The sequence below is a fragment of the Paraburkholderia franconis genome (genome assembly GCF_009362735.1).
Lineage (GTDB): Bacteria > Pseudomonadota > Gammaproteobacteria > Burkholderiales > Burkholderiaceae > Paraburkholderia > Paraburkholderia franconis.
This window is the reverse complement of the sequence record NZ_WHNP01000015.1, coordinates 57,672-115,342: the sequence shown is the minus strand read 5'-3', so window position 1 is coordinate 115,342 and position 57,671 is coordinate 57,672. Positions and strand designations below refer to the sequence as shown.

42 protein-coding genes and 8 pseudogenes (2 of these 50 cut by a window edge) are annotated in these 57,671 nt (G+C 59.7%); 15 read left to right on the top strand and 35 right to left on the bottom strand.

All coding sequences use genetic code 11. The annotated features are described in order from the left end of the window. Both GCT13_RS18145 and GCT13_RS18140 read right to left on the bottom strand, forming a co-directional pair. A pseudogene (locus GCT13_RS18145) lies at positions 1 to 291 on the bottom strand (DDE-type integrase/transposase/recombinase); its annotated part reaches 66 nt to the left of the window's first position; the annotation flags it as partial. Between the two features lie 36 nt (positions 292 to 327). After that, a pseudogene (locus GCT13_RS18140) lies at positions 328 to 692 on the bottom strand (transposase); the annotation flags it as partial. A 121-nt stretch (positions 693 to 813) separates the two neighbouring features. Between GCT13_RS18140 and GCT13_RS18135 the strand changes: the two are divergent. Then, a pseudogene (locus tag GCT13_RS18135) lies at positions 814 to 2,129 on the top strand (IS701 family transposase). 257 nt (positions 2,130 to 2,386) lie between these two features. On the opposite strand, the gene GCT13_RS18130 reads toward GCT13_RS18135, so the two are convergent. From GCT13_RS18130 to GCT13_RS18060, 17 genes and pseudogenes are all read right to left on the bottom strand, one after another. Next, a complete protein-coding gene (locus tag GCT13_RS18130; RefSeq protein ID WP_087737889.1) occupies positions 2,387 to 3,199 on the bottom strand; it encodes a hypothetical protein in 813 nt (270 codons plus the stop codon). 108 nt (positions 3,200 to 3,307) lie between these two features. Continuing rightward, a pseudogene (locus GCT13_RS51620) lies at positions 3,308 to 3,508 on the bottom strand (integrase core domain-containing protein); the annotation flags it as partial. 2 nt (positions 3,509 to 3,510) lie between these two features. Beyond that, a pseudogene (locus GCT13_RS49330) lies at positions 3,511 to 3,718 on the bottom strand (transposase); the annotation flags it as partial. Between the two features lie 10 nt (positions 3,719 to 3,728). Beyond that, on the bottom strand, positions 3,729 to 5,546 hold the full coding sequence (glmS, locus tag GCT13_RS18120) for a glutamine--fructose-6-phosphate transaminase (isomerizing) (protein WP_087737890.1): 1,818 nt from the start codon (positions 5,544 to 5,546) through the stop codon (positions 3,729 to 3,731). 243 nt (positions 5,547 to 5,789) lie between these two features. After that, positions 5,790 to 6,470 carry a carboxypeptidase regulatory-like domain-containing protein gene (locus GCT13_RS18115; protein ID WP_227746892.1) on the bottom strand — a complete coding sequence of 227 codons (681 nt, stop codon included), beginning with the start codon at positions 6,468 to 6,470 and terminating at the stop codon, positions 5,790 to 5,792. Positions 6,471 to 6,528: 58 nt separating this feature from the next. Beyond that, complete coding sequence (locus GCT13_RS18110; RefSeq protein ID WP_087737892.1) at positions 6,529 to 8,877, bottom strand: YjbH domain-containing protein; 2,349 nt, start codon at positions 8,875 to 8,877, stop codon at positions 6,529 to 6,531. A gap of 125 nt (positions 8,878 to 9,002) precedes the next feature. Then, the gene (locus tag GCT13_RS18105; RefSeq protein WP_087737893.1) at positions 9,003 to 9,302 is read right to left on the bottom strand and encodes a hypothetical protein; all 300 of its coding nucleotides are present in this window, start codon (positions 9,300 to 9,302) and stop codon (positions 9,003 to 9,005) included. Between the two features lie 424 nt (positions 9,303 to 9,726). Beyond that, entirely contained in the window at positions 9,727 to 10,947 is a 1,221-nt protein-coding gene (locus tag GCT13_RS18100; RefSeq protein WP_143811078.1) for a hypothetical protein, read from the bottom strand. A gap of 41 nt (positions 10,948 to 10,988) precedes the next feature. Beyond that, entirely contained in the window at positions 10,989 to 12,095 is a 1,107-nt protein-coding gene (locus GCT13_RS18095; protein ID WP_160111781.1) for a polysaccharide biosynthesis/export family protein, read from the bottom strand. Between the two features lie 119 nt (positions 12,096 to 12,214). Next, positions 12,215 to 13,408 (bottom strand): hypothetical protein, encoded by a 1,194-nt coding sequence (locus tag GCT13_RS48405; protein WP_160111782.1) that lies wholly within the window; start codon positions 13,406 to 13,408, stop codon positions 12,215 to 12,217. Beyond that, positions 13,405 to 14,754, bottom strand: a complete 1,350-nt coding sequence (locus GCT13_RS18090; protein ID WP_087737896.1) for an oligosaccharide flippase family protein — start codon at positions 14,752 to 14,754, stop codon at positions 13,405 to 13,407. Before GCT13_RS18090 ends, GCT13_RS48405 begins: the two co-directional genes overlap by 4 nt. A 1-nt stretch (position 14,755) precedes the next feature. Beyond that, entirely contained in the window at positions 14,756 to 16,033 is a 1,278-nt protein-coding gene (gene wecC / locus GCT13_RS18085) for a UDP-N-acetyl-D-mannosamine dehydrogenase (RefSeq protein WP_087737952.1), read from the bottom strand. 41 nt (positions 16,034 to 16,074) lie between these two features. Beyond that, a complete protein-coding gene (locus GCT13_RS18080) occupies positions 16,075 to 18,279 on the bottom strand; it encodes a GNVR domain-containing protein (RefSeq protein WP_160111783.1) in 2,205 nt (734 codons plus the stop codon). Next, on the bottom strand, positions 18,272 to 18,727 hold the full coding sequence (locus GCT13_RS18075) for an arsenate reductase/protein-tyrosine-phosphatase family protein (protein WP_087737898.1): 456 nt from the start codon (positions 18,725 to 18,727) through the stop codon (positions 18,272 to 18,274). Before GCT13_RS18075 ends, GCT13_RS18080 begins: the two co-directional genes overlap by 8 nt. A gap of 65 nt (positions 18,728 to 18,792) precedes the next feature. After that, the gene (locus tag GCT13_RS18070) at positions 18,793 to 19,317 is read right to left on the bottom strand and encodes an acyltransferase (protein ID WP_152760314.1); all 525 of its coding nucleotides are present in this window, start codon (positions 19,315 to 19,317) and stop codon (positions 18,793 to 18,795) included. Continuing rightward, positions 19,317 to 20,459 carry a glycosyltransferase family 4 protein gene (locus tag GCT13_RS18065; RefSeq protein ID WP_160111784.1) on the bottom strand — a complete coding sequence of 381 codons (1,143 nt, stop codon included), beginning with the start codon at positions 20,457 to 20,459 and terminating at the stop codon, positions 19,317 to 19,319. The genes GCT13_RS18070 and GCT13_RS18065 overlap by 1 nt, the downstream gene beginning before the upstream one ends. A gap of 32 nt (positions 20,460 to 20,491) precedes the next feature. Then, a complete protein-coding gene (locus GCT13_RS18060) occupies positions 20,492 to 21,598 on the bottom strand; it encodes an MraY family glycosyltransferase (protein ID WP_087737900.1) in 1,107 nt (368 codons plus the stop codon). Between the two features lie 644 nt (positions 21,599 to 22,242). Between GCT13_RS18060 and GCT13_RS18055 the strand changes: the two genes are divergently transcribed. From GCT13_RS18055 to GCT13_RS18020, 8 genes are all read left to right on the top strand, one after another. Then, positions 22,243 to 22,956 (top strand): response regulator transcription factor, encoded by a 714-nt coding sequence (locus GCT13_RS18055; RefSeq protein WP_160111786.1) that lies wholly within the window; start codon positions 22,243 to 22,245, stop codon positions 22,954 to 22,956. An 89-nt stretch (positions 22,957 to 23,045) separates the two neighbouring features. Continuing rightward, entirely contained in the window at positions 23,046 to 24,218 is a 1,173-nt protein-coding gene (gene wecB / locus GCT13_RS18050) for a non-hydrolyzing UDP-N-acetylglucosamine 2-epimerase (protein WP_087737902.1), read from the top strand. Continuing rightward, positions 24,215 to 25,495, top strand: coding sequence for a glycosyltransferase (locus GCT13_RS18045; protein ID WP_321574438.1), 1,281 nt, complete (start codon positions 24,215 to 24,217; stop codon positions 25,493 to 25,495). The genes wecB and GCT13_RS18045 overlap by 4 nt, the downstream gene beginning before the upstream one ends. Further along, positions 25,492 to 26,766 (top strand): glycosyltransferase, encoded by a 1,275-nt coding sequence (locus GCT13_RS18040; protein ID WP_087737903.1) that lies wholly within the window; start codon positions 25,492 to 25,494, stop codon positions 26,764 to 26,766. Before GCT13_RS18045 ends, GCT13_RS18040 begins: the two co-directional genes overlap by 4 nt. A 53-nt stretch (positions 26,767 to 26,819) precedes the next feature. Next, positions 26,820 to 28,946, top strand: a complete 2,127-nt coding sequence (locus tag GCT13_RS18035) for a bi-domain-containing oxidoreductase (protein ID WP_152760312.1) — start codon at positions 26,820 to 26,822, stop codon at positions 28,944 to 28,946. After that, positions 28,943 to 30,712, top strand: coding sequence for a heparinase II/III family protein (locus GCT13_RS18030; RefSeq protein WP_087737905.1), 1,770 nt, complete (start codon positions 28,943 to 28,945; stop codon positions 30,710 to 30,712). Before GCT13_RS18035 ends, GCT13_RS18030 begins: the two co-directional genes overlap by 4 nt. Next, positions 30,709 to 31,941, top strand: a complete 1,233-nt coding sequence (locus GCT13_RS18025) for a glycosyltransferase family 4 protein (RefSeq protein ID WP_087737906.1) — start codon at positions 30,709 to 30,711, stop codon at positions 31,939 to 31,941. Before GCT13_RS18030 ends, GCT13_RS18025 begins: the two co-directional genes overlap by 4 nt. Further along, on the top strand, positions 31,938 to 32,558 hold the full coding sequence (locus tag GCT13_RS18020; RefSeq protein WP_143811079.1) for a hypothetical protein: 621 nt from the start codon (positions 31,938 to 31,940) through the stop codon (positions 32,556 to 32,558). The genes GCT13_RS18025 and GCT13_RS18020 overlap by 4 nt, the downstream gene beginning before the upstream one ends. A gap of 97 nt (positions 32,559 to 32,655) precedes the next feature. On the opposite strand, the gene GCT13_RS18015 is transcribed toward GCT13_RS18020, so the two are convergent. Continuing rightward, positions 32,656 to 33,402: a Crp/Fnr family transcriptional regulator gene (locus GCT13_RS18015; protein ID WP_087737908.1), complete on the bottom strand. Its 747-nt coding sequence runs from the start codon at positions 33,400 to 33,402 to the stop codon at positions 32,656 to 32,658. A gap of 196 nt (positions 33,403 to 33,598) precedes the next feature. Further along, positions 33,599 to 34,825 carry an EAL domain-containing protein gene (locus tag GCT13_RS18010; RefSeq protein WP_087737909.1) on the bottom strand — a complete coding sequence of 409 codons (1,227 nt, stop codon included), beginning with the start codon at positions 34,823 to 34,825 and terminating at the stop codon, positions 33,599 to 33,601. A gap of 427 nt (positions 34,826 to 35,252) precedes the next feature. Between GCT13_RS18010 and GCT13_RS18005 the strand changes: the two are divergent. Next, positions 35,253 to 36,251, top strand: a pseudogene (locus tag GCT13_RS18005) (IS630 family transposase). 1,926 nt (positions 36,252 to 38,177) lie between these two features. Here the strand turns inward: GCT13_RS18005 and GCT13_RS18000 are convergent. The 4 genes and pseudogenes from GCT13_RS18000 to GCT13_RS17985 form a co-directional block, all read right to left on the bottom strand. After that, positions 38,178 to 38,624: pseudogene (locus GCT13_RS18000) on the bottom strand (IS6 family transposase); the annotation flags it as partial. Between the two features lie 495 nt (positions 38,625 to 39,119). Beyond that, positions 39,120 to 40,541, bottom strand: a complete 1,422-nt coding sequence (locus GCT13_RS17995) for a M20 family metallopeptidase (protein ID WP_087737910.1) — start codon at positions 40,539 to 40,541, stop codon at positions 39,120 to 39,122. A 29-nt stretch (positions 40,542 to 40,570) separates the two neighbouring features. Next, the gene (locus GCT13_RS17990; protein WP_087737911.1) at positions 40,571 to 41,632 is read right to left on the bottom strand and encodes a porin; all 1,062 of its coding nucleotides are present in this window, start codon (positions 41,630 to 41,632) and stop codon (positions 40,571 to 40,573) included. Positions 41,633 to 41,813: 181 nt separating this feature from the next. Continuing rightward, positions 41,814 to 43,124, bottom strand: coding sequence for an MFS transporter (locus tag GCT13_RS17985; RefSeq protein ID WP_087737912.1), 1,311 nt, complete (start codon positions 43,122 to 43,124; stop codon positions 41,814 to 41,816). Positions 43,125 to 43,288: 164 nt separating this feature from the next. Here GCT13_RS17985 and GCT13_RS17980 point away from each other — a divergent pair, with 164 nt between their 5' ends. Further along, entirely contained in the window at positions 43,289 to 44,236 is a 948-nt protein-coding gene (locus tag GCT13_RS17980; protein WP_160111788.1) for a LysR family transcriptional regulator, read from the top strand. A 452-nt stretch (positions 44,237 to 44,688) separates the two neighbouring features. On the opposite strand, the gene GCT13_RS17975 is transcribed toward GCT13_RS17980, so the two are convergent. From GCT13_RS17975 to GCT13_RS17930, 10 genes are all read right to left on the bottom strand, one after another. Continuing rightward, on the bottom strand, positions 44,689 to 45,732 hold the full coding sequence (locus GCT13_RS17975) for an alcohol dehydrogenase catalytic domain-containing protein (RefSeq protein ID WP_087737914.1): 1,044 nt from the start codon (positions 45,730 to 45,732) through the stop codon (positions 44,689 to 44,691). 40 nt (positions 45,733 to 45,772) lie between these two features. Next, positions 45,773 to 46,828: a 2Fe-2S iron-sulfur cluster-binding protein gene (locus GCT13_RS17970; RefSeq protein ID WP_152760289.1), complete on the bottom strand. Its 1,056-nt coding sequence runs from the start codon at positions 46,826 to 46,828 to the stop codon at positions 45,773 to 45,775. Positions 46,829 to 46,863: 35 nt separating this feature from the next. After that, positions 46,864 to 48,228, bottom strand: a complete 1,365-nt coding sequence (locus GCT13_RS17965; RefSeq protein ID WP_227746890.1) for a phenylacetate--CoA ligase family protein — start codon at positions 48,226 to 48,228, stop codon at positions 46,864 to 46,866. 26 nt (positions 48,229 to 48,254) lie between these two features. Continuing rightward, positions 48,255 to 48,869, bottom strand: coding sequence for a DUF2889 domain-containing protein (locus GCT13_RS17960; protein ID WP_087737916.1), 615 nt, complete (start codon positions 48,867 to 48,869; stop codon positions 48,255 to 48,257). Between the two features lie 16 nt (positions 48,870 to 48,885). Next, on the bottom strand, positions 48,886 to 50,070 hold the full coding sequence (locus GCT13_RS17955; RefSeq protein WP_087737917.1) for a lipid-transfer protein: 1,185 nt from the start codon (positions 50,068 to 50,070) through the stop codon (positions 48,886 to 48,888). Between the two features lie 25 nt (positions 50,071 to 50,095). Further along, entirely contained in the window at positions 50,096 to 50,890 is a 795-nt protein-coding gene (locus tag GCT13_RS17950) for an enoyl-CoA hydratase/isomerase family protein (RefSeq protein ID WP_227746889.1), read from the bottom strand. Continuing rightward, positions 50,887 to 51,342: a MaoC/PaaZ C-terminal domain-containing protein gene (locus GCT13_RS17945; RefSeq protein ID WP_087737957.1), complete on the bottom strand. Its 456-nt coding sequence runs from the start codon at positions 51,340 to 51,342 to the stop codon at positions 50,887 to 50,889. The genes GCT13_RS17950 and GCT13_RS17945 overlap by 4 nt, the downstream gene beginning before the upstream one ends. A gap of 68 nt (positions 51,343 to 51,410) precedes the next feature. Further along, the gene (locus GCT13_RS17940; protein ID WP_087737918.1) at positions 51,411 to 52,538 is read right to left on the bottom strand and encodes a CaiB/BaiF CoA transferase family protein; all 1,128 of its coding nucleotides are present in this window, start codon (positions 52,536 to 52,538) and stop codon (positions 51,411 to 51,413) included. 6 nt (positions 52,539 to 52,544) lie between these two features. After that, positions 52,545 to 53,576 (bottom strand): hypothetical protein, encoded by a 1,032-nt coding sequence (locus GCT13_RS17935; RefSeq protein WP_087737919.1) that lies wholly within the window; start codon positions 53,574 to 53,576, stop codon positions 52,545 to 52,547. Positions 53,577 to 53,679: 103 nt separating this feature from the next. Then, complete coding sequence (locus tag GCT13_RS17930; protein WP_087737920.1) at positions 53,680 to 54,267, bottom strand: TetR/AcrR family transcriptional regulator; 588 nt, start codon at positions 54,265 to 54,267, stop codon at positions 53,680 to 53,682. A gap of 255 nt (positions 54,268 to 54,522) precedes the next feature. On the opposite strand from GCT13_RS17930, the pseudogene GCT13_RS49325 reads away from it, so the two are divergent. The 4 genes and pseudogenes from GCT13_RS49325 to GCT13_RS17905 all read left to right on the top strand — a co-directional run. Beyond that, positions 54,523 to 55,092, top strand: a pseudogene (locus tag GCT13_RS49325) (site-specific integrase); the annotation flags it as partial. A gap of 151 nt (positions 55,093 to 55,243) precedes the next feature. Further along, on the top strand, positions 55,244 to 55,450 hold the full coding sequence (locus GCT13_RS17915) for a DUF4158 domain-containing protein (RefSeq protein ID WP_143811081.1): 207 nt from the start codon (positions 55,244 to 55,246) through the stop codon (positions 55,448 to 55,450). Positions 55,451 to 55,558: 108 nt separating this feature from the next. Then, a complete protein-coding gene (locus GCT13_RS17910; RefSeq protein ID WP_087737922.1) occupies positions 55,559 to 55,828 on the top strand; it encodes a hypothetical protein in 270 nt (89 codons plus the stop codon). Between the two features lie 1,483 nt (positions 55,829 to 57,311). Beyond that, positions 57,312 to 57,671 carry the start of an acyl-CoA carboxylase subunit beta gene (locus GCT13_RS17905; protein ID WP_087737924.1) on the top strand. 1,131 nt of this gene lie beyond the right edge of the window, so only the first 360 of its 1,491 coding nucleotides appear in the window; its start codon is at positions 57,312 to 57,314; its stop codon lies off the right edge, out of view.

Here is a 57,671-nt window from a genome sequence, read left to right as displayed (position 1 = left end):
AGGTATATCGGCCTTTGCGGCCGGATAACTGCGTAGCTGGTCGGTAACGATTCTGCGCGGCACCGGATTCGAACTCAGCACCCGCCGAAAGAAGCGCTTTGCTACGGGCTTGTCGCGACGCTTTTGCTCCAGCACGTCGAGTTCGGCGCCATGCTCGTCGACCGCGCGCCACAACAGATACGGCTCGCCGCGCAGCGTCACGAACATCTCATCCAAATGCCAGGTGCTGCCTGGCTTGCGCTGCACCACTTTGGCGAACTGGGCAAATCGTGCGCCGAACTTATCGCACCAGCAACACCGCCACCTCTCCAGCAACCTGACAGTGCCCGAATCGTCCATCGACGGACCAAAAATCCACCGAAACAGCAGGCTGTATTGAGTTTGCCCATGAGCTGACGTTCAGATCGGATACCGTACAGCACCTGCAGCAGCATCGCGCGCAGTAACTTCTCCGGCGCAATGCTCGGCCGGCCGCCCTTGATGTCAGCGTCACACATCCCAGCAAAGATCCGATCCATCTTCGCCAGATCCTCGTTTGCCATGACGCGAATAGAGCGCAGCGGACGCGGGGGCGGAACGAAATCGTCCAGCTTGCGCACGGAAAATAAACTTTCGGTGAATGTGTCGGCGCGCCGCGCATAATCTCCAAGGAGATAGAGATAGGTGAGCTTCTCACACCAACGCGTTTGCAATTCATCTCGACGACTATCGAGCGAGGTATTTCCGCAGCCTACTAGTACTACTGTGTCAAAAAATATTCTCAGCAAAGCGATACCTGGTACTATTGAATAATACAGACTTCTGGGGATCGCGATGGGAGAAGATGTCAACGAATTTGACGCGTATCTGAACCATCTAGCGCAGGCGTTAGGGCACGCCGATCGCCACGCCGGTCTCAAGGGTTACTGTTCGGGCCTGGTAATGCCGCTTTCGCGCAAGAGCGTCGAGCCGATGGCCGCGCATATTGACCCACTTCACGCGAGTGCGAAACACCAATCACTCCACCATTTTGTGGCCAAGGCAGAATGGTCTGACCGGGCGGTCCTGCAGCGGGTACGCAATGGGTGATGCCCGCGTTAGGCCTGCACGCTGCTGAAGAGGCTGGCTATTACTGGATTATTGACGACACGGGCTTCCCGAAGAAAGGCAAGCATTCGGTCGGCGTAGCGCGGCAATACTGTGGGCAACTGGGCAAACAGGATAACTGCCAGATCGCCGTGAGCCTGTCGATCGCGACGCAACGCGGCAGCCTGCCCATTGCCTGGCAGCTGTACGTCCCCAAGGAATGGATTGAAGACCGGGAACGAGCGCGTCATGCGGGCATTCCCGACGATCTCGCCTTCGAGACCAAGCCACAGATTGCGCTGGCCCAACTCCGAGAGGCTGTAGCATCCGGCATTGCACCGGGCATTGTGCTCGCCGATGCCGGGTACGGCGACGAAACCGCTTTCCGGGAAAGCGTAACTGAACTGGGTTTGTTGTATTCGGTAGGGATCCGGCCGGGCACCTCTGTGTGGGCACCCGGTACGGCACCGCTTCCGCCCAAGCCCTGGAGCGGGCGCTGCAAACCCCCGACATTGTTACGCCGCGCACCCGGCCATGAACCGCTCGCAGTGAAGGAAGTGGCTGTGCAATTACCCGCAAACGCCTGGCAGACCGTCACCTGGCGGGAGGGTAGCAACGCAGCACTTTCCTCACGCTTTGCCGCCGTGCGGGTTTGTCCCGCGCATCGCGACAATTGGCGAAGTACCGTTCGCGACGAAGAATGGCTGCTCATTGAATGGCCTGATGGCGATACGGAGCCGCTCAAATACTTTCTCACTACCGCCCCCGAAGAGGCGACCCTCGAGCAGCTCGTGTTCGTGACCAAAATGCGCTGGCGCATCGAGCGCGACTATCAGGACCTGAAGCAGGAGTTCGGGCTCGGTCACTATGAAGGGCGAGGCTGGCGTGGCTTTCACCACCACGCCACGCTGAGTATCGCTGCATATGGCTTTCTGATGGCTCAGCGACTCAGGATGCAATCAGGTGCAGGCGATAAAAAAAACTTCCTCGAACGCACGCTGCCTACCCTTCCCACGGATTACATCCCACGGGGCAGTCCAGCGCGCTCAACGCCACGTTCCTGATTCCATTACTACGTTGCGCATCCTGCTTGGACAAAGGCTCATGCAACGATGGTTCTCTTCCTGTACGGCTATAGAGCGCGCAATTCTGTAACACAGTAGTACTAGGGTGCGCAATCTGCCGAGCGCAACAAGTGGTCAATCAAACTATCTGCAGAAGTCAAGATCACGATTACCGCGCGTGGGCCCCGCAGCCGCGCCGCTCTCGACGTGGTAGCCCTGCACATCGGACGTAAATCGGAAAATCGATAAAGAGCAATTCAGCCAGTGACCGCTTTGACAGTCTTGCTCGCGTTTTGATCCAGAAACAGTGTTCCTCCGGCGTTCTGGTAGAAGGGAACCAGTACGACAAAAAATGGTTTGGCTCCCGACTCCAACTGCTTATCTGTCGCATTTGAGTGCCCCCCAAGTGTCCCACAACTTTTCGTAAAAAAAGTGCAACTTAAAACAATACTTTTCGTATTCCTCCCACTCGTAACAATATCCAGGGCTCCCACGTTGAAGACCTTGGCCACTATATAGTAGGTTCTCAAAACGGTGCGATCTTCCCGATACGCCCTGACCTCGTCATTGATATTTGCAAAAAGATCTCTTGCTTTCTGGAGCAAATACGTACCGTCGTCGATGTTTTGCACAAGCCGTTGAAGACCTTCTGATGTTTGGGCCTGATCGACGTGCACGCTTTTAAAGGAAAAATGGGCAGAACTTGTCGTCGTCGCATCTGCTGAAACGTTAGTGACCGCAAAGTTCGTGGCGAGCTGAAGCAAATTGATCGCCAGATTCACACCCTTATCACCGGTTAGATCAATCACTTTATCTGTGTCGCTTACACGCTCCGTAATTTTAGACGAACTGACATAGTCGACGACGACATCTGAAGATTTCATGATACTCGCAGTGCCATCCTGATGAATATCGAGCTTGACAATTGTACCAACATGGGGAGTGTCCGTTACCGCCCAAACAGTTCGGTTCAGACCATCGATCCCGCTGGATGCCTGTTCACGATGGCTGAACCAACTGCATCCCGACAGGACGATGCCGCCACAAATCACTGCGCAAAGTTTTTTCATTTTTCCACCGATTTCCTATTTTCATAAGATTGCACGAAACTTCCCACATTCATGTTTCCGCTGACCTGCCCCCTTCAGTAGGGCCAGTGGACTTCTAGCAAAGCCCCTTTAAATCAGCTCCTGGAAAGCGGCAGGAGCGTCCGCTGTTGCCCGATGTTTCGCCGCGAACTCCGACGGAGAAAGCTAGTTCAGTGCACTGTGCGGCCTTTGCTCGTGGTAGTCCTGACGCCATGCCGCGATGACAGCCCGAGCGTCGGCGAGCGTCGTGAACCAGTGCTTTCATTCGTCGAGGAACTTGCCGTTGAACGTCATATCGGGCATTGCTTCGGCCAGCAGCTTCTTCAGCCGCGCGTTCTCGGCCTCAAGGTCTTTCAACCGGCGGGCTTCCGAGACTTCCATGCCGCCGAACTTCGCACGCCAGGTGTAGAACGACGCGTCACTGAACCCGTGCTTCCTGCACAGTTCTTTGACCAAATGCAGAAAGGCTCCTCGTTCTGCAACGCGCTCCTTCGTCGAAATGGCGCGACCGTTATTCAACGGTGACAGATTTTGCAAGATTCCGCGGCTTGTCGACATCCGTCCCGCGGGCACAAGCCGTGTGGTACGCGAGTAACTGCAGCGGCACGACGTGCAGGATCGGTGACAGCAAGCCATAGTGCTCGGGCATGCGGATGACATGCAGCCCTTCGTCATTGACGATCTTCGTATCGGCATCGGCGAATACATACAGTTGCCCACCGCGCGCCCGGACCTCCTGAATGTTTGACTTCAGCTTTTCCAGCAGCGCGTCGTTTGGTGCAATGGTCACGGCCGCCATTGTCTGCGTGACCAGCGCGAGCGGCCCATGCTTAAGCTCGCCGGCCGCGTACGCTTCCGCGTGGATGTAAGAGATCTCCTTCAGTTTCAACGCACCTTCAAGCGCTATTGGATAATGCAGCCCGCGGCCGAGGAACAGTGCGCTGTCCTTACGCGCAAACTCTTCCGACCATGCGATGATCTGTGGCTCCAGCGCCAGCACACTGTTTAGCGCCGCCGGCAAGTGGCGTAGCTGGCGCAGATAGTCGGCTTCCTGTGACGCGGTCACGTGGCCGCGCACTTTGCCGAGCGTTACCGCGAGCACGAAGAGAGCGACCAGCTGCGTTGTAAACGCCTTCGTCGACGCGACGCCGATCTCTCGGCCCGCATGCGTGAGGAATGAGAGCACCGTCAGCCGCACCATCGCGCTTGTGCTGACATTGCAGACCGACAGCGTGTGCTTGTGTCCCAGCGCTTGCGCATGCTTGAGCGCCGCAAGCGTATCCGCGGTTTCGCCAGACTGCGAGATCGCCACTACCAGCTGATTCGCATTTGGCACGGAGTCGCGATAGCGGTACTCGCTCGCGATCTCCACCTGCGTGGGAATTTTCGCGATCGACTCGAGCCAGTATTTTGCCGTCAATCCCGAGTAGTAGCTCGTGCCGCATGCGACAATCAGGAGGCTGTCGATTTCCGAAAATGCCGTCGGTGCGGCCTCACCAAACAGCGTTGCGTCGAAAGAATCCGTTGCCGGGATCGTGTCACCGATTGTGCGCGGCTGCTCGAAAATCTCCTTCTGCATGAAGTGGCGGTAAGGGCCCAGTTCAACCGCACCGCCGTAAGCCGCAACTTCACGCGTTTCGCGCTCAATAGGCGCACCGTGACGATCGACGATCCTGACACTCGCGAGCGTCAGCTCGCAGACGTCGCCTTCCTCCAGAAAGACAAGACGCTCCGTGCTTCCAGCAAGCGCCAGTGCATCCGAGGCGAGAAAGTTCTCGTGCTCGCCAAGACCAACGACGAGCGGCGACCCTTGCCGCGCACCGACAACCGTGTTCCGATGCGCTGTGTGCAAAACTGCAATCGCGTAGGCACCGTGCAGTTCGCCCACGGCATTTCGCACCGCTGTGATCAGATCGCCGCGATACAGGCTGTGGATCAGATGCGCGATGACTTCCGTATCGGTCTGCGAGACAAACTCGTAGCCCTTGCCACGCAGCATCTCGCGCAGCGGCTCGTAATTCTCGATGATGCCGTTGTGCACGAGTGCCAATTCGTTGCAGGAGAATATTGGATGCGCGTTATCGGTGACGGGCGCGCCGTGGGTCGCCCACCGCGTGTGCGAAATGCCGCTGACGCCTTCCAGATGCGTCTCGCGCACCTGCGCATCCAGTTCCGCGACGCGCGAGACACTGCGCGCACGGTGTAGTTCGCCTCCCGCCAGCACGGCCACGCCGCACGAATCATAGCCGCGATATTCGAGGCGACGCAGTCCTTCGATGAGAACGGGAACGATGTTACGTTGTGCAACTGCACCGACAATCCCGCACATGACTTACTTGTCCTCCAGAGTCTGCTTCGTTAAAGCACGTGCTTGCTGAATCACTTTCTTGCGAAAAGGGAATGCCCCTGACGCGAGACACGTCGTCTCGCCAAGCTCGCGGCACGGTTCGCGCTCAGGGGGCATCCGAAACGCTGGCTTCCACTCGGGCTGGCAATATCACGACAATGCCGCTGCGATCCGCCACCTGCTCGGCCGGGATGAGCACGCGCCCCAGCACCCGTCACTTTTGGTCTACGTAGCGCCCGTGCCACCCGTACCGCCCGTACCCCCAGTCGAGCCGCTACCCGAACCCGTAATCGGATTCTTCGCGCCTGCGTTCACCAGCGCGTTCACCAGTTCTGAGACTGGTTGTCCCGTGGAATCAATCGCCCCGGCGCCGTGCAGCTTGTCAAGATCGGCATCGATCCCCGGCTGACCCGTGGTGAACGCAGTAGTCAGGAACGCGGAAGTCGACAAGGTCACGCCGTACATGTTTTTGACGACCTGCGCGACGGCGGATTCCGCATTTGTAATCACCGTGCCACTGGTCAGTGCGCTCTGGTACTTTGGATTGGTCGGAAGGCCTGCCAGCAGGCCGTTGACCGTAGTCCCAAGCTGCGCCGCCAGATAACTCAGAAGCAGCTCCGTCAGTGAAGTCAGGTTGTACGTACCCGGCCCCGCCGCAAACGAGTGAAGCGTGGTGCTACCGCCAGTGCCAGTCAACGTGCACGGGCCATCGAACGCGAACGTCGCGTTGAACTTGCCGGATGAGTCTGTCGTAGTGCTCGCCGAACGGTTCTTGCAGACGATTGAGATCGTCGCACTCGCGAACGGAGCGCCAACCGCCGCTGTGCCGTTGATGGTCCCGGTCGGCGGCGATCCGCTGCCGCCGCATGCCGTCAGCACACTCAGCGCAACAACAGTCGTTGCCATCCACAATGTCTGCTTTCCGAGTAGGTATGAACGCTTCATCGGTCTCTCCAGAAGGAAGTTACTGACAACCATTGAGCTGTTGGGCCTGAGCACCTGTCGCCCGATAGAAATTCGCACACGCCACGCGCCCCTTCGTCGCGCCGATCGCAGATACCGCGCCTGACGAGCGTGACACCGTCACCAATCCGGTCGGCGCAGCGGCGTAGCGCTCGTATGCGTCCCGCATGCGCTTCAACTGGGTCGCAAAATACTGTGCGCTGAAGCGACCCTCGTTCAGCAGCATCTTCTGCGTGCCATAAGCAAAGCCGAGATTTTCAACCGCGTTCGGAGCGACATAATTGGGGGCGCCGACGCGGGTGCGGAAGTCGAGAGCGAAGTGGTCAGCGCCATCGATCTGCGTGATGCCGGGTTTCATGCCCTGTCGCGGGGTCAGCGGGAAGCCGATGGCGAGGCCCGCATAAGTACCCTGTCCGCTATGCTCGGCATGCACACTAAACGAAACGTCGTCAAACCAGCGCGTGAAGGTAATCAATGGTCCCTTGTCTCCGCCGACAAAACGCGCCGCGCCGGCTTCGACCCAAAGCTTCCAGGCGGGCTGCACCCAGCGATACGTGAGTGATGCATTGATCTCATGCGGCAGGTGGTCGGTACCCGGCTGCTGATGCAGATACGCGAGACGTAATCGCACCAGATCGGGGTGGCCCGGAACGAATAAAGTCGTTTCGTTTTCGGCACCCACGTAGTGGAAATCGAACTTGCCGACTGCCAGCACGTTCAAGACCTGCGGCGCGATCCAGAAACTCTGTGCGAGGGCGGCATCTGACAAGCCAGCCTGCAACCTGTATTTGCTGTAGACGCGGCCGTCATCCATGTTCGCCGTGTGATAGATGGGCGCCACGTAGCTGCCGATCAGCTCAGCACCCTTCCACAGCGGTATGTGGCCCACAACGTTGACGCCGATCGACGCATCCAAATTCCCGTATTCGGTGCCGAACAGATAACTCGCGATCGGCCTGACCTCAAGGCGCGTAAGACCATGTCGGTGCTCGTCCCCGTGCCATTCGACAGAATTCGCATCGTAGTCGGGTCGCAAGCGCATCGTCATCGATATAGCCAGATCGCCAGGCGTACCGCTCACGAGGAACTGCGCATAGGCATCGCGAGTGACAGTCAGCTCCCCCAATATCTGGTTATCTTTCTTGATTACCGCGTGGATCCGTTCCACTTCGCGCGGCGCACCCGCGCTAGCCACACCGAGCACGATGCCAAGCGCGTCAGCTTCGTTCTGGTTGTAGCGGTGATTTTCGTATTCGACGATCAGGTCACGCTCGCGGACACCCACGCGCACACGTTCCAGTCCCGCAGCAAACAGCTGCGCGGCGACGGTATCGAGCGCTGCCGTTTCGTCGACAACGGAATCGGATTTCGCGGGCTCCGGCAATTGCGCGACCCGCTCCCTTCCGGACCACACGTCATCGACGCCTGCAAGCGTCAATCGGGTAGCTGGACGCGTCGGCGCAACGGCGAAATCGCGGTCCGCGATGTCAACGTGCGACGCGGGCGGTAGTTCGGCTGCCAGGCCCCGCATGTCTGGCGGCAGCGCACCCGCATGCGCAGCAAGGTTGTCCTCTACACCGATGTTTGCTGGCAGATTCGAGTCCGCGGGCGTGTGTTCGACGGGTGAAGCGTCAAAGCGGTGTCCAAGCGGAATCTGCACGCCAACCGAGAATGAAGTGCGCGGAGCAACGCCGTACGTCGAACGCAGCGACCGCAACACCGTTCCAACGAAGCTCGCGCCGGCAAGCCAACTGACTCCGGGTGACTGGTAACGAAAACCCGCATAGGGCGTTTTCGAGTCGTCTTCCACGAGCAGCGACGCTCCGGTGTTCCAAAGCGATACCTCCGCACCACCAAAGATCCCGTTAAGGCGATCGCCCTGCCCGTAGCCAACGCTCAGTGTCGCAGGTCCGAAGCTCTGCGAGACGACACCGTATGTCGAACGGAAATAATGCGTCTGGCCGCCAACATCCGTCATGCCAAATGCGATCGCCGGCTGGTAGCGGAAAAACCGTGGAACCTGCACCTTGACGTCGGCCATCAGATGCCGGAACAAGAAATGATCAGCACCGGAGAAGGCCGCGGGCACGTTGCCCGGGTAATTGGCCAGCCCGCCTGACACCTCGACATAGGGCAAGAGACCCACCGCTCCCCAGTACATCTGCGCGCCGGTCGCGCGCGCACCGAAGCGGGGATCCAGAAAGTGGTTGTATTGAGCCTCCGCAGTCCCTTCTGGCAAAGCAAACGCATAAGGAATGACCAGCCCGCCTGCCTGCCCGAGCGAATTCAGCACAGGTGGAGCGGCCGCCTGTGCAGCCACCGAGAGCGTGAGAGCCACGGCGAGTGACATGGCGCTCAATGCGAATGGTTGGTGTCGTACGTGCACGCTTCGATGGTTTCCTAGCTATGGCGTCCGCAAGTGTATAGTCATACTAACTATATGGCACATGGCGCGTCAGGAACGATCAGCAAAGGTCAGAACAACGTGCCTTCATCACCCATGCGACTGAAGAAATGCACCGCTTCTTCCGGCGTCATCTTCATTCTGTAGCAAGTCTGAATATCTCGGATCGTTGCTTCGTCAATCGCATGGGGCCATTTCAGGACCCCCTCCTTCACTGCCAGAATCAACCACTCGTCGGTCCATTGCTGGACTTGGCGGATTTCCTCTTCCGACAGCAGATCGTGAAGGGAGCGGGTCGCAAACGACGCCCGGATCTGATCGTCGTGGTCGCGACTACGGCTCGTAGCGAGCAAAAATTTCGTCTTTGTCATTGCTTTGATGGCATCTCGTAGAATCCCTCGGCAAGGAAAATCGTACGGCGTCGCATTGCCGCATGCAGTGACGTCTGTCACTAGCTGACGCTCATAACTATCTGCCTGCTGCTTTTGCACCGCACGCGTTACTGCGATAGCTGCACTCTGCAAAGCGCGGCAGGTGTCTGGGATCAACCTGGTGCTTTGCGGCAAAGGACCTCACCCAGCGAGCAGCATTTTTGCCGTCGACTGCGATCTGTGTGACATCGGGATACTCGCCAAGCGAACCGCTCCCGGCGCTCCAGTCCAGATGCCCCTCGGCCAGACTGGAGATGGGAAGGAAGAGTTGATGCGCACTGCATAAGACTACCTGGCCACTGCGCTGCGGTTTCAGACGGCCATGCTGCAGCTACCTCACCTCAAAGCCTGAGCTGGATTCTTTTCAGCTACGCAGTGTCATACGCACATTGTTCACGCCCGTCTGACGATTTACGGCGCTGACTTCGACGCGATCTGCGCGTCCAGTAACAACGAAGAGCTCATTGCCGTATAGCGTCGCATGCGTCGCGTTGGCCAGTTGCGTAAAGCGCCAGACACGTGGCTTGTTCCAGACATAGTTCCCCGCGGCCCGGTAGTCCTGCACGGGTGCGAGTGCGTCGATCACAAACGAGCGCGGAAAGAACACGTTGTCTTCCAGCGTCAACCCGCGTAGGTTTCGCATGCCGTCGACCAGAATGCAGGTGACGGCCGCATCGGAATCGCCGCGTGCAAACGATTCGTCTCTACATGCGACGATCCGCACGTTGCCCATGATGTCAGAGAATCTGAACGTAGCTCGGGCTTGGCCGCGTGCGACGACGTAACAGTCCTCGATCTTGATCTGCTGCACCGTCGCGTCGGGCGGTGTGCCCGGGTCCTGCTCGAACCAGATTGCCGCGCCATCCCGTGCGTTGTAATAAACGGTCAGGTTGCCAAGCGTTGTAACGGTCAGCGGGCGCACGTGCGCATCCGTTTCGCGGAACTTCGACTTCAGGCCTAGTGAGTTGAAGGTCGTGAAATACAACGTCGCAAACCCGGCGTCGTTGCGATAGTCCCCCTGCCGGAAACTCCACACCTCGCCCGCATAGTTGTACAACGCCGCGCAGGTGAACCGCCCATAGCAGCGCACGTTCTCGAAGGAATGGCCATAACTTTCGTTGGCGCCTGCCACGCGCGAAGCGAAGACCGCACTGCGCGGCGCGTCGGAAGGCAAGCCCGCAAACGTCAGGTTGCGCAATACGAGGCCCGACGTGCCGGATATATCCAGTCCCTGCGACGCGGTACCACGCACGATGAAGTTCGCGTGGCCAGGCACAGGCTGGTGCGTAGTATTGGTTCCCTCGATGATGAGACCGCCGTAGTAGAGACCTGTCAGATCGAGGTCGGTAATCACGTGATTCGCACCAACAAGCACTCGCCGGCAGCGCGCGCGTGCCGCATAGGACAGGCAACGCTGGATTGCCTCACTATCGTCAGTCCGGCCGTCGCCCACGGCGCCGAATTTATAAACCGACACACCGTCGCCGGACGGTGTCTGGGGCTGCTGCGTGCCAGCGCGCGCAGGTAACACGGATGCGCCCGCCATCAGTGAGCCAAACAGAAAACGCCGGCGTTTTACTTGCATGTCGTGCTCCTTCGCGATGGTCGCTGAGATTCCCATGCGCATTACATGCCTAGGGTCTTGATATTTGCCAGGCCACCGGCGAACGGCACCAGTTGCGATACGACCCGGCCGAATCGCGTGACGCTCGCCGTATCGAGGTAAATTATGTCGCGCGGCGACAGCACGATCTGATCGGCGAGCGCGACCGCGACAGGTGACGAACAGTCGAGATGGAACACTGTGGTCGTATCGGGGCCGCTTGCCCGCACGAGGTACAGCTGCCTGGCGTTCGAGGTCAGCGGGTTCATTCCGCCCCCATCGTTCAACGCTTCAGCCAGGGTATACGGACCGTCAGTCGGCATCGGAATCGACAACGGTTTGGCGACTTCGCCCATCAGGAACACCTTTTTGATGCGCCGGTTAGGAATGTCGATGATGTCCCCATCGACGAGCCGCAGATTATTGCGCATATCCCCACGATACAGCAGCCGATAAAGGTCCACTGAGATCTGCACGTGTCCCCGGGTGAGCGTCGCGCCGGCCAGGTCGGCGTCGGGCGTCACGCCACCGGAAAGCCCGATTGCATCGGCGACGTTCAAGGGCACGTCAGTTAAAGGTAGTACCTCGGGCTGCCTGACTTCGCCTGTCACGTACACCTTCTGGCTCCGAAAGCTCATTACGGTCACGTCGAGCTGGGGCGCACGCACGTAGCGTGAAATGCCCAACGTCAGCTCACGGCGAATTTCCGGCACCGACTTGCCCGCAACGCGCAACGCACCAACATACGGGTAGTAGATCGTCCCGTCCGCCTGTACAACCCGTCCGAGCGCGTCGCCGCCATTGGCGGACGCGACCGCCTGTGCGGCAAGCGACTGTGCACTGCCCAGCTGCGTCCCTCCCGCGACCTGTGCGCCGATGCCCGGGTTGTTCAGCTCCGGATGATCCCATACAACGACATGCAGTACGTCACCCGCCCCCACCCGATACTTATAAACGTCGTTCGGCTGCGCGAGATCCGTCGCCGATACAGGCGCCGCCGGACGCAAGGGCGTCGACGCGACCGAGTTTACGCCCGCGACCGTAAGCGGCAACAGCACATAGTGCTGACCGTTGACAACGAGGTGGTCGCCGCCCTGCGTCTGCGTGGCCGGACCGGGATTGAATCGCATGCCCGGGGCGGCTGCACAGCCGGCCAGGACGACACACAATAGAGAGGCAAGAGTGACAGCAATCTGTTTCATGAATGCTAGGTTCTGGAAAATATGAGCCTGTGCGGAAACCGCATCCGCTAACGCGCACGTTGCATTGCTCCAACGGATGCGATTCTGAGAAAGCCGTATACCGCGATCGAGAGCCAGATCGCCGTCGTGATTGAATTGGTTGCATTTGCCGCCGCTCCGCGAATCACGAAGAAACACACCCAGCACACCTGCGGAAGGAACGCTGCAAGGGTGAGCGGATCGCGCAACACCAGCCATTTGAGTCCGCGAATAAGCACGGCCCATACTGCGCCGTACGCTACCCCCATATAACCGTGTGCTGCGAATGAATCCGCGTACCAGGTGAACGGCATGTGATAGAACCCATCGGGTGTGGTGAAACCGAAAAAATCCTGCGCAAAGCGGATAGCCGGGTCGAGCGAATCGAGGTCAATCTTCGCGAAGAAATTGACGAAGCCAATAGCGAATCCGATCAGCGGCGATACCGTATGCTGGTCGTTGCCGCTGTAAGAATAGAAGACCACGTGCAGTCCATGGACGAGAAATATCTCGGGTAGTGCCAATTCCCCGCTTGAGCGCAGAAACAGTAGCGCAAACGCAGCAGTGAGCAGCACGCCACCGTACAGCGCAAGCTTCTTGCCGAGATCGCGGTCCGAGTTCGCCAGTGACAGGATCGCGAGCGGCAGCAATGGCATCTGCAAAAACGAGCGCACGCCTGTCTTGAAGCAGAAATACGCATAAACCAGCAGCACAGTCGCGAGATACAGATAGCTGCGGCGCAGATAGGCTGTTACGAGAGAGGACGTACCGACGATCAGCAGTACCCAGCCATAGGCGACGCCGCGAAACGACACATAGCCGGCGTAATCGAACGAGCTCGATTCGAAGAAGTAAAGCACCGCGCCGATTATGAACAGGCCGAAATAGACGTTGGTAACCAGGCCCATATCGATGTCTGTCAGGCGCTGCGCCAGTTCGAAGGGCCGGGCGCCCACCGACAACACCACGAGAAACAGTGTGTTGAAGGTGGCTGCATACAGACTTACCTGCACAAAGGTGCGTTCGTCGATTTCGTAGATCTTGCCGGTGAATCCTTCCTGATGGATGAACACACCGCCCAGATGGAATACAAGGACGAGGAACGCGTAATAGCTCGCCACCAGTGCAAAGAAGCCGCAGAACCGGTCACGCCGCACGAGCCATACCGACCCGACAAGCGTGCACACGAGGTTGAGCACATCGACGAAGACCGCGCTGCTCATGCGGGTCTCCCGTGGCGCTCGCCGGCGGCCGCTTCACGCACATGCCGACGCAAAAAACCGAGATGAATCAGTGTGTGCACCACATATGCGACCACGAGTCCTTGCGCAAGGCCCAGCGCGCCCACACGCGGCACCTGCCAGCTCGCCCAGCCGAGATAGATGGCGCTCCACAGCAGGTTCACGAAGAGACCGATCCATAAACGGTTGCTCGCCGTCATGATCTGGCCGATTGCCGCGTTAAGACCGTTTGCCGCCGCAGCCACCGCAAGCCAGCGCAGCAGCGGAGCGGCGTCGCGGTAGGCGGCCCCATACAGCGCCATCAGCCGCCCTGCGACAAGTCCTACTACCAGCGAAGACGCGCACGCGACGAGCGTATTGGCGACGATGCTGTGACGTGTCAGCAACGCGAAGCCGTGGCCATCGCCCGATGCGCGCATCCGCGACAGTACAGGCAGCACCGTCCCGGCGATGACCGCCGGAATGAAAGTCAGGCCGATATACCACTGATAAGCAGCATTGAACTGCCCCACCTGTGCAAAGCCAGCGGGCGTACTCGCGAGCAACGACAGCGCGATCCAGTTGATCGGCGCCATCACGAGTGCACTCATTACGACCGGCGTGCCAAGCGCAACAAAGCGGCGGGTCTCGTCGCGCAGCCATGCCGTGCGTAACGCGCCGCGCCAGTCGATGCCCGCTCGTGCTACCCACACACCATAAAACGACCACGCGCCCGTCACGGCGATCAACGCACAGAGTGCACCTGCCGCGCCCGCAAGCCACGCGCAGAACGGGACGGTGCACGCGAGCGACAACGCGCTGCTGGTCGTCATCAGCGCATTCGTACGAAAGCGCTCCAGCCCGTTCAGTGCGCCCTGCACCACGCCCTGTACGATCGCTGGCACGACGGCCAGTGACCCAAGCTCAAGCAGACCGCGCATCGCCGCGTGATGAAAATGCCACAATGCGAGTAGCGGCGCGACCAGTGCAAGCGCGACACCCGAAAGCCCAGCATAGCCAAACGCGCTCATTCCGACGACCACCACGCCGACGTCCCGACGCGACTCGATTGCGCCATGAAAGTCCCCCAGATATTTGCTGGCGGCCAGCCCCAGGCCGCTTGTCGAGAGACTGGCGACCGAAGTGACTGTGGCCAGTACCAGCACGTACTCGCCGTAGCGCGCCGGACCGAGGATGCGCGCAAGAAGCACTGCTGAGACAAGCGCCGCGATTCGCCCGGCGAGCGCGCCGCCAACGCTCCAGCCGGCATTGCTGGTGAGCCTTGCAAACGACGGGCTGCGCGTGAGGTTTGCGATTCGCGCAATGGCCGGAACTCGAATGCCGCGCACGTTATTGCCACAGTCCCTTCGTGTCGACGATCGTCTTGCCGGTCAACTGGGCAAGATCGAGCGACAGAAATGCACGATGCTTGACGAGCACGACGCACACGTCCGCCATCGCTATGGCTGCGTCCGCTTCGATGAGCCATGCGTTCGGGCCCTGCAGCTCCGCCGGCAGCGTATCGATATGCGGTTCTGCAATCAGCAGCTGGCAGCCGGGTTCGCGCATCAGCGCATGGGCGATCGCAACTGCCGGACTTTCGCGCAGGTCGTCGACATCTGGCTTGAATGCCAGCCCCATCACCGCGATGCACACGTTTTCGACGGGGCCCTTCTCGCGATGGCCTGCAATCGCGCGGCGCACCTTATCGAGCACCCACTGCGGTTTGTAGTCGTTGACTTCGCGCGCCTTGCGGATCAGACGTGACTCATCTGGCGCGCCACTCACGATGAACCACGGATCGACCGCGATGCAATGCCCACCGACGCCTGGTCCCGGCTCAAGAATATTCACGCGCGGGTGACGGTTCGCGAGACGGATCAGCGTCCAGACATCCACATTGAAGCGCGCCGCGACCAGCGAGAGCTCATTCGCAAATGCAATGTTCACGTCCCGAAAACTGTTCTCAGACAGCTTGCACAGTTCGGCCGTACGCACATCCGTCACCGCGCAATCGCCCTCCACAAAGCGACGGTAAAACGCCGCTGCGCGATGCGCGCACGCAGGCGTGATACCGCCAATTACGCGATCGTTCTTCACGAGTTCGATGCAGGTGCGACCAGGCAGTACGCGCTCGGGACAATAGGCGACGAACACATCGGGCGTCGCGGTGTCGCCCCGGTGCGGGAACGTGAGATCGGGCCGCGCATGCGCGAGCCACTCGCACATCTGCTCCGTCGCACCGACCGGGCAGGTCGATTCCAGGACAACGAGATCGCCCCGCTTGAGCACTGGCGCAACCGACAGAGCCGCGCTGCGCACATACTTCAGGTCCGGAACGTGACCGTCGGTGAACGGCGTGGGCACGGCGATCAGGAACACTGATGCCGGTTCCGGCAGGCGTGCCACACTGAGCATCTTGCGTTCCACTGCATGCGCGACCTGCTCGGCGAGCCCGGGCTCTTCGATGTGAATCGTGCCGCGCGAGACCGCCTCGATCACGCGGGCATCGATGTCGACGCCGAGCACGCGAATCGAGCGTTGGGCTGCGATCGCCGCCGTCGGCAGGCCGATATAACCAAGCCCGATTACACAGGCGTCGTACGTCGTCGTTTCTTCGGCTGCGATTGAACCGGCGGATGAGCCCGGCACGAGATTCAGTGTGCTCACTATTCCTCTCCGTACGTGTAGTAGCCGACGTACCGACGTCGACGGGATCCGTATTGACCGCGGCGCATGTCCATGTCGTTGTAGACGATGCCGCGCGGTGTAATGCCGCCTTGCCTGAGAGCCGCAATGGAATGTTCGAGCTCGCTCAGCGACGTCGCGCCTTCGCGTGCCACGACCAGCGACAAATCGGCATGGCTGCCCACAATGGCGGAATCCGCGACCGCCAGCACGGGCGGCGTGTCAACGATTACGTAGCGATAGCGGCTTCGCAAAGTGGCCAGCAACCCGGTGAAACGCGGCGACATCAGCAGATACGCCGGCGCCTCGGGATAGTCACCACAGGCGACGAAGTCCGGCAGCTGCGCGCCGCCCTTGCGGATGACCTCGTCGAGCTCTGCCTTCTCACGCAAAAACTCGGCGAGCCCCAGACTCCTCGGCAGGCCAAGCGCCTTGTGAAGACGCCCTCGCCGCAGATCACAGTCGACCAGCACAACCGACTCACCTGAGTTCGCGAGCAAGGTCGCCAGATTCAGCGAGACGAATGACTTGCCTACTCCGGGGCTCGGCCCGACAATCAGGATCAGGCCCTTGCCTGGGTCGAGCATCATGACCTGCAACGCGACCTGCAGGCTGCGCACGCTCTCGATAGCGGGCTCATTCGGGTAACGATGCGCCAGCACGGAATTGCCGTTGGCCGCGCGATCGAGCGCTTGCTGCCTGGGCGAGCGAGGGATCTGCGCCAGCACTGGCAAGCCGACCGACTCTTCAAGTGAGCCTGGATCGCGCACGCCTTCGAACACCGCCGACTTCAGGAACGCGACAGCCATGCCGAGGCCGAGGCCGCCAATCAGCGCGAATACCATCACAAGCGCCTTTTTTGGTTTCACCGGCCGCTCGGCTGCTACCGCGTAGTCGACCACCCGCACGTTGCCAACCTTGCCAGCGTGCGCGATGTCAAGCTCCTGCGACGCGTTCAGCAGGTTCATGTACAGATCGGTATCCACTTGCAGGTTGCGCACCAGTGTCACCTGCTGCTGCTCGAGTGCGGGCAGATCGGAGATCCGTTGCTGGAAACCCGTCAACTGCTTCTCCAGCGTGCCAATCTGCTGATCCAGTGCGCCGACAGCCGGGTTCAGCTCGGTGAAGCGCTGGTTCAGTTCGCTGCGCTTTTGCCGCAATTCGAGCAGTTTGGTCTGAGCGTCCACCGATTGCTCAAGCAGCAGCTTTGTCTGTTCGGCAAGATCAATCGTCCCGTATCGGTTGCGGTATGTATTGAAGGCGGTTTCCGAACGATCAAGCTGCTTTTTCAGTCGCGGCAGTTGACCATTCAGGAAATCAATCGTCCTGCGCGTTTCGAGCGCATGGTATTCGAGGTTCTGTGCAAGATATTCGGTGGCGATTGCGTTGAGCACCTGCGCCGTCTTCTGGCGATCGCGTCCGGTCAACGTGACGCCGATCACATCCGATTCGCGGCCAAGCTCCTGCACTGTCAGTTCGCGTTGCAGCCTGTCGATCACGTCGAGCCGTGAATAGCGGCGCAGCTCGAAGCGTTCGCCTGCGCGGGCGATCATTTTCGATACATGCAGTTCCACCGTACCGAGATCGTTGCTTAAGACGAGCGGCGTGCCGACCTGGCCAGTCGCGTTGACGTCCGCCTGGTCGCTCGCCAGCCGGAAACGACCGCCGCCAAGACTCAACAGCGTAAACCGCTTACCCTCGAGTTCGCCCGGAACGTTGAAGCGGTCGACCTCAAGCGTCTCGCCGCCCCATGCATAGCTGTCGAGCCCGAAGCGCGGCGCGCTGACTGATGTACCCGACGGTCGGACCTGGAGCCAGCGCCCCACCACAGGCAGCATGACCGGACGCGCGTCGATATACATCCGCAGCTTGTCGACGGCCGCCGAGACGACTAGCCGCGACCTGATAATCTCCATTTCGGCAGGTGCGCCGGCCTTCAGTTGCAGCGCCGACGAAAGGTCGCCGAGCAGGTTGCTCGATCCACCCGACTGGTCCTCGACCTGAATGACAAGATTCGATTCGTAGGTCGGCGGGACGATTAGCACATACACGACGCCCAGCATGACCACCACCGCTGCGGTGACAAGAATCAGTACCTTGTTGGTCAGCACGAGCTCAAGGTAGTACGACAGCTTTCGCGGCTGATCAGACGGCAGGAAAAAGCGTTCGCTTTTGGGTTCAGTCATGCTCGTGCACTCCATTGAGCGCAGCGATGCGCTGTACCCAGCCAGGCACACATGACCGGATTTGCTCGAAGCAACGTTGGATCACCTCGGCATTGCCGCCATGCGGATCGTCAATGTCCCCACCCGCTGACGCACCGTAAAGGAAGGTCTTTCCCGACGCGGCCGGGAAGCGCCGTTCGACCTCCCGCTTTTGTGCCGCCTCCATGACAAGCAGCAGGTCAGCGCGTGTGGCGTCGGCGCTGCCGATCTGCCAAGGCGCCCAATGTGGGCGCGACAGACCGTGCGCCATGAACAGCTCCCGAAGCACCGTCGGCGCGAGCACGCCGACGGCTGCATGCAGTCCGGCCGAACGCACTTCGCAGTCTGGCAGCGCATCTTGCAGCAAGGCCTCCGCAATGGGGCTGCGATACAGATTGCCCGTGCATACGACCAAAATATTCCTGATCATCAAACTCGTCCGACAGGTTGAACAATGACAACGACGCCAAAGGCAGCTTGGCAAACAGATGGTCCTCACGCCCTCATACGGATGACGCGCGCGGGGTTTCCGCCGACAATCGCGCCGGCAGGCACATCCTTCGTCACCACGCTGCCAGCTGCAACCACGGCGCCAGTGCCGATTCTCACGCCCGGTAGGACGATGCTGTTCGCTCCTATCCAGACATCGGCAGCGATCGTCACCCGGCGGCCCGCATGTCCGCTCGAAAACACCTTGCCCGGCAGCGGCGGTATGACGTGATTGGTAGACAGGATCTGCGTGCGATAGCCAATCAGCACGCGGTCTCCGATTTCCACTCCACCCGCCGTCGTAACCACGACACCAAGCGCAAAGTCGACGTCGTCGCCCACCGCGAGGTTGCGCCCCGGCATGATCCACACGCCTGGATAAAACACCGGCCGCCGGCCAATCGTTGCACCGAGCGCGCGCAATGCGAGCGCCTTTAGCGCGTTGCAGGCTCGCAGGCGCGGCAGCGCGAAGAGCATCGACAGCGCCGCCTCGACGCTTGCCACGAGCGCGTAGCGACCGGCGCGCATCATCAGCTCCACACGCCCTCCCCCGCAACGCAGGACAGCAACATCGCGCGAATCCGGTCGGCGCGCACTTCCTGACTGGCAAGAGCCTGCAAACGCTTTTTTCCATTTGCAACGAGACGCTCAAGCTCAACTTCGCCTTGCACGAACGCGAGCATCCTCGCCGCGATCTGCGCGACATCGTGTGGCTCACAGTAGAAAGCGCTGTCGCCACAGATCTCGCGCGCAAAGTCCCTGTCGCTGACAAGCAAAGGCACATTCGCCTTCCACGCTTCCATATAGTTATTGCTGTAACTCTCGAGGTCGCTCAGATTCACCAGTACGTCGGCTTCGTCGTAGACGTTCTGGATATCCCGCGACGCAACGGCTCCCCGAAAGTCGAAATGGGCAGCGGCCATCGGGTGCCCGTCGAGTTCGCTCGCAAGCGAGGCCGATTCGCAGCTGATCAGGAACCGGAAGCGCCCGGCCACGCCCGCGTCAATCAGCCGGTTCGCGACCGCCGGCAGACGCCATAGGTTCTTGTGTGGCGAGGCCCCGCTCAGAAACAGGAACGTGACCCGTTCCCTGTCAGCGCGTTCGCGCGGCGAGCCACGAACGTAGTCGGACGGAGCGGGTGGCAACACCTCCACCTTCGTCATCTCAAGACCGCAATGTGCGGCGACGCGCCGCTGCATCACCGATGTTTCGACGATGATCCGGTCTGCTGCAAGCAGGCGGCGGCGGCGCGCCGCGTTCTTGATTCGCTGGCGAACGGCGGCGCGCCACGGGAGATATCGCCAGTACGGCGACTCGGGATAGCAGATGATCGGATAAGCCACCCCGACCACGCTCTTCACTTCCGGACCATGCGGTAAACCCGCGCCGAACAATGTCTTGATGACGGTGATGCCGTTCCTGCGTATGAACGATTGCAACACAGTGCGCTCGAACCAGGCGCGCCTTAGCACTTGTGACGGGCACCGCAACTGATGTGACGTGGGGACCTTCAACGGGTAATGTGCCAACTCGCCAGAATCAGGCAGCAGAAAGAAGAGCCGCGCGCCTGGCCACTCACGTGCCGGCACGCTGTCGAGGAAATTGAGTGCAAGCTGGACGCCGCCACCCGTGCGGATCCCCGAGAAGTCGAACAGGATGCCAGGCGCCGGCATGGCAGCAGCTTTGGTATTTGCCGCGCGTCGCATCACAGCTCAATCCACGGACGTTGCACGAATCCCGTGACGGGCGAACCTGACCGATACAGAGAGCCATAGAGCGCGCTGTAAACCAGCACGAAGCCAGCAAGCCATGCCATCGCGGCGGGCTCATCGTCGTGCAGACACACCGCCGGCACGACGGCGCCTGCGTTCAGCGTCCATAGCACGATCGTCGTCAACGGGTTGCGCAAATCGCCCAGCCGCGTGTCAGTCGACCACGGTTGCAGTGCCACCCAGCGATATACCAGATGGTGCAGATGCCTTGCGTCCGGTTCAGCCGCCGGGGTGCGGCTGATAAACCTGCGGCGCGCGATGGAAAACAACGTTTCAGTGACCGGGTAACCGATCAGCAGCAGCACCGACCACGGGCTGATGGAGCGGTTGCGCACCACCAGCAGCAACGCAAGCTCCGCAACGACGAACCCCGCGAAATATGCGCCGCCGTCGCCGAGAAAGATCCGTCCCAGCGGGAAATTCCACATCATGAAGCCGAGCAGCGCGGCCACGCAGACGAGCGATAGCTCCACGATGACCATGTCGCCAGCCTCATAGCCCAGTGCGCCCATGCCGAGAAGAGCTGCGCAGCTCACGCCTGAGGCAAGCCCGTTGTAGCCGTCAATCAGATTGATAGCGTTCGACACACCTGCCACTGCCACGAGCGTCAACGGCATCGCAACGACCGCGAACTGCAAAAGATGATCGAAGGGCTCAATGCCGGTTCGTCCCACGCTCGCCGAAAGCAGCAGATAGCCGAGCAATGCAGACATCATCGACATCGCCAGACGCACCACCGGCACGACGGCTTTCGTCATGTCTTCGATCAGGCCCGAACCGAAAGCCGGCAACGAGCATGCCAGAACAAGGATCAACAGCTCATTCGATGCATCACTTTTGCCCAGCAAGCACGTGGTCCCCACGAAAAGCGCGAGGCTGCCGAATACCGCAACGCCACCCACGCGCGGCACCGACACGCCATGCACTTTTTGCACGCCGGCAAGATCGCTATCGCCCGTCAGTTTCAAATGCCAACCCCGAGTTTTGATCAGCGCGGCAGCGAATATAAAGGCTAGTGCAAAAACCGCTACAGGTTCCATGTTTGAACTCTTTCAATGCGTGTAAATGTGTGATGTCGAATTCGCAAAAACAGTATTTCAAACAACGACCCTCGTCAGACGGGCGCCAGTTTAAAGGCCTATTTTCGACCGTTATCCCATTGCGTCATTAATGATCGGAATTCGTCAGAAATCTTGAGCCATGAGCTTCTCGAGTGACGGTATTGCAATGCAAGGTCCACGACCAAAACGACGTCCGCGTCGGGATTAGCATGTAAAAGCGGTCGAATCGAAGCTGCGACGGAGCGGGCTGATACAAAATAGATAACCCGCACCAATGTGTGATATCCGTCACCCCCCGTTTTAGTCGAAGCAAGGAATAATTCAGCCCGACATTCCGAGGGCCGCACGCATCATTAAAAACGATTCAACAAGCGTGACTGGAGAATTTTTAGCGCATGGCCACCACCTAAAACGACGAATTAGCAACTGGCTACGGGGCATTACATGAAACAGAAAGCGACCATTTACGGGGCATTGAACGAAAATAAAACGGCGGCTGATTGGCGTCGCGCGGACGGGGATTGGCATCCCTTACCGCTACCTCATAAGACAAACGATCGATCTGCATGGACGGCATGGCTTCGCCAACAGTCATCTGGCCACACGTTTCGCGGCGTGCAGTGATGTTGATCGCCATTCTTGAGCGGGACCCTGCTACCCGCGCCCAGCTTGGCGCGACATTGCGCAAGGCTGGCCATCACGTCGCCGACGTTCCAGATGTCGCTACGCTCACCCGCCATCTTGCGGCACATCCCTGTGACATTGTCCTGGTCGGCAGTCACGAGTCGACTGACAATCGCGAGGCGACGATCGCGCGCTTACGCGCGCATCGACGGCTTGGCATCGCGGTGCTAGTGGACGCGCAGCAGCAGGACGCGCGCATCGCCGCGCTCGAAAGCGGCGCCGATGTCTGCGTGAGCCGCCCACATGACCCACGTGAACTCGTGGCGACCGTGGAGAGTCTGGCGCGCCGCATACGTGACACGCAGGACCGGCACATGCAGGACACTGATCCGCAGGACGCTGCGAAGCCTTCTGATGCCTGGCTGCTCGTATCGCGCAAATGGCTGCTGCTTTCGCCCGATGGCGAGCAGGTGCAACTGACGGCCACTGAATGCTCACTGCTTTCTGTACTTCTCACGCATGCTGGCAAACCGGTATCGCGCCGAGAAATCGTAGCCGCACTCGGTTACGACTATCGCCACTACGATGAGCGCCGACTTGAGGCACTCGTGAGCCGCCTGCGTCGAAAGCTGGGCAGGCGTCCGCAAGGCACGCCAATTCGTGTCGCGCATGGCTTCGGCTACGCATTCACCGCAACCGGACTTGTGTCATGAGGGCGCCTGGCCACAACATCGCCCGGCCCATACATACGTCCACTGAGCGCATCGCCATTCATCCGATCACTCTTATCCGTTGATCTGTCATGACCCAGCCCACAATTCTCATTGTCGTCGGCACCCGGCCCGAAGCCATCAAGATGGCGCCGGTAATCCACCGTCTGCGACGCGAGACGCGTCTTCGCACGGTTGTGTGCGCCACCGCCCAGCACCGTCAGATGCTCGACCAGGTTTTCGCCAACTTCGAGATTAACGCCGATATTGATCTTGACCTGATGCGCAACAATCAGGACCTTGCCACGCTGAGTGCGAACGTTCTCACCAGCGTCGCGGACGTCCTCGCGGAAGTGAAACCGGCATGCGTACTCGTGCACGGTGATACAACCACCGCGATGGCCACGTCCCTGGCCGCGTTCTATGCGCACGTCGACATTGGACACGTGGAAGCGGGCCTGCGCACCGGGGACCTCGCGCAGCCGTGGCCCGAGGAACTGAACAGGCGGGTGGTCGACCTTGTGAGCACGCACTACTTCGCACCGACTGAACTCGCCCGAGACAATTTGCTCACTGAAGCCGTACCTAGTGATTCGATTGTTGTCACGGGCAACACGGTGATCGACGCGCTGCTGATGACGCTCGACTTCACACGCCGCCATGGGGGCGTCGCAGCGGCATTGCATGGGCGCTATCCGTTCCTGCAACACGATGGCAAGATCGTGCTCGTGACCGGGCATCGTCGCGAGAATCACGAGCATGGTCTTGCTTCGCTATGTCAGGCGTTGAAGCGGATCGCGTCTGACGCCGGCGCGCAGGTCGTCTACCCGGTGCACCCTAATCCGAACGTGCAGCGCATTGCCACATCCGTGCTTTCAGGCCTCCACAATGTGCACCTTATTGAGCCGCTGGATTATCCGGAATTCGTGTGGATGATGCGGCGTTCATCCATCATCCTCACCGACTCGGGCGGCATTCAGGAAGAAGCGCCATCGCTCGGCAAGCCGGTGCTCGTGTTGCGGGATGTGACCGAGCGCCCGGAGGCGCTCGAGGCGGGCACCGTAACGCTGGTTGGTACGGATGAAACGCGCATCGTCAGCGAATGCATGCGACTGCTCACGGACGAGGCGTACTATCGCGACCGCTCGACACGCAAGAATCCGTTCGGCGACGGGAGGGCCAGCGAACGCATTGTGACGTTCCTGCGCCACCGCTATACGCCAGTACATCGTACCGCAGCGTTCGCTGCGCCCGCGCTGTCATGATGGTGACGTTAGACCGATGGCGGTCGCACCGCCCCGTCTTGCTGATCACATGTTTCAATGCGGACGCCCCAACGTCCGGCTATGCGACGCGCGTACTGCAGATGGTCGATAGCTATACCGCTCGCGGTTTCGACGTTAACGTACTGCGCTTCGTGCCGATCGCCCATTGCGCACAGAGCTGGGGCGCGCCGCTAAAAGAGCGGGGAGCGCGCCGCGTCATTGAGTGCGTGGCGCCACCAATATCACGGTATGAGTTTGGCCGGCGCCTTGCCGTGTACTGGTGCCGGCCTCTGGTCTTCGCCGCACGCCTGCTGCTTCGGCCCGCCATCGTGCAAGCAGAAGGGCATGAAGCTGCGGCCGTCACGCTCTGGCGCGGCAAGGGCGCACTGCAAGTTGCAGATTTGCATGGCGCCTTACCGGAGGAAACCGAATACCGACGGCAACGACAACATGGATCGTTAGCACGGGCGCCGCGCTGGTTTCATTGCCATGAAGCTCGCGTGCTGCGCGCCTGCGATGCCTATCTTGTCGTTTCCAATGGCATGGTCAGCCATCTGCACAAAAAGCTTGGCAAGGCGGCGTTTCACAAAAAGGCGTTTCTGCTTGATGTGAAGTCGTCCGCCCGCTTCATGCACGCAACTGCGCGTGTCACGCGGGAGAACTATGGCATAGCCGATGAGGAAATCGTCATCGTCTATTCGGGTGGTACGCAGGCCTATCAACGGCTACCCGCAATCGCCAGCTTTGTCGCGACGCTTGGTGCGTATGTCGAGCGGCTGCGGTTCGTCGTTTTCACCGCCGACCCGGATGGCGCACGATGCCAGCTAGAGCGTCTCACCGACGGCATTCAAACAATTGTCGCAAGCGTTGCACCGTCAGAACTTCATGCGCATCTTCGGGTTGGCGACTTTGGCATCATCTTTCGCGACGATCACGTGATTAATCGGGTGGCCTCGCCAACAAAAATATGGGAGTACCTGTTGTCAGATCTGCACGTCATCTGCAATCACGCTGCTGGCAATGCAGCCGAGGCGGCCGGTGCTCTGAATGCGGCTCTCGTCGTCGATCCGGATCCCACCTCGGACCAATGGCCGGCCATCGCAAAAGCTGTTGCCACGATCGTGCAGAAGAGACGGGCCGCGCCCGGTCTTGTTGCGACGACGGCCGAGGAATATCTGCAGCGCGAAGGTGACTGGGAGAGCCGGTTCGATGCGTGGCTTTCGCACCTGCGGACCTTGGCCGCCCCGCGGCGCGGCCTGTGGGAAACACTACCATGAAAGTGCTTCAGGTCATACCGACGCTCTCAGCGGGCGGCGCGGAAACTTTGGTCGCCGAACTCGCACTCGCACTTACGCGACGCGGACATCAGGTAGGCGTCGCGCTACTTGCCGGAGTCCGCGGCGAAAGGGGCGCGGAGCTCGCCGATAAGCTTGAGCATGCTGGCGTCTGGGTCAGCGGCCGTACGCTGCATTCGATGAGGCGGCTGGACGGCGCCATGTCGCTCGCGCGGACGATCCGCTCGTTGGGCCCCGATGTCATGCATTCGCACCTCTACGCGGCCGACGTTGTGCTCGCCGCGGTCAATGCGTTGACCGTTCGCCAGCGACTCATCCGTACGATCCACAGCACATCGATCCAGGGAACGCGATCGCGCGCGGGGACATGGCTGCTCGACCGCTTGTACGCCACCTCGGTCGCTTGCGGTGCGCGAGTTGCCGATGCCTATGCCGACTATTTCCGGGGCGCGCAGAAGTCCGCAGTGGTCACTGTACGCAATGGCGTCGCACGCGCCGGCGCGAATGCCAATACAGAGCGCAACGCGACAGGGTTTGCTCCCGGAGAACGCACCGGTGTACGCGGCTCTCTTGGCATCGCACCCGACGCCTTCGTCTTCGTGCATGTCGGTACCTTTCACGGTCGCACCTTGGCGAGTTCACCGAAAGCACACGACATACTGCTGAAAGCGTTCGCACAGCTTTGCTCGCACTCGTCGGCCTCGCGTACACATCTGCTGCTAATAGGAGACGGCTGCTTGCGCGAGTCCGCGCAGCGACTTGCGCAGACGCTAGGCATTGACGGACGGGTAACTTTCGCCGGTGTGCGCGATAACGTACCACAGTATCTCGCAGCGTCTGACGCGTTCGTGTTTCCGTCGCGATACGAAGGCCTGCCTGTCGCGCTGATCGAGGCCTGCATGGCGGGCGTGCCGACGATTGCATCGGACCTGCCGGAAGTTGCCGAAGTATTCGGCGATCTCGACTATCTGGCGGCGCGCGTAGACGAACCGTCAGACTTCGCGTCGGCCATGCTCGATTGCCTTGCGAACCCCACATCTGCGCGGGCACGCGCACACCGCACCGCAGCGCATGTCGCTCTCGACTTTTCCATTGACCTGTGCGCAGCACATTATGAGTTGCACTACGAGCGGCTGGGCGCCCCGCTCGCCTCGCGCATCGCGCCACAGTGCTTTGACGTTGCACCTGCAGCGCACACGTCGCCTTCGGCGCACTCCCCCGCTACAAAGCAACTCCATCAGGAAAACCCGTGAAACAAGTCTTGCAAAATCTCAAGGACGGCCGCACCGCGCTGTGGGATGTTCCGATGCCGACGATCTCGCGCGGCAGCCTGCTAATAGAGACGACCACCACGCTGCTTTCATCGGGCACCGAGCGCATGCTAGTCGACTTCGGCCGCGCGAGCCTGCTCGGCAAGGCAATGCAACAGCCCGATCGCGTGCGCGACGCATTGCAGAAGGTCCGAACCGATGGGCTCGCGGCAACGCTGTCTGCAATCACCGACAAACTCGATCAACCGCTCGCGTTGGGCTATTGCAATGCCGGCGTGGTCGCAGCGGTAGGCTCTGATGTCGGCAGCCTCCAGGTGGGTGACCGCGTTGTCTCCAACGGCAAACACGCCGAATATGTGACAGTTGGAGAAAATCTGTGTGTACGCATTCCCGACAACGTAACGGACGAGGACGCGACATTCGCAGTTCCGGCCGCAATCGGCTTGCAGGGCGTTCGGCTTGCGGCGCCAACGCTTGGCGAAACCTTCGTGGTGATCGGCCTCGGGTTGTTAGGCCTGCTGACGGTACAGATACTCATCAGCAACGGCTGCCGAGTGATTGGCATCGATCACGATCAGGTGCGCGCGGCGCGCGCGGCAACCTTTGGCGCTTCCCATGTGCCGGCGGGCGCAGATGCTGTGGCGGAGGTGCTTGCGCGCACCGCCGGCATTGGCGCGGACGGCGTGCTGATCTGTGCCTCCACCAGCAGTGACGAGCCCGTTGCACAAGCCGCAAAGATGTCCCGAAAACGCGGACGTATCGTTCTCGTAGGTGTGGCGGGGTTGAACCTGTCTCGCGCAGACTTCTATGAAAAAGAACTCAGCTTTCAGGTGTCGTGCTCCTATGGCCCCGGACGCTACGATCCGCGCTACGAAGAAAAGGGTATCGACTATCCGATTGGTCACGTGCGCTGGACGGAGAATCGCAATATCGCTGCCGCATTGCAACTGATGGCCGACGGGCGGCTCACGCCTCAGACCCTCATCACACACCGCTTCACACTCGCCGACGCGGAACGTGCGTACGCGCTTCTCGTCCAGAGGACGCCCTCTCTGGGCATCGTGATCAATTATCCTCAAGCGGATAGCGCAGGTGCGAAGTCAAACACGACACAGATTGTCGCAGCCGATTCGCACGCCCAGACGGTGCCGCTCGCAGCGGACAATAACGCGCCGGTCAAGGGTGCATCTGGCGTGCGCGTGAACGTGATTGGCGCAGGCAATTATGCGGGACGTGTGCTGATCCCCGCGTTTCGAAGTGCTGGTGCAGCGATCAACGGAGTCGCGTCACGCAATGGGGTGACCGCCGCGCACTATGGACGCAAGCACGCTGCAGCGTTCGCATCAACCGACGCCGCTGGATTGTGCGCATCGCGCGACGCGCAAGCGGTGGTAGTCGCGACGCGCCATGACACGCATGCGGACTTCGTGATCGAAGCGTTGCGGAATGGGAAGCATGTATTCGTCGAAAAGCCGCTATGCCTCACCTATGACGAACTGCAACGCATCACAAAAGCACTCGAGCAGGCACGCACGGCCGCGCGAACCGGTGCGCGGCCCGAACCAATCCTGATGGTCGGCTTCAACCGGCGCTTTGCGCCACAAGTCGCCCGGGTCAGAAGCCTGCTAGCGCCCCTGGCTGCACCAAAGGCACTGGTGCTGACTGTCAACGCAGGGATGATTCCAACCGATCACTGGACGCAAGACCGGGAAAGCGGCGGCGGACGGATCATCGGGGAAGCCTGCCACTTCATCGATCTACTGCGCCATCTCGCCGACAGTCAGATTGTGTCCTTTGAGGCAACCGGATTTAATGCGACTGCACCTGCGTCCTGCGATACCGCCAGCATCACATTGCAGTTCGAATCGGGATCCATCGGCACTATTCACTACTTCGCGAACGGCCACCGGTCACTGCCGAAAGAGCGGCTCGAGGTGTTTTGTAGCGGCAAGGCGCTTGTACTCGACAACTTCCTGAAACTTCGTGGCTATGGCTGGCCACAGTTCACCAAGCTGAACCTGTGGCGGCAGAACAAGGGACAGGAAGCCTGCGTCGCCGCGTTCGTCGACGCTATCGCCAACAATGGTCCGGCACCCATCCCCCTCGCTCAGTTGCTCGAGGTCAGCCGCGTGACGATCGATATCGCGCAGGAACTGGGATGACACCATCGCAAGCGCTACGCCTGTTCCATACGGTTCGCCATCTGCGTCCTGTTCAGGTTCTGTATCGCGCCAGATACGTTTTGCTGCCGCACGCGCGCATCAACGTGCACATCGATGGGGCCGTGCGACCTGCCACGTTCGACCGGCTGCCTGCGACGTTCGCTTCGAGCCCGGACGAGTATCTGGGCGACAAGCTCTTCCGCTTCCTGAACCGCGACGGCGATCTGAACGGCGGATGGAACAATCCGCAGTACGAGCGGCTGTGGCTGTACAACCTGCACTACTTCAACTACCTGAACCAGTCGACGCGCAACCACCATGCGCATTCGCTAGGCCGGCTGATTGACGCGTGGATCGTCGCTAATCCAGTTGGGATGGGCGCGGGCTGGGAGCCATATCCACTGTCGCTGCGCATCGTCAACTGGATCAAATGGGGAAGCACGGGCCAGCCCATGACTAGCGTGGCACTGACAAGCCTCTATGTTCAGGCGCGCTATCTGGCACAAAGGCTCGAATATCACTTGCTCGGCAATCACCTGTTCGCGAACGCCAAGGCGCTCGTCTGCGCCGGTCTGTTTTTCGACACGCCGGAAGCATCCTGCTGGCTCGCGACGGGCCTCGCAATCCTGCGCCGCGAGTTGCCGCGACAGGTGCTAGAGGATGGTGGGCATATCGAGTTGAGCCCGATGTATCACGCGATATTCATCGAGGACCTGCTTGATATCGTCAACCTCGCCACGTGTATCGGCACACACAGGCGCTGCGCCGACGCCGAGAACTGCCTCTCGCTGGCGCGCAAGCCGTTGCCGCGCATGATGCAGTGGCTGAGAACGATGACACACCCGGACGGCGAGATCGTACAGTTCAACGACGCCGCTTTCGGCATCGCACGGCCATATGCCGTGCTTGCCAAGTATGCTGGAAGACTGGCCCTCGAGGTGCAACCTGCATCGTACCGGCCACCGCTAACCACACTCGATGCGTCCGGCTATGTCCGTGCTGAATGCGGTGACTACGTGGCGTTCCTGGACGTCGCGCGGGTCGGCCCGGACTATCTGCCTGGCCACGCCCATGCAGATACGTTGACCTTTGAGCTGTCGCTCCATGGTCAACGGCTGATTATCGATGCGGGCACAAGTACCTACGTGGCTGATGAGCAGAGGATGATCGAACGCGGCACGTCCGCCCACAACACGGTGACATACCAGGCCCAAAACTCCTCGGACGTATGGAGCGCGTTTCGCGTCGGACGGCGCGCGTACCCCATCGACATTGACATGCGGGCGCAAACCCATCGCGGACGATCCAGGCGAGCGGACAACAGCGGCACGCCCAGAACAGGGGAAGCTGTCTCTCTAGGCGCCATCGACCGCGCCACCTGGAGCATCAGCGCGGCGCACACCGGTTATGCGCACCTGCCCGGCTCGATCATCCATCGCCGTACCTGGCACGGAGACGAGGAAACCTTGCTGATCGTTGACCGGCTCGAAAGACCTGACGGCCGCACGATCGCAGACCTTCAGGGCACGTTTGCGACGCTGCGATTCGCTGCGCATATCGACCTGATCGAAAGCGCGGCAGGTCACGTCATCGGCAGTGCGGACGGGAAAGTAGTCTGTCATGTAACGCATACGGGTTCAGCCGCCCATATTGTCAACGATTTCCATTACCCCCGCTTCGGTGTGAAGGTGCCGTGCAAGGTGCTACGCCTCTCATTCTTGCACGCGACGCTCGTCACCCGCCTCTCCTTCCGGACTCAGGCATGAAGATCCTTTTCGTCACTGATAATTTTTACCCTGAGACCAACGCGCCTGCTTCACGAACGTTCGAACATGCGCGTACATGGGTCGAGTCCGGCCATTCGGTGACCGTTCTTACCACTGCACCGAACTTTCCGGAAGGCAAACTTTACGCGGGCTATCACAACCGCTGGTGGCAGCGCCAAAACGTCTACGGCATCGACGTCGTTCGCGTCAAGACGTACATGACGGCCAACGAAGGCTTCGTCAAGCGCACGCTGGATTACGTGTCGTTCATGATGGCTGCAATCATCGCGTCTCCGCTGCTGCCGCGCTGCGACGTGGTGATTGGCACGTCGCCGCAATTCTTCGCAGCGCTCGGCGCGCGCATCATCGCAGGTCTGCGGCGCCGTCCTTTCGTCTTAGAACTCAGAGACCTATGGCCTGCATCTATCGTCGCTGTCGGTGCATTGCGATCTGGCGTCGCAATCAAGATGCTTGAAGCGCTCGAACTCTATCTGTATCGCAGCGCCGCCGCAATAATTTCGGTGACGCATTCCTTCAGACGCGAACTGGCCGAGCGGGGAATCGACGCCGACAAGATTGAAGTCGTGCAAAACGGGGTTGACCTCACGCATTTCACCCCCGGACCGCGCGACCTGCAACTCGTTCAGGAACTGGGCTTGAGTGGGCGCTTCGTCGTGGGTTATCTGGGCACTCTCGGGATGGCGCATGGTCTGCACAACGTGCTCCAAGCGGCCGCACGACTCAGGCATCGCACCGATATCACGTTCATCATGGTCGGGGCTGGGGCAGAGAAGCGCTCACTGGAGGCACACGCTGCACAACTTGCACTCCACAACGTCAGCTTTGTGGCACGGCAGCCAAAGGAGCGCATGCCTGCACTGCTCGGGCTGTGTGACTTGTGCCTCGTCCCGCTGCGCGACCTGGCGCTGTTTCGCAGCGTGTTGCCCTCAAAGATTTTCGAAGCAATGGCGATGCACACCCCGATTCTCGCAGCGCTGCCACGCGGAGAGGCCTCAGAACTGGTCGAATTGCTCGGAACTGGAGAGATCGTCGCGCCCGAGGACCCGGCCGCTCTCGCCGAGGCGGTCGTGCGTCTTGCCGGCGATCCCGCGCGCCTCAACCACTACCGATCAAACGCAGCACGCGTGGCTGTTGCTTATGACCGGCGACGGCTTGCCCAGAAAATGATTGACGCCATTGCACAACGGATCGGGCAGCGAGAGCCATGAAAGGATCCAGTGGACAAAACTCACACCTGATGCGCGTTTTGGCGCTGATCCTCTCACTAACGTATGCGGTCCAAACCCGTGCGCAGACGTCCGACGTGGTCACACGAACGTTGCCATCCTCGCAAACCGCATCAACACCGACGCAGCGGCAGACAGGAAAGGCGTCGTGGCTTCGCCCGGAAACGGACCATCACGCCCCGAATGCGCTCGCTGCCCGGCGCTCTAACCTGCGCAGCCGCGCCGTCTCGCAGCCTTCGATGCTGGAATCTTCGCGTAATGCATTTATCGGCGGCGATCCCGACGTCGCGCGTGCTCTCGTGCCATGTGACGCGCTCGGGCGTAGCATGCGCAACGTCAGTCCTTCGACGACCGGAGCATATGCGTCAGGCAGCACATCAGGCATCGCAGCCGGCGTCGGCTACGATCCTGCGACGGGAATTCAAGCAGTGCAGGCAGTTGTTCCAAGCTGTCAGAACATGCTCTCGAACGACGGTGACACTACCATCGGTGACCGCAGAAGCAGCGCATATGAGCAGATAACGCCAGATGCGGTCGAGCGCGGATTGGATGTCCGGCGTCCCGGCACGCTCACCGTACTACGGCCCTTCGCACATTAACATAAGACACGGGTTGACTGAGGGACCGAATCAAGACCCGGTAGCATTTCCGGAACAAAAGCACTGCCCTGCACGCCCCCTTGATACGCATGCCTGGTCATCGAGACTCTTCACTGCGTGCCTCGCCGAAAGCGACTTCCCCAAGCGCGGCGCGGTGTAGTGCCTGTTCGTCAAGAACGAGATAGCGTCCACGATCCTTTCTGATAATCCGGTTTTCGATCAGTACGTTGATTGCGCGTGATACGGTTTCCCGGCTGACGTTCGCCGTTATCGCGATGGCGCGCTGGCTTGGCGGTCTTTCGATCGTTACCATGCCATCATGGCTTACCGTGGTCATGCTTGACAGTACAGCATAGATGCGTGCACGGGAGCTCGTAACCCCCAGTCTCGAGCGATCATCGAATCCTTGTCGGATTGACTCACATAGCTGACACAGAAGCAAATAGGTGACTTCCACCGATCGTAAGAGAAATCGTTCGGCATGCTCGCGGTCAAGATACCCCACAAGCGCGTCGGAGATTGCCACCACCGAATTGGTTTGCGGGTGACCGTCAATAATGGATGTCAAACCGAAATAATCCCCGGGTTCAATGAAGCCAAGTCCGATTTCGCGACCGTCTTCATTAAGCGAAATCTGCTGTAGGCGGCCAGAAAACAGGAACATCAACGCAAAGCCCGGTTCCCCCCGGTGAATCACCATGTCGCGACGTTTAAACTGTCGGGTTCGGACGTGCGCCGCGATAGCGCGTAGCGCGTTTTCGTCGAGGCTCGATAACAGGCGTTGTCGACGAAGAATATCGATAGAGACGCGATTTTTCGGTTTCGGGCGATCATTGTCGCTCATGATTTTCCTGACCTCGTCGGGTCAGCCAATTGTCTGTTGACGCTGGTCCGGACCTCCGTAAGCCCGGGTCGAACGACGCATGCCACGCGGAAATCTATTGCTGCCCCCAGCGCATAAGACCTTGCCAAACGTCTCTCTGTCTTCCATTGCCCGTGAGACGGACTGATCCGCGCGTCGGGGGGCTGAGTGTAGCCAATCAGTCTCCTCTATCGCGATTGGTAACCGGATGCGTCAAATCGGAACCAAAAATGGGATCGAAGAGGTATCCCTGTACCCATTGGGCGCCACATGCAAGGGAAATTTGCACGTCTGCCTCGCGCTCTATACCCTCGAGCACAACGTGCGATGCACACAGCCGCGCCAGCTGAACCAGGGATCGCAAGCGCGCTCTCGCGCGGTCTGTCGCGCGGGCATGGCGCAGATATGAACCATCGACCTTCACCATATCGACACGCAGTTCGGTGAGACTCTTTAAACAGCTATGGCCCGCGCCAACGTCGTCGAGCGCAACCCGACATCCCAGCAGTCGCAACACCCGAATAAAGTCGCTTAAAGCATCCATGTCGGTAAACAGCGCGCTTTCCGTAATCTCGACGACGAGCCGCCTGGCTACCTGCGGCTCTCTGGTGAGTCTTTCTATTATCGTCGCCCACCATCCGTCGAGCGTCGCACTCTGAACCGAAACATTACATCCGAGAGAGACATCAGGGCATGCCCGCAGCGTTTCGATGACGGATGCCACTACCCACTTATCTAGACGGCCAATCAGTCCGAGCCGTTCGAGAACGGGAATCTTGTTGCCGACACTGACGGGCATTCCATTCTCTGTCGTGCACAGCAGTGCTTCGTAGTATCCGATGATGCCGATGTCGCACGCGCTGCAGACCTTCTCATAACGAAAACACAATTCGCCGCGTTCGAGTGCGTCAAACACCTCGTTGGCAGTCTGCATATCTGTCATGTACCCGGCGCGCCAGGTTTTACCACCCATTTGCGCTGCATGAGGTCCGACCTCGTCAAGATCGAACGGCTCGTCAACATCTGGCGGGATCGAAGCGTCGATTGCCGCGCGGATCATGCCTGTGACGGTTGGTACCGGTTCGTCGCCGAGTGCCGCGATGACCGATTCGACGATGCTGTTGTCGTCCAGAACATGAGGCACATCATCTGACTCACTATAATCATCTCGGGGCATCACAAAAAAGATAAGGCCACCGCTGAACGTTACGATTCCAGACTTGCGCATAGAAAATTCACGCGCGCGCTCATGCACAATATGCCTCACGGCCAGCGCAGCGTCCGATCCGTACGCGCCTTCGATCTGTGCAAGATTACGGATTGAAGCTACGATACATATCGTTTTTGTATCGCAGCAGTTAACCGACACCGCATTTTCTCTCGTAAACGTAGTCAAGACCGCCATGGCTTCTTCTGCCGGAGTTAGTAAAGTTAGTTTGTCGCACGGTGGGACGAGATAAAGGTGCTTGCTCACTCCGGCACCATGGGAACCAATGCGCGTTTCGAGACAGGCAACAGCTTATCGCCGAACGCGGTGTTCAAGGCAGGTCGTACCACTTTTTCACGCCGAGCGCTTGAGCGCTCCTTCGCAAAGAATACGTTACGTCTAATCACATCTAGTCCGTGTATATGCGCTCCTGCTAAAGCCATGATGATGCTTGAGATAGAACGTTGGCCTAGAAAACGTGCGGTCCTGAAGATAGATACTCGTGCAAAGATCGTGGGACGAATAAAGAGCCCGCGCCACCCAGGTATCGAATGCTTACTCATAGGTTAGTAACTTAGCGGACAAGTTTGTGAACTGGACGCCCTTGCCCACGTCGACGCCTCATATGAAAAGAGACGGCAGAGCGTTGGCTCACAATATCCTTGAAGAAATGCGGATCCTGGCGGTTCAACGTATGGCCAAAGGAGAACATCCGAATGAGGTCGCGGCATCGTTCGGAATGAATCGATCGTGGGCTTACAAGATTCGCGCACAGGCGAGAGACAGTGGAGCGCGAGCGTTGCGCTCGACCAAAGGCACGGGCCGACCCCGCAAGCTCACGCATGCTGAGGAGCAGCGTGTGCTGCGATGGATCAACGGCAAGAATCCGATGCAGTACGGGTTCGATTTCGGTCTGTGGACGCGCAACGTGGTTCGCGAACTGGTGCAACAGGAGTTTGATGTCACGTTGAGTCTGGCGTCGATCGGCGCGCTGCTCGCACGCCTGAACCTGACACCGCAAAAGCCACTGCAGCGCGCTTACCAGCGCGATACGTATCCGGCCATTGCCAGACAGGCACGACTGGAAAACGCGGACATCTTCTTCTGGGACGAATCCGGATTTCGCGCTGATTCGGTGCATGGCGAGACGTGGGCGCAGCGTGGTGAGACACCGGTCGTCGAACGTCCTGGTCAGCGGCAAAGCATGAGCGCTGCGTCGGCAGTCAACTCGAAGGGTGCCTTCTGGTTTGCGACGCATGAAGGCGGGCTCTCCGGCGAGCTGTTTGTGACGCTGATCAAGAAGCTGATGTTCAAACGCAGGAAGGCGGTCCATCTGATCGTCGACGGATTGCCCGCGCATAAGAAAGCCGTCGTCAAAGAGTACGTCGCCAGCACCTAGGGCAAATTGACCTTGCACTTCTTGCCTGGTTACGCGCCTGACCTCAATCCGGACGAGTTGGTCTGGAGCCACGTCAAGCGCACCGGTGTCGCACGACGCCCTTTGCAAAGCGGCGAAAAGATGGGACTGCGGATTCACGAACAGCTTGCAGAAATTGGACGGAACCCAAGGCTCGTGCGCTCGTTCTTTGGACATCCGTCTGTCTCCTATATTACTGACTTATGAGTAAATAAACTTTGGGCAGGTAAAATGGCCTCGAAATCTTACTGATACAGGCAGGCTAGGCAAACGCCCGCAACGACAAAGGGAGGTTTTGGTGGCGTTGCGAAGCTTAACGTGACCAGCTGTTTCTGATTGCGGAAGCGAAGCAATTGTAGAGTGAGAAAAACACACGAGGCTGACGAATTCTGATGCGTGATGGAATAGCGAATTGCTCATTAGATTGTTTGAATCTCGACCGCGCTAGGCACTGTTGTCCAGCCAATAGTTAAAATCACATCAATTCAGCCGATATTTAGGAAGCAACGTTCCGCACGTGTACGCCGCTACGACCATTACGGCGTCCGACGGCTCGGCAAACTACGCAGAGCGAATAAAATCGCCCACCTGCTTCCTGCACAGAAGCGCGGACGCTTTACGCGACGACCATGCACATGCAAATAGCCTTATCACTCGATGCTTAAGTCGTGGCTGATTTGATAGCAGTGGCCAGTGCATCTCATGGCCAATGAGGAAATGCCGGGAGCTCAGAGTTTGCGGGGTCGAGTCAACGGATAAAGGCACGCGCCGTGCGGAGATTCGCCCGCACCGTAATTTGCGACCTATTATCAGTTAAGTTTGTGTCGTTTGCATGGAACTCGTCCGCATCGTTGAGCACCCCGCAAATACGATCAGCATAAGCATCGGCGTCTCGTAAGTTGAATCTACTCACTGATCGCGCATCGCAACATGCAAGAAGCGCTTCCACCATCTCCTGTGTTGGCAAGCTACAGCGCGTATAGGCGGCGTCCGGTTGACGTGTTTCATTTTTGTGAGGCCTTCAGGACGTTTACTTATAAACTTAATGTCCACTGGTACATGTGGCACTCCATCGACGTTGTTTAAGACGAACGAATCATCACTGCATCTGTGCGTGCGCCGTTTTATATGAGGGAGGAAACTGATGTTTGCAAGGCCGGATTTGAATGTGACGCGCGTCTGCTCGAGTTGGCGGCGCGACACTCATTAAAGCCGCTCGCCGACAAACAAGTGCACTCATTTGCGTGACAAGATCGCGTCCGGCTGAGGCGGCAGTGACCGAGCACAGCGCCGCTTTTCGCCTATGAAGGCTCCCCCATAAGACTTGAACACCATCACCCAAACGTTGAACTTCGCCCGGTTTCAAGATATTGTTTGCCTGTGGCTGACTCTTGAGTGATCTCAGAAAAATCGTTGGCTTACATGGAGAAAACTCGTCGTTACCGCAGATGTCACTGATATTAGAACTAGCGGACTGCCGGGATTTCCATTAGCGCTGCACAACTTCGCCTTACTGCGTTCGAGTCAATTGAGCCTGACACAGTACCAGTCCTGTTCAAAACCAGAGATTTCCGGCTCCATCTTCGATGGCGGCGTACCCGGCCTTCACTGATGCAGGCGGCGCACTTGAACACACTATTCTCACGCATTCTATGCGCGACGCCTGATACGGAGCATCGTGGCTGCAGCGTCGCGGGCGCGATCTGTCGATATAGTCCTGGTGAATGCTGCGGAAGCGATAGACGCACCGGCTTCGGTATCTGTGAGTTCCGCGATATTCTGAATCGGACAGGCACACTCATTGATCCGGCGTTCGAAACGTATGAGGCCATGCGGCAACGTATGCGATAGGGCGAACGGCCCGGGGAAGCCGCTTACAGCATTGGTCAGCTTTGGTCGATCGTTCCGCTCTATACTTGCGGTCGTTCCGTCACCCCCGTAGCGGAACGTCTCATTGGTTTTTGGGCCCCGCACCGGACGTTTCTCTCCGGTGCGGTCTTTTTTAACCAGTGATCGAGAAGTTGCTACGAAAAATTACCTCGTTCTCCGGTGACAGTGATCTGTGCCACCCTTTCGCGCTTCCACCATCTCCGTCATCAATCTACATCCTGATAATTTGACGATGTTTCATGTTTCTGCCTTCGCCGCCGGGTAGCTGCGCAACCGGTCAGTGACGATTTTTCGCGGCAAAGGCGCTGAACGTAGCACGCGTCTGAAAAAGCGTTTGGCTGCAGTCTTGTCGCGATGCTTTTGCAGCAGGACATCGAGTTCGCTCCCGTGCTCATCGATGGCTCGCCACAGCACCTATGGTTCACCGCGAAGGCTCACGAACATTTCGTCAAGGTGCCATGTCGAACCTGGCTTGCGCCGCGCATCCCTGGCACGTCGTCCAAAAAGGTGCACCAAATTTGTCGCGCCAGCGGCGAATCGTCTCGTACGTCACGCACAGACCGCGCTCAAACAGCGGCTCTTCGACGTCCCGCAGGCTCAGGTTGAAGCGGGAAGTACCAGGGACCGCGCAACTGATGACTCCGTAGCGGGAAACCCATGCCCGTGATACAGCGTTTTCGTCTTCTTCATTCCCCAATCTTAGCCGAACAGCCTCGCCAACGTGACAGAGCCGTCGCTTTAGCTTCGGACTGAAGACATCGTATCGGTTCGCGCCTGAGGACGAGGTAGCGCGAGCGGCTCAAAACTACGCGAGAGATCAACCATAAGAACCACCTTGCGAGCGGACTTCATGGTCTCGAACGAACGGGAACTGACAGATTGAATGCGGTCTGATGCGAAGTGACGCCTTTACTTCGCTGATTGCGAAGTGGGGCAATCGTTCGAATGGTGCAAAATCTGGCGGTGATAGTTTGCGAAACCGCTTGCAGCAAGGCACATCGGCACCGCGATTTTTGCGCAGTCGACGGATTCGTAAGTCACTGAGCAATCGGCGCCTTTCGGAAGAAACCACCAGATTTGCACCATTCGAACGATTACCCCAACGTGGCCGAGATCCGGTTTGCCGGCGGCCAGTTTTGTCACGTGCCGCCGCTTGTGTTGGCACCACGGCGCCGCGGCAGTCGCTCAACGACGGAACGGCAGTTCCACGTCGTCTGGAATCGGGCACACATACGGCCGACCGCCGCGCCGCTCGAGCAGTTCAGCCTTCGCGCGCGCGAGCGTGTCCGGCGACGCGAACAGGTCGATCGCGGTCGCCGTCATCGTTTTTGCCCCGAGCACCATGCCCTTGTGCGCGAGCGCAGTCTTGCCTTGCGCGACCCACTGCCACGAATGCGGCGGCGTGCCGAACGCATAGCAGCTCGTGTGGCATTGCGCAGTGGGCGTGACCCAGCTCACGTCGCCGACGTCGGTCGAGCCGCAGATCGGGCGCCCCTTGCCTGGCTCATACGGATCGATCCCATCGAACAGAGCCTTTGGATCGCGCCATGCCTGGTTCAGGGAGCGCGACGACGTTTCGATGTTCTGTGCGGTCAGTGTCTGCTGCTGGTATGCGTCGGCGAGCGCTTCGTCATCCGCATCGAAGCCGGCCGAGCCGATCGCCTGCAGATGGCCGTACATGACCTGGTTCAGCACGGCGTTTTCCAGTAGGTTCGAGCAGGCCTTGTCGAACACGATCTCGACCTGGCAGTCTGTCATCAGCGCGGCGCCGCGCGCGACGTTCTTCACGCGCTCGAACAGTTCCACCGCCTGGTCGTTGCGCGATGCACGCACGAGGTAAAGCACTTCTGCATTCGCCTGCACGACGTTCGGCGACAGGCCGCCTGTGTTCGTCACCGCGTAATGCACGCGCGCTTCAGGCAGCATATGTTCGCGCAGGTAGTTGACGCCGACGTTCATCAGCTCGACTGCGTCGAGCGCGCTGCGGCCGAGATGCGGCGACGCAGCCGCGTGCGACGCGGTGCCCGTGAAGCGGAAATAGGCCTGGATGTTCGCGAGCGAACCGACCGGGAAGATGCCGGTGTACACGTGGGGGTGCCACGACAGCGCGGCGTCGAGATCGTCGAACATGCCCGCGCGCGCCATGAAAGTCTTGCCCGACCCACCTTCCTCGGCCGGGCAGCCGTAGAAGCGGACGGTACCGGGCTGGCCCGTGCGTTCGAGATGCGTCTTCACGGCGGCGGCGGCGAGATGCGAGGCTGTGCCGAGCAGATGGTGGCCGCAGCCGTGGCCGTTGCCGTTCGCGATCTCGTTGGAAGGGCGGCAGGTGAAGGCGCCGGCTTCCTGGCTGAGACCGGACAGCGCGTCGTATTCGCCGAGGATGCCGATAATGGGGCCGCCGCCGTTGCCGGCTTCGGCGACGAACGCGGTCGGGATGTCCGCAACGCCGCGCGTCACGCGAAAGCCCGCGGCATCCAGCATCCGGATATGCAGGTCGGACGACGCAAACTCCTCGTAGCGCAGTTCGGCGAGATTCCAGATCCGGTCGGAAAGCGCGGTGAACTGCGCACGCTGACTGTCGATGAAATCGAGAGCAAGTGAAGTCATGAAGTTCTCCTATGAAAAGGCTGGCGCGGTCAGAATTTCTGCCGGAGGCCAAGGGCGAAGACGGTGCTGCTCATGCCGGGCGCGGACACCGGCGCTGAGCCGAACGACAGGGCCGATTGCCCTGTGTTCTTGAAGCCGCCGATCCGCCCGTACACGCCGGTGAGTTTCGAGAACTGGTAGTCGTAGCCGAGCAGCGCGCCGAGCGCGTGGCTGGCATGGCCGGCGATCACGCGATACGCGAGGTCGGCCCGGATCGCGTGCGGGCCGCGCTGCCAGATCGCGCCGACCGAATAAACCTGCGCGACGCGCGTGCCAGGTGCGGTGGGGCGCATCAGCGTGTAGGCGAGCGACATGAGCGTCGGGCCGAACGCGTACGATGCGCTGGCCATCACCGAGTCGGTGCGCGGGCCGTCGGGCGAGCCGCCCAGCGTCGACGACGTGGCGGCCCAGATCGCGTTGTATGCTCCGCTCAGTATCAGCGGGCCGCGCGCGAAGTTGGCGACAGCACCCGCGTTGCTCGCGACCGTACTTGCGCCGGCGGCGTTGCGCAATGCATAGAGCACGGTGATGTCGAGCCCGCCGTAGGTCGGCGTCTTGTAGCTGATCGCGTTCTCGATGCGTCCCGGCAACGATGCAGCGCCGTGTCCGAGGTCGCCCCCCACGATCGCGGTGCTCGCGAACGGCGACAACTGGCCGACGAGATAGAACGGGTCGGCCGCTTCGGGCATGATCGCCGGATACTGCTTGCCGAGCTTGATCGTCCCCCAGCTGACGGAACTGATCGCGATATTGGCTTCGCGGTTGTAGAACGACGTCGCGCTCTGCGGTCGGCCTGACATCAGATCGAAGCCGCTTTCGAGGCGGAAGCTCACGCGCAGACCGCCGCCGAGATTCTCGCTGCCGATGAAGCCGAAGCGCGACGTCGATGCGCCGCCGCTCATCAGGCCGGCGCTCGTCTGGCTGCCGATGCGCGCGTACTGCAGGAAGCTGTCGAGCGCGCCGTAGATCTGCACGTTTGCCCGGGCCGGCGGGGTCCACGTGCAGCTTGCCGCGCAATACGCAGCCATCAGGGTTGAATTGCGCAGGTTCATGTCGTTGTGTTGCGATCGTCGGCGCGCAAATCGCGGCCGCGCAGCGGCACGCTCGCGCACGCGTCGACGTCGCGGAGTCTGTCGGCCTGCGCGGGCAGGCCGGTTCGGGTACGGAGTGGCGCGGGCCGGTGCCGGACCGGGGCCCCGCGTCGTCGGGAAAGGGGACGGCGTCGGGCGTAGTCTAGCGGCCGTCGTCGTCGCGCGTGTCGGCGGGGCGCTCCCGGAAGCGCCACAGCGCGAGCATGCTGACGGCGCCGCATGCGAGCACGTACCACGCGGGCGACATCGGATCGCCGGTGCGATGGAGCAGCCACGTCACGTTGAATTGCGCGAAGCCACCGAAAACCGTCACGCCGACGCTGTAGATCGTCGCGAGCGCGGTAGCGCGCACGTGCTGCGGGAACGCTTCCATGATCAGCAGCAGGAACGCGGAGCTGCCGGCGGTGGCGAAGGCCATCACGACGATGACGATCGCCACCATCAATTCGACCGACGGCGCGGCGATCAGCAGCCGGAACGCCGGATACACGCAGGCGAGCGACACCAGCCACGTGACGGCAATCATAGGCTTGCGGCGCGGCAGACGATCAATGATCCACCGCCCCGAGACGAGCGCGGCGACGATCATCGACAGCCCCGACGCGCAGCCGGCGAGCAGCGAGGTCGCCATCGGCAGGTGCAGCGTGCGCACCGCATACGCGGGCATGTAGAACACGAAGATGTACAGCGTCGACGTGCAGCCGACGCTCAGCAGCGTGCCCAGTACGACACGGCCGAGATAGTGCGTGAATACCTCGCGGACCGCGCTGCCGCGCGCCGACGTGTGGGTTTCGTCAAGGTGCCGGCGGATGTAGAAGCCGACCGGGCCGAGCAGCAGGCCGAGCAGGAACGGTATGCGCCAGCCCCAGCTTTCGAGCGCGTCGGCCGACAGCACGGCCGACAGCAGCGCGCCGCAGAGCGCGCCGAGCAGTGCCGCGACGCCTTGGCTGATCACCTGCCAGCTCACCATGAAGCCGCGGCCCGACAGTGGGCCCGATTCCATCAGCAGCGTCGTCGACGCACCGACCTCGCCGCCGGCCGACAGGCCCTGCAGCAGCCGGCCGATCACGACCAACACCGGCGCGACGACGCCGATGCGCGCATAGGACGGCGTCAGTGCAATGATCGCTGTGCCCGCGATCATCAGCTGGATCGTCAGCGTCAGCGCCGCGCGCCGGCCTGCACGATCTGCGTAGTTGCCGATCAGGATGCCGCCGAGCGGGCGCATCACGAAGCCGACGCCGAACGTCGCCATCGCGAGCAGCAGCGGCCCGACGCCCGAATCGACCGGAAAGAAAGTCTTGCCGATCAGCGCGGCGAAGTAGCTGAACACTGTGAAGTCGAACATCTCGAGCGCGTTGCCGGCCGAGGTGGCGATGATTGTCCGTGTCTGCACAGAACGGCGGCGCGGGGCCGACGGCGCGTCGGCGAGCGACGTGGCGGCGTCTTGCATCGGGGATGTCTCCATAGGAATGGGTGTCTCCATAGGAAATGGGGTGTCCTGAGAGTTGGCTGGATGTTAAGTCCGGGGAAAACATCCAGATACGCGCAAGTTTTTATCCTGATAACATTTGTTTATCCCCCCCAATCCGTCGCTCGCCCCCAGCCATTCGTCGCATGAAACTTCACCAGCTTCGCGCGCTCGTGGCCGTCGCCCGCTCAGGCAGTATCCACGAGGCCGCCCGCACGCTGCACCTGACGCAGCCGGCCGTCACACGTTCGCTGCGCGATCTCGAGGACGAACTCGGACTGATGCTGGTCGTGCGCAGTTCGTCGGGCGTCACGTTGACCGACGCGGGGCGGGCGATGCTGCAGCGGGCCAAACTGGTCGTCAACGAGGTCGCGCGCACCGAGGAGGAGATGGCGCAGTTGCGCGACAACCAGCAGGGCCGGCTCGCGATCGGCATGACGCCGCTCGCGGGCATCACGGTGCTGCCGGCCGCGTACAACCGCTTTCGCCGTGCGATGCCGGACGTGCAGCTCGAGTTCGTCGAAGGCAGTCCGTCGCAGCTCGTCGAGCAGTTGAAGAACGGCGCGCTGGATTTTGCGTTGGGCGCCGGCACGGATGCGCAGGACTTCACGTCCGTGCGCTGCGTGCATCTCGAGACGTTTCCAATGTGGTTCGCGGTCAGCCGGAAAGGGAAGCTGGCCGGCGCGAAATCGCTCGCAGACCTGCAGGACGCCGAGTGGCTGCATACGGGGCGGTCGGCCGATTTCCGCGTGTTTCTTGAGGAGCTGTTCGAGCGCGCGGGGTTGCCGGCGCCGCGCCGCGTCACGCGCTGTGCGTCGCAGACGCTGTTCTATGCGCTGGCCGTCAACAGCGACGTGGTAACCGCGTGGACCCAGCTCGCGCTGCGCGGCGACGCATCCGACACGCTGAAGACGCTCGACCTGGTCGAGCAGCCGGTCGCGAGGAACCTGTACCTGCTGTTTCGCGAAAGCGCGGTGCCGACGTCGTCGGCGGAGTACTTCGTACGCTGTATCGACGACGTCGTAGAGGCCGAGCGCGCGCTTGCAGGAACGGCCGGCGGCGGGGCGTCGTCAACATCGTCGCACCGCGCTTGACGGCGGCGCGCTCGGGCGCTGCCCGCGCGGCAACGCGCAACGGTCGCGCAACCGTTATCGGTCGCTGGCCGCGCGCGTCATCGCGAGCAGCTCGTCGATGAATGAGCGTGAGCCGAAATAAATCATGCCGTTCGAACCGGCCTTCACGGGGTAATCGTTCGAATGGTGAAAAATCCGGCGGTTTCTTCCGAAAAGCGCCGATTGCTAAATGACTTACAAATCCGTCGACTGCGCAAAAACGCGAGGTCGGTGCGCCTTGCTGCAAGCGGTTTTGCAAACTATCACCGCCAGATTTTGCGCCACGATTACCCCACGTTAGGCGTGTAGACCTTGCGCAATTCATCGGCGCCTACCTCGGCGAGCAGCAGCGGGTAGGCAGCCTCATGCACTGTACTCATGCAGGCGGTTCAAACGGAAGTCGCTCGCGGCAAAACTCTCCGAGCATCATCGACTCATCGCTTCGGCTGCAAAACCACTCGCCCTGCGGCTCGTCCTGACTCCACGAGCGAATGCCCCAATGCCGCGTCGTCCAATGACAATACTTCACTGATAACCGGCTTGACGAATCCATGATCCATCAACACCAAAGCGTCATCGAGATGATTTCTCGAACTGCTTGTCACGGATAACATGGACTGGTTGCGCAGGAAGAGCTGCGCCGGATTGAATGGTACGAATTCTCCAGTAACCTGGCCGATCATGACCCAGCGCCCGCCGTCCGATAAACTTTTTCGCATCGATTCAAATAATGGGCTACCCACGTTGTCTACCACGACGTCGACACCTTTTCCGGAGGTCAAGCGCTTCACTTCGCCTGAAAAGTCCTGTCCTCGTTCATGCAGCACGATCTCATGTGCCCCCGCCGCCTGGAGCAACGGGACTTTGTGCGGTGAGGTCGTTTGCGCAATCACAAATGCGCCGGCCATACGTGCAATCTGAATCGCCTGCAATCCCAGCCCACCTCCAGCACCGGTAATCAGCACCGACTCTCCCAGCCTTACGCAACCCACGTCGCGTATCCCGTTCAGAGCAGTCCCGACAGGGCACGCAGCTACTGCAGCCCAATCGAATGACACCGACTCTGGTATCCGTGCAATCGTGTTGCTTGCGACGGCTACATACTCCGCATAACCTCCAACCATGCCCCAGTCGCCAAGAAATTTGTTCTCCGCGCATAGCGCCTCATGCTCGCTGCGGCAGTGTCGGCATTCACCACAAATGTGATAGCGCTGGGACGTAGCAACGCGATCGCCAGATTGATAGTTTGTAACACCCTTACCCACCTCAACCACGGTCCCGCTAATTTCATGGCCCGGAATGCATGGCATCTTCACTCCACGGCGCAAGGTACCATTGCGCACCGCGATGTCGTGAAAGCAGATTCCGCACGACTCAATCTGGATGACGACCTCTCGCTCGCGGGCCACTGGATCGGGAACCTGCTCCACTTTCATGACCTCTACCCCGCCCGGCTCCCTGACGACGATTGCTTTCATTTGATTTCCTTCCGTAAAAGAACACTTCTATACCGCACTCCTATGCGGCGACTGTCGTTTGAGACACGACGGATGCCGGGGCGCAAGCGTGGACCTGAGCATAATAGCCCTCCGTGTAGATGAAGCGTTCGCTGGCCCCCAAGCGTTTTGCAGCCAATGCACATGCGTCGACGAACGTCGGGCTGCCTGCAATAAAGACGCTGTAATTGGAAAGGTCTTTGAATTGCTTCGGCAGAACGTCTGGAATCCGTCCAGTCAAACCGCCGTGGGTGTCTCGAGTCAGCGTGGGTATGTAACGGAAATTGACATACTTCTTGGTCCAGTATTCGAACAAACCGCTCTCGTAGAGATCGTCAAGGGTCCTTGCAGAGAACATCAGCGTGACAGGCTGGCGAAATCCGCGCCGGAGAGCCGCGTCGGCCAGCGACAGAATCGGTGCCAAGCCGGAGCCGGCCGCAATGCACAGGACAGGAGTCTCGACCGATGAGTCACCAATAAACGTTCCATAGGGTCCGGATACTGAAACTGACTCCCCTACCCTCAATTGATCGTGCGCCCAACTGCTCGCCTTGCCGTCTTCGACACGCGTAATTTGCAAGGTCAGCTCCCCATCCGGTTTTGGGGCGCTGGCCAAAGAATAGCAGCGCGGAGGAATCCTCCCCTCGGGGTCCCCCAACAGGACGTACTGCCCCGGCCAATAGCGCATCGGGGGGCCGAGCGGACGTAGTCGAAGTTCGACAATACGCCCAGTGCGCCGAATACGATCGGTCACGACATAAATCTGGTTGGTTTGTGGCGGAAACAGATTCAGTTTGGCTTGCTCACTACCCCATTCGAGTACAAGCTCATCGGACAAAGGCTTGGCCATGCACATCAGACCGAAGCCCTGCTTCCTGTCTTCCTGGGACAAGGCCATATCGAGCACGATGCCCTGGTCGAACCGCCCCGACAGAACCTTGACCTTGCAGTCTCCACAAGCACCCGCACGGCAGTTGTTGGGCAACGCATAACCCGCGTTCTCCAGCGCCATCAATACAGTCTCGCCGGCGCCGCACTTGACCTCGTGGCCGGCAGGATGAAGGCGAATCGTTTTCATACGTTGAATACTCCGTTTCTACGATCGGGGACTGGTCAGGACTTCTGACGCTTGACGACCCGGGTTGCCTTGCCCTCGTATCGCGGCAGTTGGCCTTCCTCGTAGCACTTGACCGTGCAGGTCAGGCCGAGCCGCGCTCGCAGCAGGCTCTTCAGTTCCCCTTCGAGGCTGGTGGCGCAAAGCGAGGCCTGATTGGCCCGCTCGAAAGCCACTTCAATCTGGTCCATGCTGCCATCCTGGGAATCGATATAGACCTGCCAGGCTTCCTTGACAGTGCCGTGCTGACTGGCGATGACATCCTCGATTTGCGACGGGAAGACCATGACGCCACGCACCTTCATCATGTCATCGGAACGCCCGATGATCCTGCCGACCAGCGGAAAGCCATGGCGGCCGCACGGGCAGCCGTATGGATGGTCGGACAGTCGGACGAGGTCGCGCGTGCGCCAGCGCACGACCGGCGAGGCCTCCTTGTCCAGCGTCGTCAGCACCAGTTCGCCTACCTCCCCCGGCCCGACCGGTCGGAAGCTGACAGGGTCGATGATTTCAGTGAGGACCGAATCGTCGTTGATCAGGTGCATCTCGTCGGCGGCATGCGAATGCTCGCACGAGATGCCGACAATCGGGCCTCCGGCCTCCGTGGAGCCATAGATGTTATGAGCCATGAAACCATCCGGCATCATCGCTTCCATCTGGTCGCGAAAGGCAGTCGAGACCGACTGGCCTCCGAAAAGGCCGACACGCAGCTTCCAGTCCTTCCGGGGATTAACGCCGACCTTATGCGCATGCGTGATCAGCGTCATTAGCCAGAGCGGCGACATGGTGGTCGCATCGTAGGCATGGTCGCGAATCCAGGTTGGCATCAGGTCGCTGCGGCCGGGCCCGATCGGAAAGTTAACCGCGCCGTAGGTTTGAATCGCCTCGTCCATCGACGAGCCCCCCACCCAAAGGCCATAGCCATACCCTTGGTAGACCCGGTCACCCGGCACGATGCCAACTGTCCGGAAAATTCGGCAAAGTTGCTTAACGACCGTTTCGCGCCAGTCTTTCGCGGTGAAGCCGAACAGGACCGGAAGGCCCGTTGTGCCCGACGTGGCCGTGAAACGCATCACCTTGTCAAGCTCGACCGTCAGCATCGGAAACGGGTACATCGCTCGCAGATCGATCTTTTCGAGCATCGGGAAGTTGGAGAGCACATCCAGCCCTGTCAAGTCCAAAGCGCTCACGCCAGCCGATCTGAAATGTTTCTTCCATACTTCGGAGTGTTGAAGCCTTTCACCCAGGCGGATCAGCTTGCGCGCCTGGATGGCACGAACCTCGTCTCGGCTCGCAAAGTCTTCGGCAACATGGTTACGCACGCTCATATCCATCGTCTCCTCCATATATTCCTTGTGATGCATACGGTCACCACCGGATTGGTTCGTGGCTACTCACTGCATGTCTTCTGGCTTTTCCACCAATCCGGGTAGACCTCCTTGACGAGTTCACCACTTGCCTTAAGGGCGTGGCAGCCATCTATTTCGAACGGTCGCTGTCCGTTGTCGCGCCGCTGCCAGCGCTCCTCGGCTCTGCTCTGGATCACCAACGTCGGGATCAGGTAGAGCATTTCGGTCAAATGGCTGCAACCTGCGATACCGCCGAACAATTTGCTGACAGCTGAGCGAAAACCATGCAGGAGATTCAGTCCGACAATCTGACGATAGGAAGCGCCGATCGTGTCGCAAATCCCCGGGTACGGCGTCGCAAGCGAGTTGACGACCACGTCGACGATCCGGAAGTCGGCATCGACCGTCGCCCACATCGCCATGTGGTGCATCGGCTGTCCGCCCAGACGGGTACCCCGGGTCAGCAGAAAATCGTCCGGCTTGCTGTCAATCAGTGTGATCTCGATATCCAGCATTCCATCGTCGCGCTGATAGCCCGCACAATCGAAGGAACGGCGATGAAGCAGCTCGCGCGTGAGTTTCACAGTGGGGCCGGCGCTATCGCCACGGTGCTCCTCGTTGGCGGAGATAGCCGGTTGCGAAATATGCTCAACCATGATGTCACCCGTCTTCTCAGGCCGACTGATACAGGGTCACGACGCATGCACCGCCGAGACCCAGGTTATGTTGCAGCGCCGTGCGCGCCCCCTCGACCTGGCGCGCTCCGGCCCCTCCGCGAAGTTGCCACACGAGTTCGACACATTGCGCTAACCCGGTCGCTCCAAGCGGATGGCCTTTCGACAGCAACCCTCCGGATGGGTTGACCACGTAGCGGCCGCCATATGTGTTCTCGCCGTCCCTGATAAACCTCTCGGCCGTACCTGGTGGCGTCAGCCCCAGGCCTTCGTAAGTAATCAATTCGTTGGCCGTGAAGCAGTCATGCAGTTCAACAACGTCGACGTCCTCCGGACCGATGCCGGATTTTTCGTAAACATCCCTCGCGGACGAGGCCGTCATGTCGTAGCCGACCACATGGCGCATATCGTGTGACTCGAAGGTGACCGGCGTATCAGTCCTCATCGACTGCGCCTTGATGACTACCCGCATATCAAGTCCGTGCTTCCTCGCGAACACGTCAGAGCAAAGGACGGCGGCGGCAGCACCGCACGTCGGCGGACAGCATTGCAGCCGGGTCATTGGATGAAAGACCGTCGGTGAAACCATGACCTCTTCCAGAGTGACCTCATCCCGGAAGACCGCATTCGGATTGCGCGCCGCGTGGCGACGGGCCTTCACCGCAATCATCGCGAAGGTTTCCGGTGCTATGCCGTATTCCTCCATATAGGCACGACCGGCGCCGCCAAAAAACTGCGCGGCGCGTGGAATGCCGTCCTCGTAGCCCTGAATCGAGCGCATCCGATCGGCAAACGCGGCGACTGGCGATGGTCGATCCGTGAAGCTGCTTTTTAGCGCACCCGGCGGCATTTGCTCGAAACCGACCGCCAACACACATTCGGCCACGCCCGATTCAATGGCCTGGCGCGCCAGGAATATTGCTGACGAGCCGCTCGCGCAATAATTGTTCAGATTGAAGATCGGAATGCCGGACAGCCCGACCTTGTACAGCACGGCCTGCCCCGCCGCGGAATCACCGAACACATAGCTGGCGTAGGCCTGCTGGATTGCGCCGTAGGACAGTCCGGCATCTTTCAGGGCAAGCGTCACGGCACCGGGGCCCATGTCGGTGTAGGGGCGCGCGACGCTCGGCTTCATGAACGGCACCATACCGACGCCGACGACGAAGACCTTATTGGTCATCTTTTCATCTCCTCGACCGCTTGCTTCAGCGACCAACGAAGGTGGGTTTGCGCTTTTCCTGGAAAGCCTGAAGGCCTTCCGCGGCGTCGCGAGTGTGCATCAGCGCGGCCTGAGCAATCGCTTCAAGCTCGACCGTCTGTTCATAGGTATGCCCTTCATCGAGGATTTTCTTGCTTGCCTTGAATGCTTGCGTTGGACCACTGATGATGGAAGCGAGCAATTTGTTAGAGACGGATTCCAGATCCGGGGCAGCAACGGCGCGATTAACCAGGCCGATCCGAGCTGCTTCCAGTCCTGAAAACAGCCGGCCGGTGAAAATCAACTCAGCCGCCCGCGCACGGCCGAGGCGTTCACGCAGCTCATAATGCCCGCCCGAATCCATGACCAGACCGATATTCCGAAACGGGCTTCCGAGCAAGGCCGTCTCGGCGACATAGGCGATGTCGCAAGAAAGCGCAAGACCAAAGCCAAATCCCAGCGCCGGGCCTTCGATCTGCGCAACGGTCGGGATTGGGCACTGACGAACGGCGGCCAGCACTGGATTGATCTGGTCTCTCAAGACATGGAGTGTGTCGTCGTTCTTTGGATCGACATCTGAAAGATCGCGCCCCGCGCAGAAGCTTCCGCCGCTGCCGCGGATAAGAATGGCGCGGCTACCGCTGGAGCGAGCCTCCTTGACCGCGGCGGCAATCTCCTGCATGCCTTCGATGGTCAAGCTGTTCTTCTTCCGAGGACGATTCATGGTAATGGTGGTCAGCCCAGCATCGTGTACAGCGATGATCGACTCGCTCTGGGCACCGACTTTTTCGATAGTGGTCAATTGGCTATCTCCTTACAGGCCATCAATATCTGCAGATCGCTTGTCATGACCATGATCCCGTTCTGATTCACCATGTTCCATGCCAGGCGAACGACACCGTCACGCTTTTCCCGTTTTGTTTCCGTGGAAAGGACCCGGGCTTCAAGGTGAAGCGTGTCACCGATATAGGTTGGGGCCGTGAAGCGAAGGTTGTCGGTTCCGTAGTTGGCGATGATTGCCGGGGCGTCCGGCGGTATACCCAGGCCTGCCGCGTAAGCCAGGACCAGAAGCCCCGGCGTGATGCGTTGACCAAAACGCGTCTGCGCGGCGTAGTGGGCATCGGTATGCAACACATACCAGTCTCCGGTCAGTGCGCACCATTGCACAATGTCGCACTCCGTGATCGTCCGGCCACGGGTAACCATCGATTCGTCGACTTGAATCTCGTCGAAGTATTTCGTCAAGAAAGACAATCTCGCCTCCTTACCAGCATGTCCCAAAATGACCGTGCATACGGTCGATGATATTTATTGGCATCGATTCAGGAGCCGCCGAGATGCGCAATCGACGACTGACTCACACCCCAGCCGGCAAGCACAGCCAGGCATCGCTCCGGTGTACTGTCGTCCGGAGCACCGGCGAGCGAGCCAGTCCGCGAGAACCTCGGCGCGGCGCCTGGCGAGATTCCGGCGGCGGACACCGAATACGTTGCACGAGCACGGTTGTGCTCATGTGCAGGCGCCTCATCCAGCTCCAGTACCGGTGTTACACACGCATCTGCCTCCTCGAACAGCCTAGTCCAGGACTCGCGCGTCTTGCGCAGAAACACCTTGGCGACGATCTCTTTCTGAACGGGCCACAGGTCGCGACGCCACTGTGCCTGCATCACAGCGTCGTCGATTCCGCAAACGCGGAGAAAAACCCTGTAAAAATCCGGCTCGATCGCGCCAACGGCCATGTACCGACCATCGGCACACTCATAAGTGCTATAAAAGGGAGCCCCACCATCGAGCAGGTTGCTTTCACGCTCATTTCGCCACGTGCCCATGTTCCTCAAGCTGAGAATCATGGCTAGTTGCAAAGCACATCCGTCGATCATGGCGGCATCGACAACCTGGCCGCGTCCGGATGTCCTCTTTTCGAGCAGTGCTGAGAGCATACCCACCGTAAGGAGCATCCCACCGCCACCGAAGTCGGCCACGAGGTTCAGTGGCGGCAAAGGACCGGAATTCTTGCGGCCAATGGCGGATAAGGCACCCGACAATCCGAGATAATTGATGTCATGCCCTACCCTGCCAGCAAGCGGTCCGTCCTGCCCCCAGCCCGTGACGCGACCAAAGACCAGCCCCGGATTGAGCGTCATGCAATCCTTTGGCCCGAGGCCGAGACGTTCCATCACGCCGGGACGATATCCCTCGATCAGGCCATCAGCCTTGCAGATCAGCTCGTGAACGATTTCTTTGTCCCGGGCATTCTTCAGGTTGAGTTCCAGACTGACGCGACCTCGATTGAGTATGTCGGAAGCCTCATCGATCAGCGGCTTTTCGTGGCCCGGCTTGCGCGTGATACGTATGACTTCCGCGCCCATGTCGGCGAGCATCATGCCGCAAAAAGGCGCCGGACCGAGGCCTGCCATTTCGATGAAGCGATATCCGGAAAGCGCGCCCATGACTGTTTAGAAGACCGGGATGATGTCATCCCAATCAATCGCCGTGATTTCCTGTCCCTGAATGCCCACTTCCGGAATCGCCGGGAACGCAATCCCGTATTTGTCGAGCAGGCCCTTCAGGTTGAGCATCGACTTGCGCCAGTTTTCCTTCTTTTGCTCGTAGTCCGGAATGAAGAACCCGGCCGCCCGAGCGATCGCCTCAGATTCGCGCTGCGTTGCTATGAAGTCGGACGGCAAGTCCCAGAATTCGGGCGGCGGTTCGAACAGGACAGCAGACAGGAACAGATAGCCGGCCCGGATCTGCTTTGTGATGATCGCAGCATCCTCCTGCGGCAGATTCGGGTAGTCGCGTTCCATCAGCGTCATGCAAATAGCCATATGACGCGCTTCGTCGCGCCCGATGCTACGGAAGGCCTCCTTGAAAAGGATTTCCTTGCAGCCATTGGCCATCTGATGGAAGATCGACGCGGCCGCGATCTCGCCCATCATGAAAGACGAGAACAAAACCGCCAGACTATATTTGGGCACCGCCTTCTTGTAGCCGTTCCAGTAACGCGCGCCGTTGTGATAAAGCCAATGAACATTGCGCTTCAGACGACGCCCCAGTTCGGTCTTCGGTTCGTAATCCAGAGCGCTGGACACACCGCCAAGCAGCTTCTCGACCATCATGCCGCAGACCACTTCGTGGTTCATTTCGTCACGGGTGATTGAGAAGAAGGCGCGACGAACAGGATCTTCCTCATGCTCTTCGAAGGTCTTGATCACGGCGGCCGCGAAGACGGGGGGCCCAGAACCGTCGAAAACCCCCAGCAACGTCCACCAGTAGGCGATTGCTTCGCGCTGCTCCCACGAGTACTGCTCAAAGCTCAATGAATCCCAGGGCAACTTCTTCGGGTCCCATGCATCCCTTAGCGAGGCGTCCCAGACCTCTTCCAGTTTCATGGTCTTGCGATCCCACCGAACTGGAAAAATATTCGGCTCGGTGATTGGCGGCGGCAGCTCCATCGTGTCGGCGATGGCTTCCTTGTTCATCGACATGCGTTTCCCTCCCTTGTACGAAGAATTACCCGTCCAGACGGTCAATCTATGAGTCAAAATGTATCATTGGCCGTCTGGACGGTCAATTAATTTGCAAAAAAATTCAGAGCACCCCATGCAGGCACAGGTCCACGGCCTTGCTGGCAAGGGATGAGAGGCTCAGTGCGCCCTCGGGCTCGTACCACGTATGTGTCCAGTTCAACATTCCGTAGATAAGCATGGCATGAGCGGATGTATTCAGACGTGCCTTGAACCTCTCGGGGTTCAGTTCCTTGAGGACGGCACCGAGTTGCTGAACCAGTTGATGCTCCGAGCCCCGAACATCTGCCAGCACCGCTTCGGGCAAATATTCAGCGTCCGTGAGCAGCACCTTGTGACGATCCCGCATGCCAAAGTAGTAGTTCAGGTGAGCGAGAACATATTTCCGAAGTTTCTCTTCCGGAGGAAGCTTCGACCCGGTAATGTCGCGCGCAATCGTCAACAGACCGTTGACATGCTCCAGCAACATTTCCGAAAGCATCGCCTCCTTCGACGGGAAGTAGTGGTACATCCGCGACTTCGACGCGCCGGACGCAGCCCCGATGTCGATGATGTTCGCGTTCCGGAAGCCCTTTTCCGCAAAGACGCGCGCCGCTGCAGCCAGGATTGCCGCCTTAACGTCGTCGAAATTGTCTGCTCGAGTTCGTGCCATACTTGGATCGTGGTCCCAGAAACTGCCGCAATTATAGCGAAAACCCTATCCAAGACCGCCAATCCACCGCCCCTGCACCGCAAAAAATTCGGGCAACTCAGGAACCTCGTATTTCGGACGCTCACGTTCGACATCGATTCGCGTACGTGGTGCGCGAATTCAGGCGCCGCTGGCTGAACCGTCGCGGGCAATCGCGGGCAGATCGCGGACGACGGCGGCGCGGGCAAGCCGACGGCTCGAGGCGCGAGCGTTTCTGACGCTTTACGCGCCTTTACTGCGGGCGAGTGGATCTGGTTGGAGTCATTGCTGATGGGCCTGAATGGCCGCACGGGTGGACGGCATCCGCTGCGGAGCGACTGCGCTTTCTGCTCGATTTTGGTTATGCAACCGGCCTACGCGCCGGCGAACTCGTCGGCGCCACGCTTGGCGGCATCGAATCGGCGCGCACGACGAGCGCTCGCGGCGCGGTAAGGATGCGAACCCCGGCAAGGTCGTTCTCCCATCACTGGCGAGCGAAGCGTTGGACCAGTACCTTCGCAGCGCGCGCTACACGTGAGTCGGGCACGCTGGACGCATGACACGCCGCTCACCGGCAACCTGGAGGACGAGGGCGGCATTACCACGCCGCGACTGCGGGACGTGCTACGCCGCTTCTTCCGGACTGCGCCTGACGCCATTGAGTCCGATCATCGATGCTCGCCGACAAATTGCGGGCGAGCCACGCCGCACTGGATGAGGCACACACATGCCACCCATGCACTCGCGCGGGGCGCGACGTTCACCACCGTACGCGAAAACTCGCGCCACGCGTCGGTCACAACCACGATATTCTCACGTCGGCAGCCGGGATGACGACTGTCCACGAAACCATCTACCCCATCCTGCCGGCTGCGCCGAGCACAGCCGAGCTGAGAGCAGCGTTCACGCCAACCTCGCCGAAAATACTTGGTGCGCCGACAATCCCCGGCAGGAATCGATGGCTGTCCTGATTATGGTCCATATGAAGCTACTGCAGCGGCTCAGCTACTTCCCAATGTTGTCGGACGTGCCGGTTGCGATCATCGACCACATTCGCATCGCACTGCGGGCACGCCCGCTGTCTCGGACGGCAATCTCGCGCTACGATCAGTCCGGCACCTGGATTCGTCACCAAAAGGTGCTCCGTTCTTATCTCGGCATTTGAGCGTTCGATCCCGACGAGGAAACAGCGTGGCTGGCCAAGCTCGCACGCGAGGAAGCCCAAACGAAAACCGAGCTGCCCGATATCGTCAACGTCCCGATCGACGATCTGGTGCGCACGCCGCTACGAGCCTCCGTCGCTCGCTATGCGCTTGCCGTGCTCTTCATCCAGGCGCAGCTTCAGAAGGCGCTCGACGACGTGACCGAGATCTTCATAAAGGTGATGCGCAAGTACTCATCTTGTGCGAACGTCAGCATCAATCTGCTGATGGGCGAACGCAACGCGGCCCGAAAGCGGAAACACAAACTTGTAATTCAGATGTACAGAATGAAATCCGTGTCGACGCATTGTCGTGACTGCGCCAATTATGCGATAGGTTGAGCCGGAATTGTCAGGAATGAGACAGAGCGAAGCGTCGAAGCAGCGTCGGCAGTGCCGTACTCACGTGGCACGGATCTGGCGTCGATCGACTCACAGATGCCGCGAAGGTGCATCGCAAGTAGCTCGATCATTGTCGCCTCCAGTCGCACCGGCCCCCGCCGGCCATGCAAATCGCGATCTTTGAAAGTCGCAATCAAGTCGGAAGCCCCGTGTTCTTAAAGACTCGGCGAAGTCGCACTTGCCGAAACGATACCGGTCAACTAGCCAAGAATCTAATCCGTCAATGAACTTTTCCCCAAGATCCTCGCCGTCATCATTGGTATTCGAACGTTCCACGAGCCTGCAGCGTGTATTGGTAGAACCGTTTGCGGCAGGCATCGCATGTAATAATCTCAAGGCATTTCTTGCAGATCCAAACGTTTCGTCTCGACACTGCGATACTTGCATCGGTGTAATCCGCTCGCCTTCGTCGCGCACAGCCGTTAATAGTGACCGAATGGTGGTTGTGCCCAAAAGAGCGACCGTCGACTTCGAATCTTCTTTGGGCGCTGGCACGGAGCATAGACTACTTCGTTGCGTCACTGCGAGCGCAAGTGACTTAATCCCGCTCACTCCGGAGACGTCACTCTCCGACGCGCTTCTAATCGACCCTTTGAGCATCCCCCTAAAGATCTGTAGGAATTTCGTTGTCTCGGTTGGCAGCTGCAACGTAATGCTGATCGGCCGAGACTATAGGGTGCTCCTGTTTGCGATTGTATTGCACGAACTCCACAGGCCGCGACAGATCATTGTCATCGGAAGCCAGCGAGATCATGCAACCCTTCGGAGAATTTCTGATTATGGATTCAGTTGCTATGTCGATAGTCAAGTTCCGAGGTTAACACTTAGGGGGGACATCGCTATCGATACCGTTGCGACCAGGTGGTCCAAGGGCGTTGCAGCCAAAGCATTGAAGCAAGCAGGCGGTCTTCTCATCGACGGTTCAGATCAGGCCCTATGCGTAGGGCGCGTAAGTGCAAAGGCTAGCGGCTCCGGAGACCCCAGACGTCTTTCAATTGTCGACTACGCGAATTCGAATTGTTTCATCCACGAAAATAAAAACCTTTTTGATGGGATTGTCGGTGAATCAATTACGATTCGCGCTGGGAGAGATCTGATGTTTACGCCGAAAAATTACGGTTTGCTTTGCGGTGTAATTTTATCGGAGTAAGAAAGGGGATCCAGCAACGGTTTGCAGGACATCGTTTGCAGATGAATGCGAGTATATCTCTCGCCCCATCCCAAATTTCGTGATAGAAGCGGCGGCTGCGATCAAAATGGCGTCAATTCCAGCGGCGCAACTTTTGGACACACTAATCTTGGATCTGAGTTGGCGGCGGGGAATCGGCTTAAACCGACACGGTGGGATTTTTTTCGTGAACCACTGCTTTGGAGCCATACAACTGGCGACGACAGTAGCTTGCCGCCTGAGAGAGCAAGAGCAATGAGCGTCAAGTCTCAACGTTTTCCCGTGCTCGACGCACGTCCAATGAACGCGCGAGAAGCCATCGCGATGCTCGTCGATCCTGGCACGTTCATCGAGACGCATCGCCTCGTCGAACACGACTCGCGTCACTTTGGCGCTGAACGCCGCACCGTGCCGGGCGACGGTCTGATCACCGGCCATGGAAAAATCGATGGCCGCACCGTTCTCATATACGCGCACGATCGCGCGTTCCTGAGCGGCAGTTCCAGTCGAATGCACGCCGTCAAAATGTCCAACCTCCTTGATCTCGCGCTGCGCATTGGCGCCCCGATTATTGGGCTGAACGAATCCTCTGGCATCAGGATCCACGAAGGGGTG

What these genes read in the sequence shown, in the direction of transcription:
- GCT13_RS18130 (WP_087737889.1), bottom strand. Translation starts at nt 3,199, where the DNA reads ATGAAAAAACTTTGCGCAGTGATTTGTGGCGGCATCGTCCTGTCGGGA.
- glmS (WP_087737890.1), bottom strand. Translation starts at nt 5,546, where the DNA reads ATGTGCGGGATTGTCGGTGCAGTTGCACAACGTAACATCGTTCCCGTT.
- GCT13_RS18115 (WP_227746892.1), bottom strand. Translation starts at nt 6,470, where the DNA reads ATGGCAACGACTGTTGTTGCGCTGAGTGTGCTGACGGCATGCGGCGGC.
- GCT13_RS18110 (WP_087737892.1), bottom strand. Translation starts at nt 8,877, where the DNA reads ATGTCACTCGCCGTGGCTCTCACGCTCTCGGTGGCTGCACAGGCGGCC.
- GCT13_RS18105 (WP_087737893.1), bottom strand. Translation starts at nt 9,302, where the DNA reads ATGACAAAGACGAAATTTTTGCTCGCTACGAGCCGTAGTCGCGACCAC.
- GCT13_RS18100 (WP_143811078.1), bottom strand. Translation starts at nt 10,947, where the DNA reads ATGCAAGTAAAACGCCGGCGTTTTCTGTTTGGCTCACTGATGGCGGGC.
- GCT13_RS18095 (WP_160111781.1), bottom strand. Translation starts at nt 12,095, where the DNA reads ATGCGATTCAATCCCGGTCCGGCCACGCAGACGCAGGGCGGCGACCAC.
- GCT13_RS48405 (WP_160111782.1), bottom strand. Translation starts at nt 13,408, where the DNA reads ATGAGCAGCGCGGTCTTCGTCGATGTGCTCAACCTCGTGTGCACGCTT.
- GCT13_RS18080 (WP_160111783.1), bottom strand. Translation starts at nt 18,279, where the DNA reads ATGACTGAACCCAAAAGCGAACGCTTTTTCCTGCCGTCTGATCAGCCG.
- GCT13_RS18075 (WP_087737898.1), bottom strand. Translation starts at nt 18,727, where the DNA reads ATGATCAGGAATATTTTGGTCGTATGCACGGGCAATCTGTATCGCAGC.
- GCT13_RS18070 (WP_152760314.1), bottom strand. Translation starts at nt 19,317, where the DNA reads ATGATGCGCGCCGGTCGCTACGCGCTCGTGGCAAGCGTCGAGGCGGCG.
- GCT13_RS18065 (WP_160111784.1), bottom strand. Translation starts at nt 20,459, where the DNA reads ATGCCGGCGCCTGGCATCCTGTTCGACTTCTCGGGGATCCGCACGGGT.
- GCT13_RS18060 (WP_087737900.1), bottom strand. Translation starts at nt 21,598, where the DNA reads ATGGAACCTGTAGCGGTTTTTGCACTAGCCTTTATATTCGCTGCCGCG.
- GCT13_RS18055 (WP_160111786.1), top strand. Translation starts at nt 22,243, where the DNA reads ATGTTGATCGCCATTCTTGAGCGGGACCCTGCTACCCGCGCCCAGCTT.
- wecB (WP_087737902.1), top strand. Translation starts at nt 23,046, where the DNA reads ATGACCCAGCCCACAATTCTCATTGTCGTCGGCACCCGGCCCGAAGCC.
- GCT13_RS18045 (WP_321574438.1), top strand. Translation starts at nt 24,215, where the DNA reads ATGATGGTGACGTTAGACCGATGGCGGTCGCACCGCCCCGTCTTGCTG.
- GCT13_RS18040 (WP_087737903.1), top strand. Translation starts at nt 25,492, where the DNA reads ATGAAAGTGCTTCAGGTCATACCGACGCTCTCAGCGGGCGGCGCGGAA.
- GCT13_RS18035 (WP_152760312.1), top strand. Translation starts at nt 26,820, where the DNA reads ATGCCGACGATCTCGCGCGGCAGCCTGCTAATAGAGACGACCACCACG.
- GCT13_RS18030 (WP_087737905.1), top strand. Translation starts at nt 28,943, where the DNA reads ATGACACCATCGCAAGCGCTACGCCTGTTCCATACGGTTCGCCATCTG.
- GCT13_RS18025 (WP_087737906.1), top strand. Translation starts at nt 30,709, where the DNA reads ATGAAGATCCTTTTCGTCACTGATAATTTTTACCCTGAGACCAACGCG.
- GCT13_RS18020 (WP_143811079.1), top strand. Translation starts at nt 31,938, where the DNA reads ATGAAAGGATCCAGTGGACAAAACTCACACCTGATGCGCGTTTTGGCG.
- GCT13_RS18015 (WP_087737908.1), bottom strand. Translation starts at nt 33,402, where the DNA reads ATGAGCGACAATGATCGCCCGAAACCGAAAAATCGCGTCTCTATCGAT.
- GCT13_RS18010 (WP_087737909.1), bottom strand. Translation starts at nt 34,825, where the DNA reads ATGGCGGTCTTGACTACGTTTACGAGAGAAAATGCGGTGTCGGTTAAC.
- GCT13_RS17995 (WP_087737910.1), bottom strand. Translation starts at nt 40,541, where the DNA reads ATGACTTCACTTGCTCTCGATTTCATCGACAGTCAGCGTGCGCAGTTC.
- GCT13_RS17990 (WP_087737911.1), bottom strand. Translation starts at nt 41,632, where the DNA reads ATGAACCTGCGCAATTCAACCCTGATGGCTGCGTATTGCGCGGCAAGC.
- GCT13_RS17985 (WP_087737912.1), bottom strand. Translation starts at nt 43,124, where the DNA reads ATGCAAGACGCCGCCACGTCGCTCGCCGACGCGCCGTCGGCCCCGCGC.
- GCT13_RS17980 (WP_160111788.1), top strand. Translation starts at nt 43,289, where the DNA reads ATGAAACTTCACCAGCTTCGCGCGCTCGTGGCCGTCGCCCGCTCAGGC.
- GCT13_RS17975 (WP_087737914.1), bottom strand. Translation starts at nt 45,732, where the DNA reads ATGAAAGCAATCGTCGTCAGGGAGCCGGGCGGGGTAGAGGTCATGAAA.
- GCT13_RS17970 (WP_152760289.1), bottom strand. Translation starts at nt 46,828, where the DNA reads ATGAAAACGATTCGCCTTCATCCTGCCGGCCACGAGGTCAAGTGCGGC.
- GCT13_RS17965 (WP_227746890.1), bottom strand. Translation starts at nt 48,228, where the DNA reads ATGCATCACAAGGAATATATGGAGGAGACGATGGATATGAGCGTGCGT.
- GCT13_RS17960 (WP_087737916.1), bottom strand. Translation starts at nt 48,869, where the DNA reads ATGGTTGAGCATATTTCGCAACCGGCTATCTCCGCCAACGAGGAGCAC.
- GCT13_RS17955 (WP_087737917.1), bottom strand. Translation starts at nt 50,070, where the DNA reads ATGACCAATAAGGTCTTCGTCGTCGGCGTCGGTATGGTGCCGTTCATG.
- GCT13_RS17940 (WP_087737918.1), bottom strand. Translation starts at nt 52,538, where the DNA reads ATGGGCGCGCTTTCCGGATATCGCTTCATCGAAATGGCAGGCCTCGGT.
- GCT13_RS17935 (WP_087737919.1), bottom strand. Translation starts at nt 53,576, where the DNA reads ATGTCGATGAACAAGGAAGCCATCGCCGACACGATGGAGCTGCCGCCG.
- GCT13_RS17930 (WP_087737920.1), bottom strand. Translation starts at nt 54,267, where the DNA reads ATGGCACGAACTCGAGCAGACAATTTCGACGACGTTAAGGCGGCAATC.
- GCT13_RS17915 (WP_143811081.1), top strand. Translation starts at nt 55,244, where the DNA reads ATGGCTGTCCTGATTATGGTCCATATGAAGCTACTGCAGCGGCTCAGC.